Here is a 55,165-nt window from a genome sequence, read left to right as displayed (position 1 = left end):
ATCTGGGCGCGCAATGCCTCGGCCGCGTCGGTGTCGAGACCGGTGACCGCACCGGGCAGGCCGGCGCAGATCCGCACCAGCAGGCCGTCGGCGACATGGGCCAGCGCCTTGGTGTCGGTGCCGCGGACATCGCCGTAGCGCAGCGTTCGGGTCAGCCCGGGCAGGGCGCCGAGGAGGTGGGTGACGTCGTGGTCGAGGGCAGCGGCCGCTTCCAGCCGGGTGATCAACCCGTCGGTGGCACCACCCAGGTCGGCGAGCAGGGCCATCTCGAGCGCGTCGGCGAGTTCGGTGACGGACACGCCGTCACGGCTCGCGGTGTCGAGGATCTTGGCCTCGGCCGCGGTGCGCAGCGTCGTTCCCCACACCGCCGCCTCGACGATGCGGACCTCGAATTCCGGTTCCCAGCGCAGGGTCCAGGTCTCCCGGAAGGTGCCGGTGTTACGGACCTCGCCGACGGTCGGAGTGCCCCAGTCGATGCCGAGCAGCCGCAGCCGGTGCAGCAGATGCGAGCGTTCGACATCGCGCTCCTTGCGCAGGTCGAGGTCGACAGTGCGGGCGAGGGCTTCCTGTTTGAGCCGCAGGGTCTTGCTGCGCGCGCGCAGATCCGCCGCCAACGGCACCGTCGGGGTGTCATCGGGGACAGCACCGAGGGTCTCGCCGACGACGAGTTCGTCCACCACCAGCCGCAGCATGGTCTCGTCACCACCGCACATCACCGACCGCACAGCCTCGGTGACCTCGGACAATCCCGCCAGCGGCCGACCACGCAACGCGGCCAGCGTGTCCGACAACCGCACCGCCTCGATGATGTGCGCGCTCGACACCGGAAGATCGTGCGACCGCAGCACACCGGCGACCTTGGTCAGCCACCGCGCCACCGGCCGCTCGGTCTCGGTGAACAGATGGTGATACCAGCCCGGTGAGGTCACCCCGGCCCCATACCCCGATCCTGCCGCCAGCCGCGAATGCGTCCACGGCACCCAGGTCAACGCCGCCTTCGTCTTCGGCAACCCCCTGAGCAGTCGCGCATCCGGCGCGGCAGGCCCGAGCGCCCCGGCCAACGCAGGCGCATGCCACGCGCCGCACACCACCGCCAGCCGCTTCGCCCCGTCCTTGAGCGTCTGCCGCATCACCTGCCGCATGTACGCCTCGCGCCGCAGCGTGTGCTGATCGACGACGAGCGGTGCGACCGCCGGATCTTCGGGATCGACTGACAACGGAGCGCCTGATCCGGCTGGTGCCGAGGCATTTTCCGCTGGTTCCGACGCGCTGACCGACGAGGGTGTGCCTGCCTGGCTGGTATCGCCGCGCCGCGTCGATTGGTCGCGTTGGCTGTTGTCCTCCGGATGCGCCATGTCCGACCCCGGTGCCGCGGGGTCAGAGTCCCTTGCTTGCCCGTGCTGGATCGCGTCCTCGCGCAATGCTGCCATCGCCTCGGTGATCGCGTCGAAAGCCGCGCTGTCGGGCACTGATTCGACGACGGCGTCCCACCAGCGCTCGGCGTCGTCGTAGCCTGCCGCCGAGGCCAGAGCTGCCAGCGGGTCGGTGCGGTCACCGCGGGAGTCGTCTTCGGCAGCGAGGACGTTCGTGGCCGGGAGGTCGCAGAAGCGGACCGGCACCGCGTGGTCGACGCCGTAGCGCATCGCCTGCCACTCCGGCGAGAACACCGCGAACGGCCAGAATGCCGCGCGGGCAGGCGAATCTGGGACGTAGGCCAGCAGCGCCACCGGCGGGGTCATGGTGTCGGCGGCGACGAACCCGACGAGTGGGTCGGCATCGGCGGGACCTTCGATGAGGATGGCATCGGGCCGGAACTCCTCGAGTGCTTGCCGTAGCGATCGCGCCGAGCCCGGCCCATGGTGACGGATGCCGAAAACCCGCGTCACGGTATTCGCACCCGCATTGGCACCGACCACCGCGCCGGCATCGGTACTTGCACCGGCGTTGCTCGCGGGAGCGGGTACCGCACTCGCCGCGCTGGTCTCGCCGTCGATCTGTTCACTCATCGAAAACCCCATGTGTGCTGTCTGTTCCGTCCTCCCCGCCAGCCCGTGTCAGTTCGCGAGCTCGCGGCAGGCGCGGTAGAAGTCGGCCCAGTCAGGGCGCTCGCGCACCACGGCCTCGAGATATTCGGTCCAGATCACCGAGTCGGCGACGGGGTCCTTGATCACCGAACCGAGGACGGCGCCCGCGATGTCGGAGGCACGCAGGACGCCGTCGCCGAAGTGGGCCGACAGGGCGAGGCCGTTGGTGATCACCGAGATGGCCTCGGCGGTGGACAGGGTGCCCGAGGGGGACTTGAGTTTGGTGCGGCCGTCGGCGGTGATCCCGGAGCGCAGTTCGCGGAATACGCGCACGACCCGGCGCACCTCCTCGGCGGCGGCGGGCACCGTCGGCAGTTCCAGTGCGGCGCCGAGCTGTTCGACGCGCCTGCTGACGATGGCGACCTCGGAATCCTCGTCGGCGGGCAGCGGCAGCACCACGGTGTTGAAGCGGCGGCGCAGCGCCGAGGACAGGTCGTTCACGCCGCGATCGCGGTCGTTGGCGGTGGCGATCACGTTGAAACCCTTGGCGGCCTGTACTTCCGCACCGAGTTCGGGTACCGGCAGCGTCTTCTCGGACAGGATGGTGATCAGCGCGTCCTGCACGTCGGAGGGGATGCGGGTGAGTTCCTCGATGCGGGCGATCGCCCCGGTCCGCATGGCTGTCATCAGCGGCGAGGCGACCAGCGCGGCGTCGCTCGGCCCCTCGGCGAGCAGCCGGGCGTAGTTCCAGCCGTAGCGGATCGCTTCCTCCGCGGTGCCGGAGGTGCCCTGCACGAGCAGGGTCGATTCGCCACTGATCGCCGCCGAGAGATGTTCGGACACCCATGTTTTCGCCGTGCCGGGCACACCGAGCAGCAGCAGCGCGCGGTCGGTCGCGAGGGTCGCGACGGCAACCTCCATCAGCCGTCGCGGCCCGACGTATTTGGGCGTGATGAGGGTGCCGTCGTCGAGAGTCCCGCCGAGCACATAGGTGACCACGGCCCACGGCGACAACCGCCAGGACGGCGGACGCGGCCGGTCGTCGACGCGCGCCAGCGCGGCCAGCTCGTCGGCGAAGGCCTGTTCGGCATGGGGACGCAGCAGGGTGGTTGCCGGTTCGGTGGTGGTCATCGCAGCTCCTCGAGCATGGTCGCGCGGTCGGTGAGATCGTGGGCGAGTCGGTGGAAGGCCTGTTGCCAGGCGGGGTCCTCGGTGGTGCCGGCGAGCGCGGTGACGCGGGTCGCCAGGTCGACGGGCAGGTGCACGCCCGCGGCGGTGAGCAGGGCACGGTCGGTGTATACGCCTGCGGTGGCATGCGGCTGGCGGGCCGTGGTGCGGGCGCGCTCGCCGAGCAACCGCAGCACGTGGTCGGCGACCTGTGGCGGCCAGGGATGGTCGAGGCCGGGCAGGATCGCGTGCAGTTCGGTGAGCTGGTGGGCATCGAGGTCGAGCACGTGCTCGATCCGGTCGGCGGCATCGAGCAGGGTGAACAGTTCGCGGCGGCGCAGCACGGCTTGTTCGGTCGGCGTCGCGTGCGCGAACAGCGCTCGGGCCCAGGTGGTGTCGCGTTGGGCGATGGTGGCGTCGACCCAGCCGTCGACGATCGCCTTGGCATAGCGTGGCGGCAGCGTCAAGGTCAGCGCGGCGGTCGCGGTGTCGCGCTGGGCGGAGGTGGCATCGACCCTGTTACCGACAACCGGCTCGGCGGAACCGGACACGCCCCGCACGGCACCGGACGGTGGCGTCCTGGTCGGTGCGGCCGATGCGGTGGCTGGGACGAGTGGTGCCCACGCTGTCAGTGGTGTCGCCGCGATCGCCTGGTGCAGGGTCTTCACCGTCGAATCGGGGGTGTCCCAGCGCATCTTGGGTTGATCGGTGCTGTCGGTGACGCCGTCGCGCCTGGCTTCGGCGTCGACTTCGGCAGGCACCGTGACCGTCACCGTGCCGTCGGCGTCCACCCGGACCCACGACGACACCAGCGCCGCCATCCGCTGCCCGAACGCCGAACCCGGTAGCCGGGCCAACAGTCCCGCCGCGGTGCGCCGGACGTCGCCGCGCCGGTCGTCGAGAGCCCGCTCGAGCAGTGGTTCGTCGTCGAGGTTCAGTCCGCGGCCGAGCAGTGCCAGCAGTTCGGCCTTGATCGGGCCGGACTCCTTGGCCCAGGCAGTGCTCAGCACCTCGCGGGCGGCGGCAGGATCGGTTCGGCGCACCTGCGCCAGCCAGTCCTTGCGCTCACCGGGCGCGCCGAAAAGCCAGATGTCCGCAGTGCCAGAGGGTTCGGATCCTTCTGCGTCCGGCTCGACCGTCGTGGCTCGATCGACCGGGAACGAATCCAGCAGACCCGACCACGCGGGATTGCGTGCGGCGAGCCAGCGGCCGCGCCGACCTGCCAGCTTGAGCAGCGGCGCGCGCAGGTTGCTGTCGGATGCCGCCGTGAGCGCTTGGACGCACAGCACATCCGGCAGCCGGAAGTCGAAGGGCGCTGCGGCAGCGAACCATTCGGGCAGGAACACCGACTTGTCGGCCAGCAGGCGGCTGAGTCGATCGGCGGCCTGCCTCGGCAGCAGGCGCCGCGGATCATCGCAGGCGGGTTCGGGTTTCGGCGCCGAGCTGGGCAGGCGACCACCGCGCAGATACAGATCTTGCAGTGCGGCGGTGTCGAGCAGCCGGACGGCAGGCTCACCGGAACGCTGCGGCACGGCGGCCGCGACCGCGCCGGCCAGTTCCACACTGTCGGCAGTGCGGCGGGCGGTGCCGAGCAGGGCGACCGAAACCAGGTCGGCCAGTTCGGGAGTCGCCGCGGACTGCGTCGGGAACTCCGTCTCCAGATCGGTCACCTCGCCCGCGGCGAACACCGAGATCGGGTCGAAACCGTCGGCGCGCCATTCACCGGTGAGCGTCACCGGATGACCGCCCGACACGGCGATCAATCGCCACGGCCGCGCCCCCGCCGACAACGGCAAGGCCACGCCGTCGGGGTCGACGAGCTGCCAGCCGTGTTCACCGAGCACCGGCACGACCTCGGTCAGCAGCGCGGGCCAGGCGCGCAGCCAGGGATCGTTGCTCAGCGCGCCCGCGTAGGCGTCCAGCGCGTCATCGATCGTGGTGCCGCCGGTCGGGGGCACGGTGGTGAAGGGTTCGGGGGCGCCGTGGCGGGTGCCCCATTGGACTCGCAATGGCGCCGCGCCGGGGTAGTAGTGCAGGTCGGCGTTCACCTCGTGGCCGGGCACCGGCACCTCGCCGGTGAAATTCGGTGTGCCGAAGGAATGTTCGATCAGCACGGCCCAGCGTCCGCTGCCGCGCGCCCGCAGCCAGGTACGCCGGGTGTGCAGGCGATCCTCCTCGCTCACCCGCATGCCGAGCACCAGCCAGCGATCGCGCACGGCGGGCTCGGCCAGCACGGTCTCGGCCTGGATCGGGTAGCCGACGTGGGTGCGGATGCCTGCCTGCAGCGGCTCGGGCAGCGCGTCGAGGGTGCGATGGGCCAGCACCAGCAGATGCAACCGGGCGTACTCGCGCAGGAGCAGTTCGGGCCAGTGCTCGGTGGTCACCACCTGCGCGGGCAGCCTGCGCAGCGTCGCCGCGACACCGGGCGCCTGGGCATCGACCATGCGGGCCGCGATCGCCTCGTAGGCGGCGAACGAGCGATCGGTCTGGGCCAGCCCGGTACGGATCTGATCGGTGAGCCACACCTCGAGCTCGGTCAGCCCCGCCGATACCCGGGCTCGCCGTTGCTCGACGGTTGCCTGCGACGGCGTTGCGGTGGCCTTGGTCTTCGGCGGGGCCGCGGCCTTGGCCGCCCGGCCTGCCAGCCACTCCGCGGCGAAATCGGCGGGCGCGTCCTGGACGGGCACCGTGCCACCTGACCAGGTGAGCAGCAGCGACAGCGCGTGCTTGCAGGGAAACTTGCGGCTCGGGCACGAGCACTTGTACGCGGGCCCGGCCAGGTCGACGATCGTCTGATACGGCTTGGACCCGCTGCCCTGGCACAGGCCCCACACGGCGGTTCCGGCGGCACCGGTGCTCCGCCAGCGACCGGCCAGCTTGCGTGCGGCAGCCAGTGAGCTCGCGTCCGGTGCGAGAGCGCGGACCTGGTCCTCGGTCCACGGCGCCTGTCGGTCGGTCATCGGTTCCCCCGTTCTCTGTCGCCGAAATATCTACAGCAGCCCACCGACAACTGCCGTCCAGGCACACGAACCGCCTGGAAGACGCTGGTGCTGTGACGGATTCGCGTTTCTCTACTTGCTGCCTGCGGGAAAGTCTGGCATTCTGACCTGTTCGGCTCGCCCGGACCGCCCGCGCCGCTCAACGCAGCGTATCGCGGGTGTGAGCACCTCATCGAGCTGCCCGCCGGGGTGGGCGAGGGGTGGACATCGAGGGCCCGCCGCGGCACCACGATGGCCATTCCACTCCCGCGGGCAGATTCGCTGGGGCGCTGCGCATCCCCTGGGCGAACGCTCCGCGATCAGGTAGCGTTTGCCGAGGAGGATCTCGTCGGTCGGGCACATCGGCCGCCGCGTTGCGCGCGGGCGCGAAGGGGGATGTCGCACATGTGCTCGGATCGGATCGCCGAGGTGGTCGCGCGCGAGCTCGCGGCCGACCCCGCCGTGGAAGCACGGGTCGCCGAGTGCGTGCTGGCCGCCCTGTCCGAGGCCGACGACGACAGGGCCGCACCGGATTCCGGTGATACCGGCGTCTTCCTGCGCTCGATCACGGTGCACGGTTTCCGTGGAATAGGGCCGACGGCCACGCTGGGACTGAACCCGGGACCTGGGCTCACCCTGGTGGTCGGACGCAACGGCAGCGGCAAATCCAGCTTCGCCGAGGCCGCCGAATTCGCGTTGACCGGCGGAAACCGGCGCTGGGACGGCCGATCGACCGCGTGGCGCGAAGGGTGGCGCAACCTGCACGAACCCGATCTCGCCCGCATCGAGGTCGGGCTGCTCACCGCGGGTGCGAACACCGAGCTCACGGTCGCCACCCAGTGGGCGCCCGGCAGCGAACTGGGTGAGGCGCACTGGACGGAGCAGCGCGGATCGGCCCGGCCGGTCCCGATCGATCCACGCAGCAGGCGGCAACGCCTCGACCTGTACCGGCCGTTCCTGTCCTACAGCGAACTGGGCGCACTGGTCGACGGCAAACCGAGCGACCTGTTCGACGCACTGCACCGGCTGCTCGGCCTCGACGAACTCGCCGCCGCCGCCGAACACATCCGTCTGCGCAAACTGGAACTCGAACGCGCCGTGCGGGATTCGCGCCAATCCAGAACCGACCTGCTGGCCGAACTCGCCGATGTCGACGACGACCGCGCCCGCCGCGTCGCCGACCTGCTGCGTGCCCCCGAACCCGACCTCGACGCGGTGGCGGCCGCGGTGGCGGGCTCGGTGCTCGGCGTCGACGGCCCCGACGGACTGCGGGCGATCCTGCGCCTGACCCTGCCCGACACTGCCCAGGTCGCGGCGACGGTGGACCGCCTCGCCGATGCGGCCGCTGACCTGTCGCGACACGCAACCACCGACGCCGAGTCCGATCTCCGCGTCCTCGAATTACTCACCCGCGCACGAGATCACGTCACCGCCGTCGAAACCTGCCCGTGCCCCGTCTGCGGCCGCGGCGACCTCGACCCTGCCTGGCTCACCGCCGCCGACGCCGAAATCACCCAGCGCAGTGCCCACCTCGCCGCCTTGCGTTCCGCTCGTACCGAGTTCGACGCGGCCCTGGCGGCCACCCGCTCGCTCACCTCCCGCCTACCCGCCGAACTGGCGCGGCATGCGGCGGTTCGGCGTCTGTGGTCGGTGTGGGCCGAGCTCGGTGTGGCCGACTACGACGACGGGGTTCCCGGGCGTATCCGTGCCACGCATACCGACCTTTCCGCCGAACTCGCAGCTCTGCACCGTGCTACGCGTACCGAACTCGCGCGGCTCGACTCGGTGTGGTCGCCGCTGGTCCCGCGCATTCTCGCCTGGCTCGATCCCGCTCGCGCCGTGTCCGCCGACGCGGCCGAACTGCGCGTGGTGAAGAAGGCGGCCGACTGGCTCAAATCGGCGACAGCGACGATCCGGGGCGAGCGGATGCGGCCGTTGGAAAGCACTGCCAGGTGGGTGTGGAGCACGCTGCGGCAGCAGAGCAATGTGGAGCTCGGCGCGATCCGGCTGCAGGGCAGCGCGGGGACGGCGCGGCGGGTGCTGCTCGATGTCACCGTCGACGAGGTGGACGGCGCGGCGCTCGGGGTGATGAGCCAGGGTGAGCTGCACGCGCTCGGACTGTCGCTGTTCCTGCCACGAGCGACGATGGCGCACAGCCCGTTCCGCTTCGTCATGATCGACGATCCCGTTCAGGCGATGGACCCGGCGAAGGTCGACGGGCTGGCCAGGGTGCTCGCCGAGGTGGCGATCACCCGGCAGGTGGTGGTGTTCACCCACGACGAGCGGCTCGCCGAGGCGGTGCGCCGCATGCAGCTCGATGCCACGGTGCTCGAGGTCCAGCGCCGCGAACGCTCCATCGTCGAAGTCAGGGTGACCGGCGATCCGGTCCGCCGCTACCTCGACGACGCCCGCTCCCTGCTGCGCACGCCCCAGCTGCCGCCCGCCATCGCCGACGAACTGGTCGCCACGTGCTGCCGATCCGCGATCGAAGCGGCAGGCCTGGCGAAGGCCCGCCACGAACTGCTCGCCACCGGCCTCGACCACGCCGAAGTGGAACGTCGTGTGCGCAACGCCCACACCACCCGCGCCATGCTCACCCTCGCGATCATGGGCCCCGGCGCCCGCGTCGACGACCTCAACAAGCACTTGAGCGCGGTCGGCGGCCGCTGGCTGGTCGGCGTCCTGCGCGACGCCACCGCGGGCGCGCACGTGCCGATCGACCGTCCGATGCGCGAATTGATCAGCGACACCGAACGATTCATCGCCTGGTTGCGCGCCCACGAGCCCGCCGCGGTCCGCTCATGAGCCGGGGTGGAACAGCCGTGCGGTGTGGTAACCGCACTTCCACGGGGCGCGGTGGCAAGTCGGCTACGGCGGGGACCAGCTCCGCTGGTGCTTCGGAGGAGTCCCGGTGAACCACCGGAACAGGCAACGACGCGCGAAATACACGCCTCGCCCCTCGGTATCCGAACGGCTCGAGGCTGCCGAACATCTCCTGTCCGGCGCCGTCTCCGACGCCGGTGGCGTCTGGTCGCGGGCGGTCGCGTGGATTCTGCGGCTCGCGCTGGAGCAGGCCGTCGACGAACTGTGGGCGCAGATCGCCCCGGAACTCATGCGGTGTCCGATGCGGGCACAGCTGCTCGCCTTGCGCGTCTACGCGGGCCCGGAGACCGCGGGACAGGTCGGCGCGCTGTGGGCCGCGCTGTCCCGGGCGGCGCACCACCTCGACTACGAGATGGCGCCCAGCGTCACCGATCTGCGGCGCTGGCGCGATCAGACCGCCGACCTCGCCAGGTCGCTCGAGCTGGTGCCGCTGGCGCACCAGCCCTTCGGCTGAGCCCGCGTGGGCGGCGGACGCCGCGACCCGGCAGGATGACCGGCATGGGTGAAGCGAAACCGTGTCCGTGTCGCCGCGGCGAGCCGTTCGACCTGTGCTGCGGACCGATCCTGGCAGGCACGCGACCCGCGCCGACCGCCGAGACCCTGATGCGCTCGCGCTACACCGCCTACGTCGTCGGCGACACCGACTACCTGCTGCGGTCGTGGCACCCGAACACCCGTCCCGCCGACCTGGAGCTCGACCCCGGCCAGCGGTGGCTGTTCCTGGAGATCGTCGGTGCCCAGCGCGGCGGCCCGTTCGACGACAACGGCACCGTCGAGTTCATCGCCCACTACAAGCTGGACGGCGTGCGCGACGCGATGCACGAGCTGAGCACCTTCGTCCGCGTCGACGGCGCGTGGGTGTACCTCGACGGCACCTTCCAGGCCTGACACACTGACCTCGTGCCCAGGATCGCGATCGAATACTGCACCCAATGCCGCTGGCTGCTGCGCGCGAGCTGGATGGCACAGGAACTGCTGACTACCTTCGCCACCGAACTCGGCGAGGTGGCGCTGGTACCCGGTCAGGGCGGCATCTTCCGGATCACCCTCGACGGCGAGCAGCTGTGGGAACGCAAGGCGGACGGCGGTTTTCCCGATATCGCCGTCCTCAAGCAGCGCGTCCGCGACCGCATCGCCCCCGACCGCGATCTCGGCCACGTCGACCGGCGCGACTGAACCTCAGGCGAACAGGACGGCGCAGGCGACCGACAGTCCCAGAATGACCGCGGGCGGTCCGGCATGGCCGAGATCGCGGTGGATGGCATGCGCGATCAGCGCGAGGACGAAGTAGACCACCAGGCCGAGTGCAGCGGCCAGACCCAGCGGCGTCCACCACAATCCGGCCACCAGACCACCCGCCGCCGCGAACAGCACGGCCGCGAGCAGCGGAAGTCTTCGCCGTTCGACCCCGACCCTGGCGTAGGCCGCCACGACCTCGGGCTTCCCCGACAATTTCGCACGGGCCGAGTAGACGAGCAGGGCGGCCAGCAGCAAGGCGACCACGATACGCGCGACGGTCATGGCGCGTCTTCTTCCACGAGCGGATAGGTCTCCTCGATTCTATACGTTTGTATAGATTCGTTCTAGGGTCGAAGCATGAGCCCGCAACCGAGTAACCGCACCGCCTTGCTCGAGGGTGCGTTGCGCTGTCTGGCGCGGATGCCGGTCGATCAGGTCTCCGCCCGCGCGGTCGCCGCCGAATCGGGCGCGAACCTGGCGTCCATCGGCTATCACTTCGGCTCGAAGGACGCATTGGTGACCGCAGCCGTTGTCGCGGGCCTCGATCGCTGGCTGGACGAGATAGCCACGCGGGCGAGCGTCGTGCGCGCGGGCGCCGATCCGGCCGACCGCTTCCGGCGCGCTGTCGACGCGGCCGACGCCTCGCGTGGCGAACACGAGGGCCTGGCCCGTGCCTATGTCGTGGCGCTCGGCCGCGCGCAGCACGACCCGGTCGTCGCCGAGCGGCTCATCGATGGTTTCCGTCGCACCAGACCCGCGGTGGCCTCGGTGCTCGGCCTCGGCGCCGACGACATCGGTGTCGACGCGGGCGCACTGATGCACGCGATGTTCACCGGTCTGCTCGTCCAATCCCTGCTCGACGAGGATCTGGCACTGTCCGGCGACCGGATCGCCGACGCGCTACAGCGCATCGCCGATACCCTTGCGGGCCAAGGCAACTGACCTCAGCAGCAGCCGCCCCCACCGCAGCAGCCGCCACCGGCGGGCCGGGGTGCCGCGACCGGCGCTGGTGCGGCACCGCGCCCCACGGTCCCGAATGTGGTCAGCAATTTGACCGTGTCGTCGTGCCCGGCGGGGCAAGCGGCCGGATCCGAAGCCTGGGCCATCGGCCGGTTCACCTCGAACGTGTCGCCGCAGGAGCGACACCGGAAGCTGTAGTTCGGCATCGGCACAGTGTAGGCAGTCGGGCCGTCGTCGCGGGCTGCCTGTATCGGCATACTTCCAGCTATCTCGATGAGGTGTCGTGCGAGTGGGGTCTGGGTGCTGGAGGATGACCGCGCCCGATCGGTGCTCTGGGTCGTGCCTGTGGCTGAAATCACAGTGTGACCGGTGCGCCCGTGCGTCGGAGGGGGAGTTTCGCATGTGTCCACGAAGTAACTGTTACCAGCCGGAATGGTGCGTTGGGAGGCCGTCCGGGGCGAGCGGACGTACTCTCGAAAAGAGTCACCAGGTGCTGCGGCCTGCGGGAGCAAATACACAGGCACCCGTGGGGTCGCGCCGGCTAGGAGGTGTGCGATGAGCATTCAGTCCGATCTCGACCCCGACGTGCGGACGCACGAGGCCGAACCGCTGGCGCGAACCGAGTACGGAATCGTCAGCGGGACCTGGGACGGGCCGGTCGCCGTGTGGCGCAGCGTCCCCTACGCCGCGGCGCCTGCCGGACCGGCCCGGTTCAGCCTGCCGCAGCCCCCGCCGCGCTGGGACGGCGTGCGCGACTGCGTCGTCTTCGGTGATATCGCGCCGCAGGCCATGGGCTCGATGGTGCCGGTCGACTCCGATCTGGCCATGGGCGAGGACTGTCTGTGGGTGAATGTCTGGTCGCCGCGACCGGAGCCGAGCGACGACGAACCGCGGCCGGTGATGGTGTGGCTGCACGGCGGCGCGTACTGCCTCGGCACTGCCGCCCAGACCATCTACGACGGGCGCAGACTGGCCGAAGCGGGCGACGTGGTCGTGGTCTCGGTGAACTACCGGATCGGGGTGCTCGGCTTCCTCGACCTGTCCTCGTTCGGTGCGCCGTTCACCCCGAATCTGGGCCTGCACGATCAGCTGGCCGCGCTGGCCTGGGTGCGCGACAATATCGCCGCGTTCGGTGGTGATCCGGGCAATATCACGGTGTTCGGTGAGTCCTCGGGCGCCGGCTGCGTCACCGCCCTGCTCACCTCGCCCGCCGCGGCCGGGTTGTTCCACAAGGCGATCGCCCAGAGCCCGCCGGCCACCACCGTTTTCGGGCAGGAACGTGCCGCCGTCGTCGCCCAGCGCTATCTCGAACTGCTCGAACTCGGCCCTGGTGAAGCGGAACGGCTGCTCGAACTGCCGATCGAGCAGCTCGTCGAGGTCGGTGCGGTGCTGCTGGACGAGGTACCGATCAAGGAGCCGGGCAGGCTCGCGGCGGCGCCGGTCGTCGACGGTGACCTGCTGCCCGGCTATCCGATCGACCGCTTCCAGCAGGGACTCTCGCACCGGGTGCCGCTGCTGATCGGCACCAACCGCGACGAGGCCTCGCTGTTTCGCGTGCTGCGGTCACCGATCATGCCGGTGACTCCCGACGCGGTGAACGCGATGCTCAACGATGTCGCCGCCTCGCATCCGGAGATGTCGCCGGAACGGATCGCCGAGATCACCTCCGCCTACCCCGACCTCACGAAAACCCGTGGGGCGCTGGCCATGTCCACCGACGCCGCCTTCCGGATGCCCGCCGCCTGGGTCGCCGAGGGCCACGCCCAGCACTCACCGACCTGGATGTACCGCTTCGACTACGCCACCCCGATGTTGAAGGCGGCGCGCGTCGGTGCCGGGCACGCCACCGAATTGCCGTACGTCTTCGGTAATTTCGGCACCCTGAACCACGATCCGACGTTCTGGCTCGGCGGCCGCAAGGCCTCGGTCGCGGTGTCGGGCCGCATGCAGCGCCGCTGGCTCGCCTTCGCCGAACACGGCGTGCCCGCGGCACTGGACGGCTCCAAACACTGGCCGCACTACCTGCCCGCCGCCCGCACCACCCTGCTCATCGACACCATCGACCGCGTCGTCGACAATCCCGACGCCGACCTGCACACGGCCTGGGGCGACCAAGCCGTCGGCTTCAGCTGATCCCGCCTAGCCGAGCAGACCCAGGATCGGCGCACCGAGCGCGCCCAGCCACCGCGCGAGGGCGAGTCTAGGCACGCGGCCGATCACACGGATGGTGCTAAATTGGTGCTATGTCGAATCTGAATCTGCGGCTACCCGACGACCTGCATGCCGTCGCCGCGGCTGAAGCCGACGCGGCGCACATGTCGCTCAACAGTGTGATTTGCGATGCCCTCCGAGAATGGGTCGCCTTGCGTGCGCTCAGCCGCAAGGAGGATGCCATTCTGGATCGCGTCATGAACGAGGATGCGGATCTGCTCGCGCTGATCCGGGGAATCGAGTAGTGCGTCCAGAAGCGCTGATCAAATGCAACCAGCGAGTCACCGAGGGGAGCGGTGCGATTCGTGATCTGGGGCTGGTCGCCGCGGCCGCGACGCGTGCGGACCAGATCGTGCTGGGTCGCGAGGCGTACCCCACACCGGAGCTGAAGGCCGCGGCGGTCTTCCAATCGGTCATCCGTGATCAGCCATTCACCGAGGGCAACAAGATGACCGCGTGGGTCGCCGTTCGTCTGCTCCTCGGATGCTATGGGCTTGTCCCGGGCATCGAGCCCACCGCAGTGGTCGCGCTGATCGACGCCGTCGCGACGGAACGCACCGAGGTTGCCTGGATTGCGACCCGGTTCGCGGTCCGTCCGCACGTCGCGCCTGCGTCGTCGACTGCCTGATCGCCCTCCGGCCAGGCGGTTTTACTCCCAGTGGAGACACCGCGGAGCCGCTACCGGATGTCCGGTGGCGGCTCCGCGTCGAGCAGATCAGACGTCGGTGGAGAAGCGGATGCCGCCGTCGGGGATCTCCACGCCCGGCCAGACCCGAGCTCCGCGCAGCAGTTCGCAGCGCGCGCCGATATTGGCGCCGTCACCGATCACGCCGTCGCGCACCAGCGCGCGCGGACCGATCCGGGCGCCGAACCCGACGATCGAGCGTTCCACGGTCGCGCCCGCCTCGACGACCGCGCCGTCGAAGATGACCGCGCCGTCCAGTCGCGCGCCCGCACCGATCTCGGCGCCACGCCCGACCACGGTGCCGCCGATGAGCAGCGCGCCCGGCGCAACCCCGGCACCGGGATGGACCAGCGACTCGCCACGCTGACCAGGCAGTGCGGGCGAGGGGGCGATGCCGCGGACCAGGTCGGCCGAGCCGCGCACGAAGTCCTCCGGGGTACCCATGTCACGCCAGTAGGAGGCGTCGACATGGCCCTGCAACCGCGCGCCCTCGGCCAGCAGCGCGGGGAAGACCTCGCGCTCCACCGAGACCGGGCGACCGGTCGGGATCTTCTCGATGTACTCGCGGCGGAACACGTAGCAACCCGCGTTGATCTGGTCGGTCGGCGGATCCTGGGTCTTCTCCAGGAACGCGGTGACCCGGCCGTCGGCGTCGGTCGGCACGCAACCGAAGGCGCGCGGGTCGCTGACCCGGACCAGGTGCAGGGTGACGTCGGCGTTGGTCGACTCGTGGGTGTCGAGGATCGCGCCGAGGTCGGTGCCGCCGAGCACGTCGCCGTTGAACACCATCACGTTGTCCGCGCGCAGCTTGGGCAGCACGTTGCGGATACCGCCACCGGTGCCGAGCGGCTCGGTCTCGGTGACGTACTCGAGCTCGAGCCCCAGCTCGGAGCCGTCACCGAAGTGTTCTTCGAACACCTCGGCCTTGAACGAGGTGCCAAGCACCACGTGGGTGATCCCGGCCTCGGCGATGCGGGCCAGCAGGTGGGTCAGGAACGGCAGCCCGGCCGTCGGCAGCATCGGCTTGGGCGCCGAGAGGGTGAGCGGACGCAGCCGCGTGCCCTGTCCGCCGACGAGGATGACCGCGTCGGTGCCTGAGTTGCCTGCCATCGAGTTTCCCCTGTTCACAGTGGACCGGTACCTGCTCAGGCGCCGGTTCGCGCTTTCTCGCGCAGGGCCGATCGAACCGCAATCCGGGAGCGAACCGCAAGTCCGGCGCGCAGCGCGCCCCGCAACGGCGCCTGCCACCAGTGCGGATGCCGGTCGGCCTGGAAGCGGTAGGCGCTGGCGTGGTGGGCGGGCAGCATCAGTTCGGGGTGTTTGCCCGCGGCGTGGCCCTTGGCGTGGGTGACCTCGGCGTCGGGGACGAACACGTTGTGCCAGCCCGCCTTGCCCATGCGGTCGCCGAAGTCCACGTCCTCCATGTACATGAAGTAGCGCGAGTCGAAGCCGTCGATGGTGTCGAACGCGGCCCGGCGCACCAGCAGACACGAGCCGGACAGCCAGCCGACCACCCGCTCGGCGATCTCCTCGTTCTCCTGGCGGTAGCGCACCGACCACGGATTCTTCGGCCAGATCGCGCCCAGGATCGCGTGGCCCGCGCCGTCGGCGAGGCCGGGGACGCGGCGCGCGGACGGGTAGACGCTGCCGTCGGGCTCACGGACCATCGGCCCGAACGCGCCGGCGCGCGGCCAGCGCTCGGCGGCCTCGAGCATCTTGTCGATGGAGTCGACGCCCCAGCGGATGTCCGGGTTGGCCAGGATCACGAACTCGATCGACGGGTCGATCTCGGCGACGGCCCGGTTGATGGCGCCGCCGTAGCCGATGTTGCCGCCGGTCCGCAGCAGCCGCACGTGTGAGTTGGCCTCGGCGACGAGCTCGGGCACGCCGTCGGTCGAGCCGTTGTCGGCCAGGATCACCTGCGGCTTCTCGCTGGTGGCATCGGCCAGGGTGGTGATGAAGTGCTCGAGGTGCTCGCCCGGTGAATAAGTCACCGTGACGACGGCAAGGCCCGCAGGGGCCGCGGAATCGGCTGCGTTCACGACTGCGCAGCCTAGCCGGACACGCGCTGTAGCGCGTCGGCTAGTGCGGAACGCCAAGCCCGCAGCGGGGTGAGCCCGGCCGCGTTCCACGTCGCGGGGGACAGCACCGAATAGGGCGGGCGCGGTGCGGGTCTGGGGAAGGCGCTCGAAGCACACGGCAGCACCCTGGCCGGATCGGCGCCGAGCTCGGTGAAAACGGCTACAGCCAGGTCGAACCAGGTGGCGGTGCCGGAATTGGTGGCGTGCAACACCTGCGGTGCGTCGGGGCGGGTGCTCAGTTCGAGCAGCGCGGCGGCCAGGTCGGCGGCGCTGGTGGGGGAGCCGACCTGGTCGTCGACGACGGTGACGGTGTCGCGTTCGGCTTCCAGCCTGCGCATGGTCGCGACGAAATCCCCCTCGACACCGGAGTACACCCAGGCGGTGCGCACGACCTGGCCGCCGAGCGCGAGCACGGCTTGCTCGCCCGCCAGCTTCGACTGCCCGTAGACCGTCGCGGGACCGGTGGGATCGCCGGGTTCATAGGGGGTGTCGGCGGTGCCGGGGAAGACGTAGTCGGTCGACACGTGGATCAGCCGGGCGCCCGCGGCGGCGCAGGCGGCGGCGAGGACGGCGGGACCGGTGGCATTGGCGGCGAAGGCGGCGTCGCGGTCGGACTCGGCGGCGTCGACCGCGGTGTAGGCCGCGCAGTTGATCAGCACCGCGCCCGGGGTGAGGACCGCGTCGACGGCGGCGCGGTCGGTGATGTCGAGCTCGGCCCTGCCGTAGCCCGCGGCATCGGGGGCGAGCCGCAGGATCTCTCGCCCCAGCAGCCCGCGCGCTCCGGTTACGATCAGGCGAGCGGGGGCGGGGAAATCGGTGTACACGCGGCCAGTCTGGCACGCCGTGGCACCTGCGGTTCGGCTCGACTGTGGTAACTGTTGGTTAGCCTGTGATGGCCGGTTGCGGCGGACGAGCCCAGGTGTACGAGATGGCGGGATGGCCGGGGGAGATTCGGAGCCGGGCGCGGAGTTCGTCGAGAGGATGCACGAGTGCGAGAGTCGACACGACCACCCACGGTCGCCACGCAGACCGGTGCGGTCGGCCCGGCGCAGATGATGGTGGCGATCGCGGCGGTCCTGGTGCTTGCCCTCACCGGCTTCGCGTGGCGCAGTGTCGACAATCTGATCGCCAATATCGACCGCATCGGCGGGCTCGGTCTCGGCGGCGGCCGCGACGGCGCGGTCGACATCCTGCTGGTCGGCGTCGACAGCCGCACCGACGCCCACGGCAATCCGCTGACCTCCGCCGAACGCAAGCTGCTGCACGCGGGCGACGAGGTCGGTACCAACACCGACACCATCGTGCTGGTCCGTGTCCCCAACGACGGCCGCTCGGCCACCGCGATCTCGATCCCGCGCGACTCCTACGTCGACATTCCCGGCCAGGGCAAAGGCAAGATCAACTCCGCCTACGGCGCCACCAAGGAGACCGAACGCGCGAAGCTGCTGGCCAAGGGCGGTTCCGAGGCCGACGCCGAACGGGATTCGACGAAGGCGGGCAGGCAGGCGCTGATCAAGTCGGTGGCCTCGCTCACCGGCATCACCGTCGATCACTACGCCGAGGTGAGCCTGCTCGGCTTCGTGCTGCTCACCGATACCGTCGGCGGCGTCGAGGTGTGCCTGAACAACGCGGTCGACGAATGGATGTCGGGCGCCGACTTCCCGGCCGGGAAGCAGCGCCTCGACGGTGGGCAGGCGTTGAGCTTCGTGCGCCAGCGCCACGGGCTGCAGCGCGGCGACATCGACCGGATCGTGCGTCAGCAGGTGTTCATGGCCCAGCTGGTCGGCCAGTTGCTCGATGCGAAGGTGCTGGCGAATCCGGGCAAGCTCGGCGAGATCAGCGAGGCGGTCGGCCGGACCGTCGTGCTCGACGAGGACTGGGATGTGCTGGCCTTCCTGCAGCAGCTCAAGGACTTGTCCGGCGGCAAGGTGGAATTCGAGACCATCCCGGTCGCCGATCTCAACAGCATGACCTCGGCGGGCGAATCGGTCGTGCGGGTCGAGCCGAAGGCGGTGCAGGACTATGTCGCCGGGCTCGTCGGAGAGAAGAAGGAGTCGGACGACAATCCGGAGGTCGACCCGTCGACGGTCTCGGTGAGCGTGTTCAACGCGGGCGGAACCGCCGGGCTGGCCGCCAAGGTGTCGACGGCGTTGACGGGCAAGGGTTTCCGCGAGGGTCTGGTGGGCAATTACACAGGTGGCAGCGTCAGTTCGAGCCGGGTGCTCGCTCTCGACGCCGAGAATCCGAAGGCTGTCGCGGTGGCCGAGGCACTCGGCGGTCTCACCGTGGTCGCGGATCCGTCACTGTCGGCGGATACCGTGAGCGTGGTGCTGGCGAGCGACTATTCTGGTCCGGGCTCGGCCGCGGCAGGCATGTTCGATTTCGACGGAACATCCTCGGCGACCGCGACGCCAGTACCGCCAGCCCCGCCGATCGATGCAGGCCAGAACGGACCGAAATGCGTGAACTGACCCATGGTTGAGCCGAACTCGACCCTCACCGACGCCCTCCTCGACCCGATTCTCGAACGCGACCCCGCCGGTCCGCGCGTCACCTGGTACGACGACGCCACCGGCGCCCGCATCGAACTGTCCGGCTTGACGCTGGCCAACTGGGCCGCCAAGACGGCCAACCTGATCCGTGACGAGTTCGCGCTCAGCCCCGGCGCGAGGGTCGCGGTGCTGCTGCCCGCGCACTGGCAGACCGCCGCGGTGCTGCTCGGCTGCTGGTGGGCAGGCACGGAAGTGGTGCTCACGCCCGATCCCGACGCCGACCTCGCGCTGGTCACCCCCGACCGGCTCGACGACGCCGACGGTGTCGGCGAGGTGGCGGTGCTGTCGCTGGACGCCATGGGCTCGCCCGTGCGCGACCTGCCGGTCGGCGTCACCGATTTCGCGAGCGCGGTGCGCGTGCACGGCGACCAGTTCCTGCCCGGCGGATTCCGGGCGGCGCTCGACGGGCTCTCGGTCGGCGAGGTGCTCGCCCAGGCGCGCAGATCTGCCGCGCTGCAGGATATCTCCGCAGGTGATCGGGTGTTGTCGAGCTCGCCGTGGGAGACCGTGCAGGAGCTGATCGACGGGTATATCGCGGTGTTGTTCGCCGGTGCCTCGCTGGTACAGGTCGTCAATCCCGATCCCGCCGCGGTCGAGCATCGGGCCGCCACCGAACGGGTGACGGTCCGGCGCTGACCCCGCCGGGTCTCCTACCCAGGTATAGGTCGATCTCCGACTGGAACACGTTCCGCGCCGCTCGAAAAGTCCGTACCGTGGAGGACACCTTTCGGCAGAGCGGCAGGGGTGGCGATGATTGCGCAGTACTGGTTGCGATGGTCAGCCGAGCACGGAGCGCCGCGGGCGATCCTGCGCTGGCAGGTCCGGCGGGGTGACCCGTTCGCCGTCCTGCTCAGCGGGCAGCGCGGTCTGCACGACCCCTACCCGCTGATCGACGAACTGCGCGAGCCCGGTGGTTTGCTCCGGACTCCGCTGTCCTATGCCGCCTTCGATCACCCGCAGGTGCGGGGCATCCTGCGCGACACCCGATTCGGTGTGCGGCAGGCGCTCGGCGGCGAGCTGCCAGGGCCGTGGCGCAAGCTCGCCGAGCGGGTGACGGTGCCGCCCAATCCGGTCGAGCCGCCGTCGATGCTGGTCCTCGATCCGCCCGAGCACACCAGGATGCGCAAGCCCGTGTCCTCGGCGTTCACCCCGCGCGCCATCGCCCGGCTGCGTGATCGGGTGGAGGTGGTCACCGCCGAACTGCTCGACGCGATGCCCGCGCACGGATCGGTCGACCTGATCACCGATTTCGCGGCCAGGGTGCCGATCGCGATCATCGCCGAGATGCTCGGCTTCCCCGCGTCCGACCGGGAACTGTTCCTGCGCTGGGGTGACCGGGTGACGCCGCTGCTCGACATCGGTACCTCGTGGCGGTCCTACCGTGGCGCGATGGCCGCGATCGAGTCGATGGACGAGTACCTGGCCGCCCACATCGCGAAGCTGCGCCGGGAACCCGGCGAGGACATCCTGTCGACCCTGGTGAGCTCGGGTGATCTCGATCTGCGCGAATTGCAGGCCGGTGCGAGCCTGCTGATGGGCGCCGGTTTCGAGACGACGGTCAACCTGATCGGCAATGCGATCGCGGCGCTGTCGGCGAACCCGGATCAGCTCGCGATCGCCCAGGCCGATCCCGACCGCTGGTCCGATGTGGTGGAGGAGACCCTGCGCTTCGATCCGCCGGTGCAGACCACGGCGCGCCAGGCGCTCGAGGATATCGAGATCGACGGTGTCACGATTCGCGAGGGCGCCACCGTCATCCTGTCGCTGGCTGGCGCCAACCGCGATCCCGCGGTCTTCCCCGACCCACACCGCTTCGACATCGACCGCCCGAACCTGCGCGAACACGTGGCCTTCAGCAGCGGCATCCACGCCTGCCTCGGCGCGAGCCTGGCCCGCATGGAAGCCGTCCACGCCCTGCGCGCCCTCTACACCCGCTACCCCGACCTGCGCCTGCGCGGAGAGCCGACCCGCCGAAACCTGTTCACCCTGCACGGTTTCGAGCACATGCCGGTCGACCTGGGCCCGGTCGCCCGGACGAAAGCACCCGACGGTCTGGCCGATGCCGCGCGCCTGTCCTGACTTGCCCGCCACGTCCCGACCTACTCCGTGCAGCGCCAGCCCGACCGATCCCGCTTCATCGAAGTCACCACGGCACCGCAACGAGTCTGGGTGTGCCCGGCCCGCCAAGTTCGTGCGCAACCAGGGTTCCGTCAAAGTCGTCATTCAGCAGGTCGAGATCAGTTCGAAGCGTCGGTTGAGGTCGTTTGTGTAGTGCCGTAAGGCCGCGGCGACGTTGGTATGACCCGCCAGCCGGGACAGGCTGATCGCGGTGTTGCGCAAGGCCGCCAGCACCTGCGGTGCCGACCCGATCCGGGCTCGGCATCGGTCTTCGTCGAAGGAGGCATCGCGGACGTCGTTCGGCTAGCCTCAGGGCGCTAGGAATCGCTCGCCGAGATATGGCGGTGTACGCGGTGGCCACTGTCCGGATCCTGGATTCGCATCCGCGTGCGGTCACCATTCGATGGAGCAGGAAGAGGAATCGCGAATGTCGTGGCGCGACAGTACACCCCAGCCGGTACAGGACGACGTGGACAACCTCCTCGATTCCGCCTTGACATTGGCGGAGGGGCATCTGCGGGAGCGGGGGGAGTTCTTCCCGTTCGGCCTGGTTGTCGATCTCGAGGGCGGCGTAAGAGTGGTGGATGTCGACGCGCCGGATGCCCGGCAGGCGAAGACGATGATCTTCGGCGCGCTGGCACAGATGCGGGGCGAGCTACGTGCGGCCGCCGTGGTTACCGACGTAGCGCTGCCGGAGACCGCGTCCAGTGGTATCGAGGTCCATCTCGAGCATGCCCACGGGATCGCGATCGGCGTGCTCGAACCCTACCGACTCGCCAGGGGGGAACTCGAGGCCGAAGCGTTGGAAGGCCACACCGCGGTCCGCGCGGTGTGGTGAGATTGCTGCCGCGTCAGCTCTGGTCGTGATCGAGGATTCGTTTCGCGAGCTGGCGAATGCGGGGCTTTCCTGAACTCAGGAATGGCTCGATCTGGTTGCGCGCGCCTTGCACTCGCATCTTCGCCAAAGCTTCCAGCGCATTGCCTTCGACGGATTCGTCGTCGATCAGGCTGAGGGCGACGGCGGTTGCATCGGGGTGACGTGATTTTCCGAGCCAGGTCACGATCATGCCGCGACTGCGGCCGAAGCCGCGGTCGGCGGCGATGGCTGCCAGGGCGTCAAAGTGTTCCTTTCCGGCCGGAATGTCGTACAGTGCGTTGCCTGCCGCCCATCGAGTCCGCTCGCTGAGTTGTTTGGCATGGTCGAATTGGGAAATCAGCGCCGGTACCGCCACCGACTTACGGCATTCCTTGGTGCCGAGTGCCCTGGTGATCATGAGCCGCGCCATTTCACGTCCACTGGTTTCTTCACCGGGCCAGCGGGTTTCGAGGTCGACAAGCCAAGCGGAGAGCACATCGATGATCTTTGTGTCGACCGGTTTGTCGGGAAGCTCGAATATGGTTCGGGCGTAGCCGCCCGCGCGTCGGTACTCGTCGAGCAGCGCGGTTCCTGCGCGGTCATCGGTAGGCGTCAACTTTGGAAATCCATCTTCACGTGTTTGATCTTGCCTTGGTTGACCAGGCTCTGCATCTCAGCGGTCAGCTTGGTGTTGTTGTCAGTGATGAGAACGAACTCGTATCCGTACTGATCGCAGTATGCTAGTTCATCCCTGATCTGGTCGGTCATGCCTTGGGTTTGCACATTCTTGACCTCGGTGAGCCGCCGCTGACCATGATCGAGATCATCTGGCGTTCGCCGTTTGCCCGAATCGCCGACGATCGACTCCTTCTTTTTCATCGGGTCGATTCCGGCGCGCACCTCGGCTTTCTCGCCTTCGAGCCTGTTCCGGCGGGTAGTTCCCGAACTGGCCGGCGGCGGTGGGGTTTTCAACTGCTTGTTCAACAACGGCTGAAACTGGGAGGTCATCACAAACCGGACCGTTCCCGACGCGGCGGTGAACGTACCCGTGCTCAGCGCTTCAGCTTGGGTAAGAGCCTTCATCGCAGTCTGGATGCGATCGCGGGTAACGTCGATTTCCGTCTCGGCGAGTTTTTTGGCGAGAGGTGTTACCGGCCGTCCGCCGATGAGCGCGCCGAGTACATCGGCGCCGAGGGCGCTGGCGAGCAGGGTGAGCTGCAACTCGGAGTATTCCTGCACATCCTTCAGTGTTGTCGCGTATCCGTCGACCGCGCCGGAAATATTGCGCATGGCGTCACTGAGTGTGTCGACCGCGCCTACCACCGAGTTGTGCGCGTCTTTGATGTCGGGAAGCTCATCGGTCTTCGAGCCGTCGAGAGTCTGCATCTTCTTTCGGATCTCGGTGTCGAGCGTGCCGTAGACCGATGCTGCGTTGAGCCAGCTTGTGGCGACCTGTGCCATCAGCGCGGCATTGCCGTCGAACCAGATCTCGGGTGACATGACGAGATCCCAGGCAGCTGGTTTGGCGCGGCTTCCACCCTTGGGTGACTTCAACGGGCGACAGATGAAGGTCTTGGATCCTGGGTCCGACGGGGGCAACTGTTTGCCGCTGTTGTAGTCTTCCGCGTTTTCGGACTGGTCATGGTTGATGCCGCTCTGCCGGACCAACAGCGCCATCTTCTCGAGTACCTCGGTCGCTCTGCCCGCCGTGACCGTAGCCTCGATACCGCTCGTGAAGTATCCGCGTCCCCAACTGACCCCGCATGGGTCGTTGCCCGCCATGTTCTCCGCACTCCGTAGCTCACGGTCCATGGTGCTGAGCGCCGTGCTCGCCGCACGACTGGCCACGCTGTACTGACCGGAGAGGTCGTAGAACAACTCCGGGTCGACATCGAGCTCGCTCACGCGCCGTCAGCTTCGCCACATCGCGACGTTGGCGGCAATGGCCTGGGTGTAGTTGGAGTGTGCGGCTTGTGCGGCGCGCCGCATCATTTCCACTCCTTCGCGAATCTCCTTCGCCGCCGCCATCAACCGGGTGTGCGCGGCTTCCTGGGAAGTTGCCGCCTCACCTTCCCAACCGGTCTGTAGCTTGCTGATCGCGGTGTCGAATGCCTCGATCTGGTCGTCGAAGAACCCCTCGAAGCCTTGCATCCGGGCGATGACGGAGTCGAGTTGCGCCAGGTTCACGCTATGAGACATCGGATAGATTCAGTTGCCAGGCAACGGCTTCGATGGCCGCCGCGTTCGCGCCCTCCTGACCGAGGTAGGCCTCGGCCGTGTCGTCCAGAGCAACCGTTGTGTCGCGGATGGCGTCCAGCAGTTCGGAGAGCCCCTCACGAACCTCGGCGAACCCCGCGGCGAACTGTTCGCCCTGTCTGCCCGTCCACGTATCGGTCAGTGACGTGACATCTGAATCGAGGGCTTTGAACCCCGACACCATCCCATCGAGCAAGGTCCGTACTGCGGTTGCGGCTGCGGTGAGTTCCGCCGGTGTTGCCTGCAATGGTGGTGTTTCATCGGCCATCTTGCCCCCTACGATCTTGGAACATGATAGCGGCTGAGGTTGAACAGTACTGCGGCCCAAGGGAGTTCACTGCGGGCTGTTACCCCTTGCTGCAGCTCGGGGACCAAAGCCAGGCACGACCGATGGGACCCGCCCTCCCCCCGACGAAAGTCGATCAGTCGCTTCGGCGCAGGCGGTCAGGCTGACGGTGTCTCGTCGACCAACCAGTTCGCCCTGGTGTCGACAGCGGTCACTCCAGCCTGGTCGAAGTCCAGTTTTGCCATGTCGACCACGGACCAGACCGGAGTGTCATAGAACCGGACGAAGTAGCGGCGATCGCCGAGACCGGCGATGTCGACCACTTGGTGTACTCGATCGCCGCGAGTCGGGTAGCTGAGATCGGCTACGCCCCCGCGCGCCAGCGGTAGCGGGTTTTGGGCCGACCCGCGCGGCCGTAATCGGCTCGGCGCTCGGCCAAGCCGTCGTCGGCGAGTTTCTCCAGGTAGCGCCAGGCGGTGATGCGGGAGACGCCGACGGCGGCCGCCGCGTCGGTCGCGGTGATGCCCGCTTCGGCCGAGCGCACCGCGCGGGACACCTCCTCGAGAGTGTGCTGCACAACGCCTTTCGGTGCGCCGGCCCGCTGATCGGCGGTACGTAGCGCGCCGAGGGCGCGGTCGATGTCGTACTGCGACAGGGCCGCCTCGCCCGCGGGCAGCGCGGTGTCGAAATCGCGGTAGCGCTCCAGCTTTTCGCGGAACGCGGCGAAGGTGAAGGGCTTGAGCAGGTAGAGCACCACGCCGTGGGCGACGGCGCTGCGCACCATGTTCAGCTCGCGGGCCGAGGTGATCGCGATGACGTCGGGACGCGGTTCGAGACTGTTGAGCGCGGCGGCCACCTCGAGTCCGCTGATGTCGGGCAGGCCGATATCCATCAGCACCAGGTGGAACGGCCTGCCGTCGGCGATCGCCTCGGCGGCCAGGCCGAGCGCGTCGCGACCGGTGTGCGCGACACCGCCGGTGACGAATCCGTCGAGCCGCTCGAGATAGGCCCGATGTGCCTGGGCGATCAGCGGTTCGTCCTCGACGATCAGGACGCGGATCATTGTTTCTCCCTCAGCGGAATGCGAACGATGACCGCGCTGTGTGGTGCGGCCGTGGTGGTGATGGCGCCGCCGTGCCGATCGACGAGGCGGTGCACGAGTGCCAAGCCGAGTCCGGCGTGGTCGGATTTGGTGGTGTAGCCGCGTTCGGCGGCGCGCACGAACATTTGTGCCGACATGCCGGGTCCGCTGTCGGCGACCCGCACCAGCAGTTCGCCGTCACGGTGGCAGACCGACACCTCCACCCGCTTGTCGACGGTGCCGGCGGCGGCGTCGATCGCGTTGTCGACGAGATTGCCGACCAGGGTGACGGCCTCGTGCGCCGAGAGGGGATCGGTGGAGTCCAGCGCGGTGTCCTCGCTGATGGCCAGGCTCACCCCGCGCTCGGCCGCCTGATCGACCTTGCCAAGCAGCAGCGCGGCCAGCGCCGCGTCACCGACCGCGGCCAGCAGCCGGTCGATGAGGACCTGCGAGAGCTGCAACTCCGCGGTGGCGAAGGCGACGGCCTCCTCCGGACGGCCCAGCTCGACCATCGTGACAACGGTGTGCAGCCGGTTCGCCGCCTCGTGCGCCTGCGCCCGCAGCGACTCGGCGAAACCGCGGACCGAGTCGAGTTCGCCGAGGACCGCGCGCAGTTCGGTCTGGTCGCGGATGGTGAGCACGGTGCCGATCGGGCGGCCCTCCCAGCTGACCACGTCCTGGTTGACCAGCAGCACCCGATCGGTGGTCACGTGCGTCTCGTCGCGCACGACGCCCCAGCGCATCTGCCGCAGCGAGGTCGGCAGGTCGCTGCGATGCACCGGCCCGTCGGGCAGGTCGAGCAGTGTGCGCGCCTGATCGTTGACCACCTCGGCAGGCCCGGGACCCGACCCGAACACCACCAGGCCCTCGTGCACGGAGTGCAGCACCGCGTCGTGGTGTTCGTAGAGCGCGCGCAGTTCGTCGGGCGCAAGGCCGTGGGTCTGGCGGCGCAGCCTGCGGCTGATCAGGAACGACGACAGCGCGGCCAGCGCCAGACCCGCCGCGGAGACACTCAGGATCACCGGCACCTGCGACGCGACCTGGGTGCCGATCCTGGCGCGGGTGACCCCCGCCGAGACCAGCGCGACCACGCGGCCGCTGTCATAGACCGGGGTGACCGCGCGGATCGAGGGTCCGAGCGTGCCGGTGAAGGTCTCGGTGAACGTCTGCCCGGCCAGCGCGGCGTCGATGCTGCCGGAGAACGGCTTGCCGATCATCGCGGGATTGGTGTGGGTGTAGCGCGTGCGGTCCGGGGCCATCACGACGATGAAGTCCATGCCGGTGTCGGCGCGGATCCGCTCGGTGGTCGGTTGCAGCAGCCCGCTGGGGTAGGGGGAGTTCACCGCGGCCAGCGTCGACGGCGCCCGTGCCACGGAGACAGCCACGTCGCGGACCTGCAGTTCGGTGGCCACATCGTGGTCGTGACGGGCGTCGAAGACGGCCAGGATGGCCCCGGTGCCGATCATCAGCGCCAGCACAACCAGCTGCCAGACGAAGGCCTGCCCGGCGAGCGACAGCCGCACTCGTCGCATCCCTGACCCTCCGACCTCATCTTGAACGTTATGCACCAAATGTGATGGGTATCACAGCGGTTGCGCATGCTTGGACGCCATGAGCACAACCACCGCATCATCGCGGAAACGCGACCATACCCACTGGCTGTACATCGCGGTGATCTTCGCGGTCTTTGCGGGCATCCTGGTCGGCCGGCTCGCGCCGGAATTCGGTCAGTCGCTGGCGCCGCTCGGCACCCTGTTCGTGAACCTGATCAAGATGATGATCGCACCCGTCATCTTCTGCACGATCGTGCTCGGCATCGGATCGGTGCGCGCGGCAGCCACCGTCGGCAAGGTCGGCGGCCTGGCCATCGCCTACTTCCTGGCGATGTCGACCGTCGCGCTCGGTATCGGTCTCGTCGTCGGCAACCTGATCGAACCGGGGACCGGACTCGGCGCGGGCAGTGTGGGGGCGGGCACCAAGTACGCCGAGCAGGCGCACGGCGCCGGCGGCACCTGGGACTTCATCCAGAACATCGTGCCGACCACCCTGGTGTCCTCGCTGACCGCGGGCAGTGTGCTGCAGGCGCTGTTCGTCGCGCTGCTGGTCGGGTTCGCGGTGCAGGCGATGGGCGAGGCGGGCACGCCGATCCTGCGGGCCGTCGCGCTCGGCCAGAAACTGGTGTTCCGAATCCTGTCGATGATCCTGTGGCTGGCCCCGATCGGCGCGTTCGGCGCGATCGCCAATGTGGTCGGCCGGACCGGCTGGTCGGCGGTGGTTCAGCTGGCGACGCTGATGATCGCGTTCTACCTGACCTGCCTGGTCTTCGTCTTCGGCGTGCTCGGCGTCGTGCTGCGGGTGGTCTCGGGGGTGTCGATCCTGAAACTGTGCCGGTACCTGGCGCGTGAATACCTGCTGATCGTGGCGACCTCGTCCTCGGAATCGGCACTGCCGCGCCTGGTCGCGAAGATGGAGCACGCCGGTGTCGAGCGCACGACCGTGGGTGTCGTTGTGCCGACCGGGTATTCGTTCAACCTCGACGGGACCGCGATCTATCTGACGATGGCGTCGATCTTCATCGCCGACGCGATGGGTAAGCCGCTGAGCCTGGGCGAGCAGATCGGGCTGCTGCTGTTCATGATCATCGCGTCCAAGGGCGCGGCGGGCGTCACCGGCGCCGGCCTGGCCACGCTCGCCGGCGGCCTGCAGAGCCACCGTCCCGAACTGCTCGACGGTGTCGGCCTGATCGTCGGCATCGACCGTTTCATGTCCGAAGCCCGTGCGCTGACCAACTTCTCGGGCAATGCGGTGGCGACCCTGCTCATCGGCACCTGGACCAAGACTGTCGATGCCGACCGCACCCGCCGCGTCCTCGATCGGGAACTGCCCTTCGACGAGGAGACGATGGTCGACGACCACCCGGTCGACGCCCCGGCGCTCGAGCCGAAACCCGTTCCGGTGCAGTGACTACGCGAAAGGCCCCGCAGCGTCTGCGGGGCCTTTCGGGGTGTGTGGGATCAGGCGCGCGCCCACTTCTCCGGGTTCAGGTGGTACTGCACCAGGGCGGTGGCGTGGCCGTGGCCCATGCCGTGCTCGGTCTTGAGCCAGGTGACCAGGGCGGCGTGCTTGGTCTGTTCGGTCGCGCCGAGGAGGGCGAGCCACTCGTCCACGGTGCGGCCGTACTTGGCCTCGATGGTGGGGAAATAGGACGCGGGGCCGTGCGGTGCGTTCGCCATGGTGGTTTCTCCTCGGTGGATGCTCGTTATGGGTGATGACGATGGGGCCGCGCGGAATTCATCGCCGGGGTGAGCGGAGTCACACCGCGACCGCGACGCGCTGTTCGGAGGCGGTGGTGGTGCGGCGTTCGCGGATCAGCAGGGCGCCGGTGAGGGCGACGAGTGCCGCGGTGAAGCCGTGGACGCCGAACGCGGTGGCGGTGGAGCCGTTCCAGCTCAGCACCGTGATCATGTCGCCGACCGGAATCAGCGCGAACGCCAGCATCGTGATGCCGAGCGCGAAGCGTTGCCGGGTGGCCAGCAGCGCGAGAATCACGATGCCGGTGGCCACATCGCGCACACCTTTCACGTTCAGGAAGCCCACCGCGTCGCCCGCGGGCCAGGCAGGCAGGCCGAAGCCCGCTGCCGTGGCTTCGGGGACGATCAGGTAGCTGAGGCCGACGTAGATGATGAACGCCCCGCCGGCCAGGGAGAGGGCGGTGGCGATGCGCGAGATGGTCATGGTGTTCTCCTGGATCTGTTTTGTGTTGCTCTGAAATCTAGCGGCGCTAGATGTTGTGGAGAACGATAGCGTGGCATCGCTATCTTGTCTAGCGTTGCTAGAATTGCGAGCATGAGCACCCAACCGCGCAAGGAACGTGAACGCGCCCAACGACATCAGCAGATCATCGATACCGCCAGGGAGCTGGCCGAAGCGGAGGGCTGGGACGCCGTCACCATCCGCAAGCTGGCCGAACGCATCGAGTACAGCCAGCCGGTGCTCTACAGCCACTTCGCGAACAAGGCGGCCATCCTCGGCGCCGTCGCCCTGCAAGGCTGCGTCGAGTTGGCCGAGGACGTGCGTCGCGCGCGCGAGGCCGCAACGACCCGGACCGAGATGTTCGACAAGGTCGCCCGCGCCTACCTCGACTTCGCCACCGCCAACCCGGCCCGCTACGACGCGATCTTCGTGCTCACCACCGACCTCACCTTCGGCCTCGACGCTCCCCAGCCGCTGCGCGATGCCTTCGCCGGCCTCGAGGCGATGTTCAGGTCGGGCGCCGAGGGTGACGAACTCGGCGCGCGCACCGAGGTGGCCTGGGCCTCCCTGCACGGCATCGCGACGCTGGAACGCAGTGACAGGTTGCGCCCGGAACTGCGGGAACGGCGGATCGCCCTGCTTGTCGAGAGCTGGGCGGCATTCGCCTGACCGCATCCGCCCGTGGTCGCGGGCCGCGGGCCTCGGCCTGCCCATCGCGGTGACCGAAGACTCGTCGGCGGAGGTCACCGCTCCGCGTAGGTTGGAGACAACGACGCAGGTCGCCCGCGGCGGCCGAGGGCGAAGGGACGGCAGATGGTGGAAGTCGTAGTAGTCGGGTCGGGACCGAACGGCCTGGCCGCGGCGGTGATCGCGGCGCGGGCCGGATTGTCGGTGCGGGTGCTCGAGGCCCAGGAACAGCCGGGCGGTGGGTCACGGACCGCGGAACTGACCCTGCCGGGATTCCACCACGACGTGTGCGCCGGCGCGCATCCGATGGCGCTGGCGTCGCCGTTCTTTCGCGCGTTCGACCTCCCGGCGCACGGCGTCGACCTGCTCACCCCGACCATCTCGTACGCGCATCCCCTCGACGGCGGCATCGCCGGATTGGCCTGGCGCAATCTCGAATCCACCGTCGCCGACCTCGGTCGTGACGGCCCGGCCTGGCGCGAGCTGTTCGGTCCGCTGGTCCAGCGCTGGCCCGATGTCGTCGACCTCGCCATGTCGGATCTCCGGCACCCACCGACCCGGATACCCACCGCCGTCCGCTTCGGCCTGCGCCTGCTCGAACAGGGATCACCCCTGTGGAACAACCGCTTTCACGACGAGGTCGCACCCGCACTGCTCACCGGTGTCGCCACCCATGCCATTACTCAGCCGCGCGCGCTGCCCGCGGTCGGCGCCGCCCTGCTGCTCGGCACTCTGGCCCACGCGGGCGGCTGGGTGATTCCGCGCGGTGGCAGCCAGGCGATCCCGAACGCCATGATCGCCGAGCTGGAACGGCTCGGCGGCGAGATCGTCACCGGACATCGCGTCGACGACTTCGCCGAGCTGGCGACCGCGCGTGCGGTCCTGTTCGACACCTCGCCCGCCGAACTCCTGCGCGTCGCCGGTGACCGCCTGCCCACGCGATACCGCAACAGCCTCGGCCGATTCCGCTACGGCGGCGCGGCCTGCAAGGTCGACTTCGCACTGTCGGGCCCGGTGCCGTGGACCGCCGAGGGCTGCGACCTGGCGGGCACCCTGCACCTGATCGGCACCCGCGCGGAGGCGATGCGCGCCGAACGTCGCGTCGCCGCAGGCGAATTCGCCGAGCGACCGTATGTCCTCGCGATCCAGCCCGGGGTCGTCGACACCACCAGGGCGCCGGCGGGCAAGCACACCTTCTACACCTACGCCCACGTGCCCAACGGCTCCGACCGCGACATCAGCGAGGCGGTGATCGCCCAGGTCGAGCGCTTCGCCCCCGGCTTCCGCGACCTGATTCTCGCCCAACACGTGACACCGGCGGCCTTCATGCCCGCCCACAACGCCAACTACGTCGGCGGCGATATCTCCGCGGGCGCGATGACCCTGCGCCAGACCGCCTTCCGCCCACTGGCCCGCTGGAACCCGTATTCGACCCCGATCCCCGGCACCTACCTGTGCTCGTCCTCGACCCCACCCGGCCCCGGCGTCCACGGCATGCCCGGCCTGCACGCCACCCGGCACATGCTGCGCACCCGCTTCGGCATCGTCACCGAGCCGCTGGATCTCCTGCGCGGCGCCGCACCCGCCTACCACTGACTCTCCGGTGTCGCGCGCGCCGCTTCGGGCTTGACGACGTCCGGTTCCAGGTAGACGGTGCAGACGTTCGGGGCGGCGGCGCGGACGCGGGTGTCGGCGGCGTCGATGGCCTCGCCGACCTGGCTGATATCGAGCTCGGGCCGCATCGCGATCTTCGCGTTGACCAGCAGATCCTCCGGACCGAGGTACTGGGTCTGGATCCGGATGACTCCCACGATGCGCGGGTCGGCCAGCAGGGCGGCGCGAATCGCGATGTCCTCCTTGGCCGTCGCGCCCTCGCCGATGAGCAGGCTCTTGGTCTCGACGATCAGCACGATCGCGTTCACCCCGAGCAGCAGACCGATGAGCAACGTGCCGACGCCGTCCCACACGCCGTTGCCGGTGAGCACCGACAGGCTCACGCCACCGAGGGCGAACAGCAGGCCGACCAGCGCGCCCATGTCCTCGAGCAGCACCACCGGCAGCTCGGGATTACGGGTGTTGCGGATGAAATGCCACCAGGAGTGCTTGCCCTTCATCGGCGCCGACTGCTTGCGGGCGGTGCGGAAGCTACCGCCCTCGAGCGCCATCGACACCAGCAGGATCACGATCGCGACAGCGGGGGACTCGATCTCGTGGGGGAACCGGATCTTGTGGATCGCCTCGTTCACCGCGAACAGGCAGCCCATGGTGAACAGCACCAGCGCCACGACGAACGAATAGAAGTACCGGTTGCGCGAGTACCCGAACGGATGCAGCGTGTCGGGGTCCTGCTCGGCCCGGTTGCGCCCGACCAGCAGCAGCGCCTCGTTGCCGGTGTCGGCCACCGAGTGCACGGCCTCGGCCAGCATCGACGACGAGCCGGTGATGAAGGCGCCGATGAACTTCGCGATCATGATGCCCGCGTTCGCGGCGAGCGCAGCGAGGATCGCGACCTTGCTGTCTCCACCTTCGGCGGCCATGGGACCGAACGGTACCCGCCGCCGCGGCCCCGGCCGTCCCGATCGCCGACCGTGTCGGCCCAGCGACGCCGATCGCCGCCGCCCCGGAGGGACGACGGCGATCAATCAGAGCCTATGGATCAGACGGACTGGGTCCGGTACAGATCGGGCTCGAGGTAGATCAGCCGGGCGGTGGGCACCGCGGCACGCACCCGCACCTCGGCCGCGTCGATCGCCTCGGCGATCTCGGCGATGTCGAGGTTCGGCGCGATCGCCACCTTGGCGGCGACCAGCATCTCCTCCGGGCCGAGGTACTCGGTCTTGAGGTGGATCACCGAGGTGATCTTGGCGCCGTCGACCAGGTTCTCGCGGACCGCGCGATCCTGTTCCGGTGTGGCGCCCTCACCGATCAGCAGGCTCTTCATCTCCACGATCAGCACGATCGCGATGACGCCGAGCAGGATACCGATGGCCAGGGTGCCGATGCCGTCGAAGATCGGGTCGCCGGTGATCATGGTCAGCCCGACCGCGCCGAACGCGAGCACAAGACCGATGAGCGCGCCGGTGTCCTCGAGCAGCACCACCGGCAGCTCGGGGCTGCGCGAGTTGCGGATGAACCGCCACCAGCTGGCATTGCCCTTGAGCGGCCTGGATTCACGCACCGCGGTGATGAAGCTGAAGGTCTCCAGGCCGATCGCGATGCCGAGGATGACGATCGCGACGATCGGCTGACTCAGCTCCTCGGGATGCTGGATCTTGTGGATACCCTCGTAGATCGCGTACACCGAGCCGAGGGTGAACAACACCAGGGCGACGACGAACGAGTAGAAGTAGCGATTGCGGCCGTATCCGAACTGGTGCAGCTCGTCGGCGTCCTTGGCCGCGGCGCGCTGTCCGTACAGCAGCAGGCCCTGATTCGAGGTGTCGGCGACCGAGTGCACTGCCTCGGCCAGCATCGATGCCGATCCCGTGATCGCCGCGCCGATGAACTTCGCCACCGCGATACCCGCATTGGCCGTCAACGCGGCGAGGATCGCCTTCTTGCCACCACCAGCCGACATCTGCCCGCCCTTCTGCTTCGCTGTACACGCTCGTGCCCGCAACAGCCTAAGCGGACACGCGCGAAAATTGCGCTTCGGCGTCAGTTCCCGGTGCCGACGCAGGCGCTGAACAGCTGCGCGGGCCCGCCGATCGCGCGTGCCTTGATGTCGGTGTCGACCGCGGAGATCCACGCCGCGCTGCCGCAGGCGACGGTGAGCGCGCGCCCGTTCTGGGACAGCTCGACGGTGCCCTCGGTGCACAGCACGATGCCGGGCCCGGCATCGGCGAGCGCGACCGGCTCGGCGTCGGCGGACAGGTCGAACCGGCACAGCGCGAACTCCGGTGCGGGCGTGCGGTATCGCACGCTGCCGTCCGCGTCGACCGCGGGCTCGATCACCGGGAGCTCGATCGGCTCGAAGTCGAGCACCCGCAACAGTTCCGGCACGTCGACGTGCTTCGGGGTCAGACCGCCACGCAACACGTTGTCGGAGTTGGCCATGATCTCCACGCCGACCCCACGCAGGTAGGCGTGCAGGTTGCCCGCGTCGAGGTACAGGGCCTGGCCGGGTTCCAGCGTCAGCCGGTTCAGCAGCAGCGCGGCGAGCACCCCCGCGTCACCGGGGTAGACCTCGGCCAATTCCAGCGCGGTGCGCACCTCGGCGGTGAACTCGCGCGCGCCCTTGCCGGACAGGTACCGCACACAGCCTTCGAGCACCGAGGGCAGCAGGGTCGACAGCGCGGCGGGCGGCAGCGTGATCCAGGTGGTGAACAGCGTCCGCAGCCCGGCCGAATCGGGCTGGGCGGCAAGCAGTTCGGCGTAGATATTGAGGCCGGGCACGTCGAGCGCGCGCAGCAGATCGACGGTGCGGTGTGGGTCGCGGAAACCGGCCAGTGCCTCGAATCGGTCCAGCGCCACAACGAGTTCCGGCTTGTGGCTGTCGTCGCGGTAGTTGCGCATGGGCGAGTCCAGCGGCACCCCGGTGCGGTTCTCCCGCTCGAAGCCCGCCCGCGCCTGCGCCGAGCTGGGGTGCGCCTGCAGCGACAGCGGTTCCTCGGCGGCGAGGATCTTGAGCAGGAAGGGCAGCCGGGCACCGAAGGTGTCGGCCACCGCGCCCAGCTCGCGCGCCGGGTCGGCGGCGACCACCTCGAGCAGGGAGCGGGTGCCATCGGCGAGCTTCACCCGCGCGGGGTCGGCGGGATGCGCGCCGAACCAGAGCTCGGCCTCGGGATGGGCCGACGGCACCGGCCGACCGCACAGCTGAGCGAGCGCGGTGCGCGAGCCCCATGCGTAGGAACGCAGCGCACCAACGAGTTCGTGCACTAGTAGTGTCCCCCGTCGTGGTAGCGATCCGAGGGCGCGGTCGTACCGCGCGCACCCGTCAGTCGTAGATAAGCGGCGGCCATGTCCAAGCGCAGCGCGAGCACCGCCAGTTGCTCGATCTCGCTGCCGTGCCCGCCCCCTGCGGCGGACGTGGCAGCGGCGCTGTCGATGGTCGGCGCTGCGCCCGGCTCGGCGAGCTGGTCCTGCAGCACGTCGACGTCGGCGTGCACCAGATCGGCGTCGACGAGTCCGCTGCCGACGCCGTGGAACACCGCCAGCTTGCGCCGGACGGCGGCCTGATCGGGATGCACGCTCAGCGCGAGCACCCGCACCCGGTCGACCGGGGCCGGTCCGTCGAGTTCCTCGTCGTGGAACAGCGGATCGAATCCCGGTGCGGAACCGCCCGCGACCTCGGTCAGCTGTCCGACGGCGGCGATGGTGTCGGCCAGGTCGGCGGCCGCGGCCAGCCTGCCCGCCGACTGCAACAGCACCTCGGCGCCGTGCCCGGCCAGTTCGACTGCGGCCGGTGAGTCACCCGCGAGGACCACACCGACGCCGAGCATGCGCGCGGCGAGCGTCTTGGCCGGATTGTGGAAGACCTCGTTGTGCGGGCCGTCGCGCAGCGCCTCGGCGTCGAGCATGTCGGCCAGCGCCGTCAGATCGGGCGTGACGGGCACGCTGCGCTGGGCGTCGATGCCGCGCAGCACCGCGATGCCGACGGCCAGGAATCGCAGCAGCCGGTTGTGGTCGAGGACGGGCACCCGCGGTTCGAGGACGATCGCGCGGCCTGCCGCGACCGCGCGCAGCGGACCCTCGTTCGGCGCCGCGATCACCACTTCGGCGCTGCGGCGCAGCGCCCGGTCGACGGCGTCGATCAGCCGCGGATCGCCCGCGTCGTCGCCGGCGACCAGCACCACGTCCAGCGGACCGACCCACGGCGGCAGCGAGGTGACGGGCACGATCGGCAGCCCGGCCCGGTCACCGAGGGTGGCGACGAGCAGCCCGGCGGCGCGGGCCGCCCGGCCCGAACCGGAGACGAGGACCAGACTGCGCGGACGCAACTCGGACAGGCGTTCGATGAGCGAGGTTTCGGCGACCGCCGCGGCCGTCGCCCGCACCTGAGCGCCGCCCGAAGCCGCCGAACGTAGGGCGCCGCCGGTGTCGGCCGCCTCCAGCGACGCGGCATCGTCGAGGTCGAATACCGGTGTTCCAGCGATCATCGCCGATCCCACCTCCCCTCATCGCGCTGTGTCGTCTGCCGGCGAGCCGTCGGCGAATACAAGGTCTGTGATTCCACTATTCCAGTCAGGCGCGGACGATGCCCAGGATCTCGGTCACGAGTTCGTCGACTTCAGCCTGCGATCCGGCTTCGACGTTGAGACGAAGCAGCGGTTCGGTATTCGAGGCGCGCAGATTGAACCAGGCGTTGGCGCCGAGATCGACGGTCACGCCGTCGAGACGGTCCACCGAGACGGTCCGGTCGGCGAACGCGGCGAGCACCGCCGCGGTGCGCTCGGCGGCGTCGGCGACGGTCGAGTTGATCTCGCCGGAGGCAGCGTAGACGTCGTAGGCGGCCATCAGCTCCGAGACCGGACGCGGGCCCTCCCCGAGCGCGGCCAGCACGTGCAGCGCGGCCAGCATGCCCGAATCGGCGCCCCAGAAATCGCGGAAGTAGTAGTGCGCCGAGTGCTCGCCGCCGAAGACAGCGCCCGACGACGCCATCTCCTGCTTGATGAACGAGTGCCCCACCCGGGTACGCACGGGCTTGCCGCCGAGCTCCTCGACCAGCTCGGGCACCGCGCGCGAGGTGATCAGGTTGTGGATGACGGTCGCGCCCGGCTCCTTGGCGAGCTCGCGCTGGGCGACCAGCGCCGTGATCGCCGACGGGGAGACCGGCTCGCCGCGCTCGTCGACGACGAAGCAGCGATCGGCGTCGCCGTCGAAGGCGAGGCCGATGTCGGCGCCGCTGCGGCGCACCAGCGCCTGCAGGTCGACCAGGTTCTTCGGGTCGAGCGGGTTGGCCTCGTGATTGGGGAACGAGCCGTCGAGTTCGAAGTAGAGCGGCACGATCGTGATCTGGCCGAGCGTGCCGAGCACGGCGGGGACGGTGTGGCCGCCCATGCCGTTGCCCGCGTCGACCGCGATGGTCAGCGGGCGGATGTCGTCGAGGTTCACCAGATCGCGCAGGAAGCTCGCGTAGTCGGCGAGCAGATCGGTGGTCGTCGCGGTGCCCGCGGCGCCGTCGTAGGCGGGCACGCCGTCGACGACCTCGGCCGCGATGGTGGCCAGCCCGGTGTCCTGGCCGACCGGCAGCGCGTTCGCGCGGCACAGCTTGATGCCGTTGTAGCGGGCCGGATTGTGGCTGGCGGTGAACATGGCGCCGGGACAGCCGAGCTTGCCGGAGGCGAAGTAGAGCTGATCGGTGGAGGCGAGCCCGATGTGCACCACATCGAGGCCCTGGGCCCGCACGCCGTCGGCGAAGGCGGCGGCCAGTTCGGGGGAGGACTCACGCATGTCGTGGCCGATCACGACCCGGGTGGCGCCCTCGTCGCGCATCAGCCGGGCGAACGAGGCGCCCACATCCATGACGAACCCCGCATCGATCTGTTCGCCCACCACCCCGCGGACGTCATAAGCCTTGATCACGGCGTTCACGAGTTCGCCGGAGCGCGCGACAGTCGTCATGGTTAGTACCCTAGCGGCCGCACGCGGGAATCCGGGTCCGCGGGTCTGGCCTGAGGATTTATGGATCCGGGAGGACTCGGAGGTGGCCGCGGCGGCCGGTGCGGGTGGTGCGCGGCGCGGTGGGCGAGTTGTCGCGGTAGCCGGGCTGGTCGGCGTCGGCGGGGCGGCGGCGCAGGCCCGCTTCGCGCACGGCTTCGGCCAGTGCGGTCAGGTCGTCGTCGTCGGGGGTGCTCGAGGAGAATCCGCCTTCGTGGCGCACCAGTTCCCAGCCCTTGGGGGCGGTGATGCGGCAGGCGTGGGTTTCGCACAGATCCCAGGAATGCGGTTCGGCGACGGTGGCCAGCGGTCCGACGACGGCGGTCGAGTCGGAGTACACATACGTCAGCGTCGCTACAGCCGGGTTCTTGCAGCCGGGTCGGCAGCAACGACGCATGGGGATCACGACGTCGAGATTAGCCCTCCGGCCCGTAAAAGTGGATACGGACACGCGGTGATACGCGCCCGTTATCGGCCGCCGCGCTACTCGGGTTCGGGATCGATCAGGTCCGGATCGACGCCGAGATAGGTCGCGATCTGCTGGACGAGGACCTCGCGCAGCAGCTCGACGAGATCGTCGGGATCGGCGGCGCGCAGTTCCAGCGGCTTGCGGAACAGCACCACCCTGGCGCGGGTCGCCGCGCCGTGCCGGTCGACGCCCGCGGGGATCAACCGCGACAGCGGCACCGGCCCGTCGGCGACCACCTCGTCCGGCCAGGTGACCGAATCAGGGTGCAGCGGACGGATTTTCGGTACATCGTCGACGGCGATGTCGAGCTTGGTGAGCCGATCGTGCCAGCGGGTGTCCAACGGGGCGAACGCCTCGAGCACGAGCCGGTCGAACTTCTGTCCTCTGGTGCGCCACGCGGGAACGGTGGGCGGGAGCATGGGTCCGCGAACGCCACGACCGCGGCGGGTCACCGACCGTGCGGTGGGGGCCGGGGAATGACGCCGGGAACGTGCCATGGGAACTCGTCCACCTTTCTCGCGTGCACCTGTCGTGCCCGTCGAGCCGGAGGACGGCGCGACTACTGGGCGTTCGCCCGAAGCACCGACGTACTGCGCCTGCGTGCTCCGGGCTGGAGCCTCAGAGTCTACTTTCGAACATTCTCTTAACCGATTCCGCGCTTCAGCCTGCGACGCTCTCGTTCCGAGAGTCCGCCCCAGATGCCGAAACGCTCGTCGTGCGCCAGCGCGTACTCCAGGCACTGATCGCGCACCTCGCAGCCCAAGCAGATGCGCTTGGCCTCACGGGTCGAGCCGCCCTTCTCGGGGAAGAACGCCTCGGGGTCTGTCTGCGCGCAGAGAGCGCGTTCCTGCCACTGCTCTTCGATGGACTCGAACATCTCGTCGAAGCCCGTCACGACCAGACTCAGCCGGGGAGCCGCGACTTCGCTTGCCACGTCCGGTTCCGGCCAGCTCTCCTCGGCGCAGACAGCGTGAGCTGCGCCTGCTGTGGAATCGGTCGGCGAGACCATGTTTTCGGTCATCGTTCCGCCTCCTCACTATGTGTTAGCGCAGAATGATTCTTTCCGTCGGACCAACACACACCCCGACGGCCCAACACCGCGACGTAGTCCCGCGGGCTTCCCCGAACCTGTCTTCCGGCGAGCCAACACCCTCTCGCAAACGCCCCCGCGCTATGTCTTCTCGCGGTGACCGGAATGACATGTCTGTGATTAGACACGCCGCACTCGCCGGTGGTCAACCCGCCGTCACCCTTCCGTTACACTCCGCACCCGCCTTTCGTGTTGATCTTGTTATGTGCTGTGGCAAATGACCAGCAACTTTGCTGGAATTCGTCACGAAATAACCCGGCAACCGGCACCGCCTAGGCTGTGACCCTGTGACTGCACAACACGCGGTGCGCGAGCCCAAGATCGCCGTTCTGGTCGGCGGCGTCGGCGGTGCACGGTTCCTCCAGGGCGTCAGGCAACTCCTGCCCGACGCCGACATCTCGGCCATCGTCAATGTCGGTGACGACGTCTGGATGCATGGGCTTCGTATCTGCCCCGACCTCGACACCTGCATGTACACCCTCGGTGGCGGCATCGACCCCGAGCGCGGCTGGGGCCACGCGAACGAGACCTGGCACGCGAAAGAGGAGCTGGCGAAATACAACGCCCAGCCCGATTGGTTCGGCCTCGGCGACCGCGATATCGCCACCCACCTCATCCGCACCGAGATGCTGCGCGCCGGATATCCGCTCTCCGCGGTCACCGAAGCGTTGTGCAATCGGTGGCAGCCGGGCGTGCGTTTGCTCCCGGCAACCGACGATCGCTGTGAAACCCACGTCGTCGTCAGCGATCCCGACAACGCCGGCGAACGTCGCGCGATCCACTTCCAGGAATGGTGGGTGCGGTACCGCGCGGCGCTCCCGACCCACGGATTTGCCTCGATCGGCGCCGAACAAGCCTCCCCGGCCCCAGATGTGACCGAAATCATAGCCGCCGCCGACGCCGTGTTGCTGGCCCCGTCGAACCCCGTCGTGAGCATCGGCGCGATCCTCGCCGTCCCCGGAATCAGGGGCGCGTTACGCACCACCGAGGCCAAGGTGATCGGCCTCTCGCCGGTGATCGACGGAAAGCCGTTGCGCGGCATGGCCGATGAGTGCCTGTCCGTGATCGGCGTCGAGTCGACGGCCGAGGCGATCGGTCGGCACTACGGCGCCCGCTCGGCCACCGGCATCCTCGACGGCTGGCTGGTGCACTCCACCGACACCGCCGAGGTGCCCGGTGTGGAGGTGCGCAGCGTGCCGCTGCTCATGACCGACCCCGAAGCCACGGCCGAAATGGCCCGTGCCGCACTCGAATTGGCAGGGGTGAAGGCGTGAGCGTGTTGCCCGACCACGCGGCCGACGAGCTGCGGATCCTCCCGGTCACCGGGCTGCCGGAGTTCCGGCCCGGCGACGACGTCGCCGAACACCTTGCCGCGCAGGCGCCGTGGCTCGCCGACGGTGACGTCGTCGTGGTGACCAGCAAGATCATTTCCAAGGTCGAGGGCCGCATCGTCACCGCGCCGACCGATCCGGAGGAGCGCGACACCGCCCGTCGCAAGCTGGTCGACGACGAGGCCGTGCGGGTGCTCGCCCGCAAGGGCCGCACCCTCATCACCGAGAACCGCCTCGGCATCGTGCAGGCGGCCTCCGGGGTCGACGGCTCGAATGTGGCCGAGGGCGAACTGGTGCTGCTGCCCACCGACCCCGACGCCAGCGCCAAGTCGCTGCGCGCCGCGCTGGCCCAGCGACTCGGCGTCGACGTGGCCGTGGTCATCACCGACACCATGGGCAGGGCCTGGCGCAACGGCCAGATCGACGCCGCCATCGGCGCGGCCGGGCTGCGCGTGCTGCACGACTACGCGGGCGCGGTCGACGGGCAGGGCAACGAACTGCACGTCACCCAGGTGGCCGTGGCCGACGAGCTCGCCGCCGCCGCCGATCTGGTCAAGGGCAAGCTCGGCGGCGTTCCGGTCGCGGTGGTGCGCGGGCTGGCCACCGACGACGACGGGTCGAGCGCGGCGGCGCTGCTGCGCGGCGGCGTCGACGACCTGTTCTGGCTCGGCACCGCCGAGGCGATCGAGCGGGGCCGCAAAGAGGCTGTGCCGCTGCGTCGTTCCGTGCGCGCCTTCGCCGACGAGCCGGTCGACCCGGAACGGATCAGAGCGGCCGTCGCGGCCGGGCTCACCGCGCCGGCGCCGCATCACACCCGCCCGGTGCGCTTCATCTGGCTGCGCAAGCCGAAGCTGCGCGCCCAGCTGCTCGAGGCCATGGCCGAGCAGTGGCGGGCCGATCTCACCGCCGACGGCCTCGCGCCCGAACGGGTGGAACGCCGTGTCGCGCGCGGGCGCATCCTGTTCGACGCTCCCGAGGTGATCATCCCGTTCTGCGTGCCCGACGGCGCGCACGCCTATCCCGACGCCCGCCGCCAGGCCGCCGAGCAGACGATGTTCACCGTCGCGGTCGGCGCCGCGGTGCAGGGCCTGCTGGTGGCGCTGGCCGCCGACGGGCTCGGCAGCTGCTGGATCGGGTCGACGATCTTCGCGCCGGAGGTCACCCGCGATGTCCTCGGCCTGGACGAGGACTGGATGCCGTTGGGCGCCATCGCGATCGGCCATCCACTCGACGAGCCCGCCCCGCGCACCGTCGGTTCGCCCGGCGCCGGCCTGGTGGAGCTGTGAGCGCGGAGTCGCTGCACGCGTCGGCGACCGAGCTGCTCACCGCCTGGCAGCCCGAGGCCGGACCGGACCGCTCGCTGCGGGAGGCGATGCTCGCCTTCCTCGGCTCGGCGCCGAACGGGTGCCTGCGTGAACACGCGCCGGGCCACATCACCGCCTCGGCGATCGTGTTGTCGCACGATCGCCGCGAGGTGCTGCTCACCCTGCATCCGCGGGTTGGCCGCTGGATCCAGCTCGGTGGGCATTGCGAGCCGGGTGACGAGACGGTCGCCGACGCCGCGCTGCGCGAGGCGGTGGAGGAGTCGGGCATCCCGGATCTGCGGCTGACGCCCGGTCTCTACGGCGCGCAGGCGCACCCGATCACCTGCTCGCTCGGCGTGCCGACGCGACATCTCGACCTGCTGTTCGAGATCGTCGCGCCGCCCGGTGCGGTGCCGGTGCGCAGCGCCGAATCGGCGGATCTGCGGTGGTGGCCGGTGGACGGGCTACCGGCTGGCGCCGACGTGCTGCTCGTTCCGTAAAGGCGGCTGAATCGTTCGCTGACCTGTGCTGACAGCGGCCGTGCCCAGGTGGCGCGGCCGCTGTTTCGTTATCCGACTGTTGCATCTTTACAAATCCGCGAATTTGTCTAGACGTCGGACAAATCGGGACATATCGTCTGTGACAGAGAGTTACGCACATCACAGGTGTGAAGTGTGTCGCAGGATGGAGACGACGATGTCGACTGATGCCAACGCGTCCGTACAGCGGGTGGCGCCCCCGCAGTGGCGCGATTCCAAGCGCTACCTCTGGTTGTGGGGCCTGTTCGCCCCGACCGGCTTGTTCACCATCGGAATCCCGCTGATCTGGGGACTCAACCAGCTCGGCTGGCACCGGCTCGCGGAAGTGCCGTTCTGGCTCGGGCCGATCCTGGTGTACCTCATCATTCCGCTGGCCGACCTGTTCTTCGGTCCCGACGGCGACAACCCGCCCGACGAGGTGATGGCGTACCTGGAGAACGACAAGTACTACCGCTACCTGACCTACCTGTACCTGCCGTTCCAGTACGCCTCGCTGATCTTCGCCTGCTACGTCATCTCCGCCGACAACCTGCACTGGCTCGGCTTCCCCGGCGGCGCGAACGTGGTCGACAAGATCGGCATCTCGATCAGCGTCGGCATGATCGGCGGCATCGGCATCAACACCGCGCACGAACTCGGCCACAAGAAGGTCCACCTGGAGCGCTGGCTCGCCCGCGTCGCGCTGGCGCAGTCGTTCTACGGCCACTTCTACATCGAGCACAACCGTGGACATCACGTGCGCGTTGCCACGCCGGAGGATCCGGCCAGCGCCCGCATCGGCGAGACGTTCTGGGCGTTCTGGCCGCGCACGGTGGCGGGCAGCTTCCGCTCCGCCTGGCATCTGGAGAAGGAACGCCTGCACCGGCTGGACAAGAGCCCGTGGACGCTGCGCAACGACGTGCTCAACGCCTGGGCGATGTCGGTGGTGCTGTGGCTCGGCCTGATCGCGGTCTTCGGCATCGAGGTGCTGCCGTATCTGATCCTGCAGGCCGTCATCGGGTTCAGCCTGCTCGAGTCGGTGAACTACCTCGAGCACTACGGCCTGGTCCGGCAGAAGACCGCACGCGGGCGCTACGAGCGGCCGGCGCCCGAGCACAGCTGGAACAGCGACCACATCGTCACCAACATCTTCCTCTACCACCTGCAACGGCACAGCGATCACCACGCGTACCCGACCCGGCGCTATCAGACGCTGCGCAGCTGGGACGGCGCGCCGAACCTGCCCAGCGGCTACGCGAGCATGATCCTGCTCGCCTATTTCCCGCCGATCTGGCGCAAGGTCATGGACAAGCGCGTGCTCGCGCACTACGGCGGCGACGTCACCCTGGCCAATATCGAACCGAAGCGCCGGGCGAAGGTACTCGCGCAATACGGACAGGAGAAGCAGGCATGAGTGCGTACAAGTGCCCGGTCTGTGATTATGTCTACGACGAAACGAAAGGCGCGCCGCGCGAAGGATTTCCGGCGGGCACGGCTTGGTCGTCGGTGCCCGACGACTGGTGCTGTCCGGACTGCGGGGTGCGGGAGAAGATCGACTTCGAGGCGGTAGGAGTATCGCGGTGACCGAGTACAAGCTCTACCAGTGTGTGCAGTGCGGTTTCGAATACGACGAGGCGCAGGGCTGGCCGGATGACAACATCGCCCCGGGCACCAAGTGGGAGGACATTCCCGACAACTGGACCTGCCCGGACTGCGGCGCGGCCAAGTCCGACTTCTTCATGGTCGAGATCGAACGTTCGTGAGCGTCGCGGGCACTCCGCGCACCGGGTCGCGCATCCCGTACCAGGAGGCGGCGCGAGAACTGCTGCGCACCTCGGTCCTGGACGGGATGCGCGACCTGCTCACCGAGCGTGATTGGTCCAAGATCACGCTCGGTGACGTCGCGGCCAGGGCCGGCGTCAGCAGGCAGACGCTCTACAACGAGTTCGGTTCGCGCGCCGGCCTGTCCCAGGCCTACGCGCTGCGCCTGGCCGACGAACTCGTCGATCACGTCGGCGAGGCGCTCCTCGACAATGTCGGCGATGCCCGCGCCGCCATCCGGGTCGGCATGACCGGGTTCTTCTTCGCCGCCGCGGCCGACCCGCTGGTGCGCTCGCTGCTGGCCGGGGAGATGAAGCCGGACCTGCTGCGGCTGATCACCCTGGACGCGGGCCCGCTGCTCGAACACGCCACCGCGCGGCTGGCCCATGTGTTCCAGCACAGCTGGGTGAACGCGACCGACGAGGAGGCCGATGTCATCGCGCACGCGCTGGTGCGCATCGCGCTGAGCTACATCCCCAATCCGCCGGTCCCCGCGCGCGACGCACCGGCGGAGATGAGCGCTCTGCTCAGTCCGTACGTGGAGGCGATCGTGCAGGTACGAGGTCTCCGAATCCAGGACGGTGACGGAGGTCACTCCGGTGCTTGAGCGGCTCTGATTCGCCACCGTGTAACCATCACCACGTTTGCCGATCTGCCTCTGTGTAACGCGCCTACTGTCTGTCAGTATTCACATCGGTCGGCGATTGGTCTTTTTACAGCGGAGCGGGTGTGCAAACGGTTGGCAAACCGGGGGGTCTTCGTGATCCCAAACGGTATCTCTGGGCTCTAGGGTTGATCGCTCCGGCGTCCGCGCTGTTGCCTTCCCAGCTCGTGTACCGCACCGGTGCCGAAGTGTTCTGGTGGATCGGGCCCGTGATCGTGCTCGTCGCCATCCCCGTCCTGGACTGGATCGTCGGCGAGGACGGCAACAATCCGCGCGACGAGGACTACGAAGCGCTCTCCGCCGACCGGTACTACCGCTGGTGCACCTACCTGTTCCTGCCCGTCCAGCTGATCGGCCTCGTCATCGCCTGCGCGATGTGGGCGGGCAACGATCTCGACCTCGTCGACAAGCTCGGATTGGCCGCCACCGTCGGCTTCGTCAGCGGCATCGGCATCAACGCCGCCCACGAATTGGGCCATCGGGTGGAGAGCGCTGAAAGATTGCTGTCGAAGATCGCGCTCGCCCAGTCGGGGTACGGGCACTTCTTCGTCGAGCACAACCGCGGCCATCACGCCCGGGTCGCGACACCGGAGGATCCGGCCAGTGCCCGGCTGGGTGAATCGCTGTGGGAGTTCTTGCCGCGCAGCGTCATCGGCGGCTTCCGCTCGGCCGTGCGACTCGAACGCGCGCGCCTGGCCAGGAAGGGCCGCGGCTGGTGGAGCACCGGCAACAACATCCTCCAGGCGTGGGCGATGAGCGCGGTGCTCTTCGGTTCGCTGGTGCTGGCGTTCGGCCCGGCGATCCTGCCGTGGCTGGCGCTGCAGGCAGTGATCGGGTTCGGTCTGCTCGAGGCCGTCAACTACGTCGAGCACTACGGCCTGCTGCGGGCACGCAAGCCCAACGGCCGCTGGGAACGCTGCTCCCCGCGCGACAGCTGGAACAGCGATCGCCTGGTCACCAACATCTTCCTGTTCCATCTGCAGCGCCACAGCGACCATCACGCCAACCCCGGCCGCCGCTATCAGACCCTGCGCAGCAGCAGCGAATCGCCGCAGCTGCCCGCCGGCTACGCCACGATGCTGCTGCTGGCCGCCGTCCCGCCGCTGTGGCGAGCGGTGATGGACCCCAAGGTGGCCGCCCACTACGGCGGCGACCTGACCCTGGCCAATGTCGCGCCGCCCAAGCCGCGGCGTTTGCTGGCCCGATACCGCGCCGCGGCCTGACCGCGGCCTCGTAGGACCGGGGAACGGCGGCGCCCGCACGCGGTAGCCTTGCCTCGGTACTGACTACCAGGAGAGGCTGATGACGACCTCAGAACTTCCCGCGCGCACCGAGCTCACCGCTGACGTCCGCAACGGCATCGATTACAAGGTGGCAGATCTCTCGCTGGCCGAATTCGGCCGCAAGGAGATCCGCCTCGCCGAGCACGAAATGCCCGGCCTGATGGCTCTGCGCCGCGAATACCACGATGTGCAGCCGCTCAAGGGCGCGCGCATCTCCGGATCGCTGCACATGACGGTGCAGACCGCCGTCCTGATCGAAACGCTCGTCGCCCTCGGCGCCGAGGTGCGCTGGGCTTCGTGCAACATCTTCTCCACCCAGGATCACGCCGCGGCCGCCATCGTCGTCGGGCCGAACGGCACCGTCGACGAGCCCAAGGGCACCCCCGTGTTCGCCTGGAAGGGCGAGACGCTGGAGGAGTACTGGTGGGCGGCCGAGCAGATGCTCACCTGGCCGAACGAGCCCGCCAACATGATCCTCGACGATGGTGGCGACGCGACCATGCTCGTGCTGCGCGGCGCGCAGTTCGAGAAGGCCGGTGTCGTTCCGCCCGAGGACACCGACCACTCGGCCGAGTACAAGGTGTTCCTCAACCTGCTGCGTGAGCGCCTCGAGACCGACAAGACCAAGTGGAGTGTCATCGCCGACTCGGTCAAGGGCGTCACCGAGGAGACCACCACCGGCGTGCTGCGGCTGTACCAGTTCGCCGCCGCGGGTGAGCTGGTGTTCCCGGCGATCAACGTCAACGACTCGGTCACCAAGTCGAAGTTCGACAACAAGTACGGCACCCGCCACTCGCTGATCGACGGCATCAACCGCGGCACCGATGTGCTCATCGGTGGCAAGAAGGTGCTGATCTGCGGTTACGGCGACGTCGGCAAGGGTTGCGCGGAGTCGCTGGCGGGCCAGGGCGCGCGCGTGCAGGTCACCGAGATCGACCCGATCAACGCGCTGCAGGCGCTGATGGACGGCTACGACGTGGTCACCGTCGAGCAGGCGATCTCGCAGGCCGACATCGTCATCACCTCGACCGGCAACAAGGACATCATCACCCTCGAGCACATGAAGGCGATGAAGGACCAGGCCATCCTCGGCAACATCGGTCACTTCGACAACGAGATCGACATGGCCGCGCTGGAGAGCTCGGGCGCCGCGCGCCTGAACATCAAGCCCCAGGTCGACCTGTGGACCTTCGACTCCGGCAAGGCGATCATCGTCCTGTCCGAGGGCCGCCTGCTGAACCTGGGCAACGCCACCGGCCACCCCTCGTTCGTCATGTCGAACAGCTTCTCCAACCAGGTCATCGCGCAGATCGAACTGTGGACCAAGCCGGAGGAGTACGACAACGAGGTCTACCGCCTGCCCAAGCACCTCGACGAGAAGGTCGCCAAGATCCACGTCGAGGCCCTCGGTGGCACCCTGACCAAGCTCACCAAGGACCAGGCCGAATACATCGGCGTTGACGTGGAAGGCCCGTACAAGCCGGACCACTACCGCTACTGAGGCAGCGCGGGTAGTTCGTGCACGCCGGTCCGCCGATCGCAGAGATCGGCGGGCCGGTGTTCGTTTCGGCGCGTGCGGTACGAGACGGCATGACAACGGCCTGCCGATCGGTGATCGGCAGGCCGCATTCGCGGAGCAGGGACAGCCTGCCCGGATCAGAAGGCGCAGTTGGACGGGAACTTGGTGTAGTCGCACGGCTCGGCGCTTCCGACTGCGACGGCGAGCGAGCGAAGCAGCGAGGTGATCGTCACGGGGCTGATGCTGCTCCCGGAATCAGCCACCTGGGCGGGCGAGTGGGGCTCGAGCGGTCGCGGCTCGGCGGTCGCTGTGGCGGCGGCGCCTGCGAGGGCGAGACCGACGGTGAGGGCGGCGACGGTGGTGTGAACGATCTTTCTCATAGCGAAATCCTCATCGGTGGTGGGGGTGCGGACCAGACCGCAGTTCTGGGGGTGAGCGCACCGCTCGATCGGGAGCGGATCTGCCGGTGTCAGCCGATGGGGCCGGTGTCGCAGATCGTGGGGTGGTTGCCGTTGCGCTGGAGAACGGCGACGGCCCGCCGATCGGGGGATCGACGGGCCGCGGGGAATCCGGTGATCAGACCAGCAGCAGGCACACCGGCAGGGGGATGACGGCTTCCAGGAGTGCGCAGGCGGCGAGTTCGGCCGCGGAGCCCGCGGCGGCGGAGCCGGCCTCGGCGGAGCCGCTGAGCAGGGCGGCCGAGCCGGAGTGGTGGCCGCGGCCGACGGGATCGATCGCGGGCGCGGCGGTCGCGACACCGGAGCCTGCAAGGGTGATGCCGAGCGCGGTGGCGGCCACGGCGGCGCGGAGGATGGTTCGGTGGGGCATGGTGACTCCTGGATCGAGCGGCCCGGCGGGGGTCCGGGGTGGTGAGTGCCCTCGATGGACCGGACGGAATCGGTCAGCCGAGGACTTTGGAATGAGACCACTTCACACTGGGTCGAGTGGGTGAAACGGGGAATCCGGTCGCCGCATGCCCGGCGCGCCGGACGACACAGCGCCCGCATGCTCGGCTCGCTGGGCGCCCGCCGAATCCCGCCGGGTAATCTCACCGCTCATGGGCGTACTGATTGCGGTGGAAGGCCTCGACGGCGCCGGTAAACGGACGTTGATCGACGGATTGATCGCCGAATTGTCCGCCAAGGGATTGCGGGCGGGTAGTTTGGCCTTTCCGCAGTACGGCCGATCGATCCACGCCGATCTGGCCGCCGAGGCGCTGCGCGGCGGGCACGGCGACCTGGCCGGCTCGATCAACGCGATGGCGATCATGTTTGCCCTCGACCGGGCCGCGGCGAGCGCGGAACTGTCGAACCTGTTGGACACCAACGACATCGTCGTCCTCGACCGCTGGGTGGCCTCCAACGCCGCGTACTCGGCGGCCCGCGCCGAACAGGACGCCGACGGCGAAATCGTCGCCTGGGTGGGCGATCTGGAGTTCGGCAGGCTGGGGCTGCCCGCCCCCGAGCTGACCGTACTGATCGACATTCCCACCGAGGTCGCGGCCGAACGTGCCCGCCGCCGTGGCGAACTCGACGAGACCAGGGCGCTGGACGCCTACGAGCGGGACGGCGGTCTGCAGCGGCGCACCGGCGAGGTCTATCGTGAGCTGGCCGACCGCGACTGGTTCGGTCGATGGTGGACATACCGATCCGATGACGATGGGCCTGCCCTACTCACCCTCTGCTCGGAAATCTTTGCCGGATAAGGTTGGATACGCGACGGGTTCACACCATTAATGGCGTGGCGGCCCGATCCTGGCCTGGGAGATGACAACATAGGACTATGAAGCCCAAGATTCTGGTCGTCGACGACGATATGGCACTCGCTGAGATGCTGACCATCGTCTTGCGCGGGGAAGGGTTCGACCCGCACGTGGTCGGCGACGGCACGCAGGCCCTGTCGGCGGTGCGGGAGATCCGCCCCGACCTGGTGTTGCTGGACCTGATGCTGCCCGGCATGAACGGCATCGACGTATGCCGTGTGCTGCGGGCCGATTCCGGCGTTCCGATCGTGATGCTCACCGCCAAGACCGACACGGTCGATGTGGTGCTCGGTCTGGAGTCCGGCGCGGACGATTACATCGTCAAGCCGTTCAAGCCGAAGGAACTCGTCGCCCGCGTGCGCGCGCGTCTGCGCCGTACCGAGGACGAGCCCGCCGAGCTGCTCTCCATCGCCGACATCGTCATCGACGTGCCCGCGCACAAGGTGACGCGCGGCGGTGCGCAGATCTCGCTCACCCCGCTCGAGTTCGACCTGCTGGTCGCGCTCGCGCGCAAGCCGCGGCAGGTGTTCACCCGCGAGGTGCTGCTCGAGCAGGTCTGGGGATACCGGCACGCCGCCGATACCTGCCTGGTCAACGTGCACGTGCAGCGACTACGCGCCAAGGTCGAGAAGGATCCGGAGAACCCGGAGATCGTGCTGACCGTCCGCGGTGTCGGCTACAAGGCCGGACCGCCGTGATCGGTACCTGTGAGGCGCCGCTGTGACCGACGGTCGACCTGCCGGTACAGCGTCAGCGCCTCCAGCGCACGGACGTGCGCAAACCTTCGTCACGCAGGTGCGGCGATGGGCGGCCCCGGTCATGGCCTGGTTCCAGGCTGTCGGGACCGCGCTGGGCCATCTGTGGCGCCGGTCGCTGCAGCTGCGTGTCATCGTGTCCACGCTGACCCTCTCGCTCATCGTGATCACGATCCTCGGTGTCGTGCTGACCGGTCAGATCACCGACCGGCTGCTCGAGGCCAAGATCAACGCGGCGGTCGAGGAGATGGATCGTGCCCGCAGCACGATCGAGGACATTCTCTCCGGCGTCCACGACGCGAACAGTCAGCAGCAACAGCTCGCCGACGCGCGCGCCGCGCTGTCCAGCCGTGGCGGCACCGGCCAGTCCACGGGTGCCGCCGGTAGCTTCGACTCGGCGCTGGCGATGGTCGGCGGCACCCCGCCGCAGGAGATCACCGCGGGCCCCATCTCCGAAGTGCCACAGGAGCTGCGCCGGTTCGTCCAGCGCAACCAGGTCTCCTACCAGTTCACCACTGTCGCCGACCCGGACGGCTACCGTGGGCGCGCGCTGATCATCGGCAGCCCGAGCGCCGAGATCGCGACACTGGAGATCTACCTGATATTCCCGCTGGCCAGCGAGGAATCGAGCCTGTCGCTGATGCGCGGCACGATGCTCATCGGTGGCGTCGTGCTGCTGGTGCTGCTCGCCGCGATCACCGCACTGGTGACCAGGCAGGTGGTGCTGCCGATCCGGTCGGCCGCGCGGATCGCCGGCCGATTCGCCGACGGCAGGCTCAAGGAACGCATGCTCGTGCGCGGCGAGGACGATATGGCCCGGCTCGCGCAGGCGTTCAACGAGATGGCCGAGAGCCTGTCGAACCAGATCACCCAGCTCGAGGAGTTCGGCAACCTGCAACGCCGGTTCACCTCCGACGTCAGCCACGAGCTGCGCACCCCGCTCACCACCGTGCGCATGGCGGCCGACCTCATCCACGGCTCCAGCGACGATCTCGATCCCGCGCTGGCCCGCAGCTCCGAACTGCTGGTCAACGAACTGGACCGGTTCGAGGGCCTGCTCAACGACCTGCTCGAGATCTCCCGCCACGACGCCGGTGTCGCCGAGCTGCAGGTGGAATCGCTGGACGTGCGGATGTGCGCGCGGGCCGCGATCTCCACGGTGCGCCACCTGGCCAAGGAAGCCGGAGTCGAGGTGGTCATCGACCTGCCGGAGGAACCGGTCGTCGCCGAGGTCGACCCGCGGCGCGTCGAGCGGGTGCTGCGCAACCTGCTCGCCAACGCGATCGACCACAGCGAGGGCAAGCCGGTGCTGATCCGGATGCGCGGCGACGCCGAGGCCAACGCGGTCGCGACCGTCGTGCGTGACCAGGGCGTCGGGCTGCGGCCGGGCGAGGAGAAACTGGTGTTCAACCGGTTCTGGCGCTCGGACCCCTCGCGGGTGCGCCGCTCGGGCGGCACCGGCCTCGGCCTGTCGATCAGCGTCGAGGACGCCAACCTGCACGAGGGCAGGCTGGAGGCCTGGGGTGATCCCGGCGTCGGCGCCAGCTTCCGGCTGCTGCTGCCGATGGTGCGCGGTCGTAAGCTGGGTGCGAGCCCGCTCGCGCTGGAGCCGATGCTGCGCAAGGTGCCGCCGCTGCCCGAGACCGACCCGGCCGACGAACCGGAGGTGGTGGTCGACCCGGAATCGGGCGAGCCGTCCGCCGAGGCACCGGAATCCGGCGCCGAGCCGACCGAGCAGGCACGCCCCGAGACCAACGGGCGCGCGGCGACCGAAGCCGAGCACGAGGAGCCGATGTCCACCGAGACCGGAGACCGACAGTCATGACGAACGCGGGTGGTGATCGCTCGCCGCGGCGTTGCGCCGTGCTGCCTGCGGCTGTCCTGGCCTGCTTGCTGGTCCTCACCGGCTGCGCCAGCCTGCCGGAGTCCTCGGCGCCCCAGGCGCTGGGCACCATCAACCGCGCCCCGACCTCGGAAGGCCCGACACCGCCGATCTCCGGCCGCGACCCCGACCTGCTGGTGAGCGATTTCCTCACCGCCAGCGCCGATCCAGCCAACCGGCACGCGGCGGCCAGGCAGTACATCGCCGCCGACACCGCGGGCAGCTGGAACGACGAGGCCAGCACCACCATCGTCGACCGGCCCGACACCCTGCGCGAGTCGCGCTCGGGCGACAAGGCCAGCTACGTCATCCGCGCCCGCAAGGTCGGCGAGCTCGCGAGCGACGGCGGCTACCGGGCCGTCGAGGGCACACTCGAGAACAAGATCGAGATGAGCAAGATCGAGGGCGAGTGGCGGATCACCGAGCTGCCCGACGGCGTCGTCATCGACTCCAGCGCGTTCGACAAGTCCTACCGCCGCTACGTCCTGCAGTACATCGACTCGAGCAGTTCCGTGCTCGTGCCGGACCCGCGCTGGGTCTCGGTCCCGCGCGCCCAGCTGACCGAGCGGCTGATCGGCATGCTCGGCGCGGGCCCGCAGTCGACGATCGCCCCGGTGGTGCGCAACCAGCTCGCCCCGCCGATCACCGTGCGCAGCCCGATCACCAAGGCCAACAACGAACCCGGCGAGGTCGGCATCGGCATCGGCGGCGTCCGCATCGACTTCGGCGGCGTCGGCGCCCTCGGCCAGCGCGAACGCGAACTGCTCGCGGCGCAGGTGGTGATGACGCTGGCCGGCGCCGACATTCTCGGCCCGTACGTGCTGCTCGCCGACGGCAAACCGCTCGACGAGCGCTACGCCAACGGCTGGTCGGTCGCCGACCTCGACCAGTACAGCGCGTCCGCGCCCGGCCAGAACCGGATCGGCCTGCACGCCCTGCGCGACGGCACGCTGGTCCAGGTGACCCCGGACGGCATCGTCACACCGAACGGATCCTTCGGCGACGCGACCAACCTGCAGTCGGTCGGGATCTCCGCCGACGGCCAGTTCGTCGCCGCGGTCGCCGACACCGGAAGGCCCGCACCGGAACCCGGCCGGACCCTGCTGATCGGCAACTACGGGGCCAAGGCGTTCGCGGTCGCCGAGGGCGCCAGCATCGCCCGTCCGTCGTGGACCGCCGACGGCGGCGCGGCGTGGACCGTCGTCGACGGCGACCGTGTCATCCGTGCGGTCACCGATCGCGCGACCGGCAACGTCTCGGTGCAGGACGTCGACACCACCGCGCTGTTCGAGGGATCGGGTTCGCCGCGTCCACCGATCAGCGAGATCATGGTGTCGCGCACCGGCGCGCGTGCGGCGCTGATCGCCGACGGGAAGGTCTACGTCGCGGTGATCGAGCGCAGGCCCGACGGCAAGTACGCGCTCACCTCCCCGCTGCCGATCGCGCTGGGCCTGAGCAGCCGCGCGGTCTCGCTGAGCTGGGTCACCGGCGACACCATCATGGTGGCGCGCGAGGGCAACGTCGACCCGGTCTTCACCGTGTCCATCGACGGTTCCCAGTTCACCCCGGTGACCTCGCAGAACCTGACCCCGCCGGTGCGCGTGGTGACCGCGGCGCCCGCCACCCAGTACGTCGCCGACTCCCGCGCCGTGCTGCAGTTGCAGACCGCCGACCCGGCCCGCAACGACCGCTTCTGGCGCGAGGTGCCGGGGCTGACCGGCGAACAGGTCGTCCCGGTGCTGCCCAGCTGATCTGTCGGTGCGCGGTGTGATACTCACGCGCTATGAGAGCCCTGCTCGATCTGGTGGTGCCCGTGCACTGCGCCGGCTGCGCGGCGGCGGGCGCGGCCTGGTGCGCCGGCTGCGCGGCCGAGCTGAGCCTGGATCCGGTGCGGGTCAGGCCGCGCACCGATCCCGGTGTCCCGTGCTGGGCGCTCGGCCCCTATCGCGGTCCCGCCCGACGCGCTGTGCTGGCCGCCAAGGAACGCGGCAGACGCGATCTGGCCGCACCGCTCGGCCTGGCGCTGGCCGTCGCTCTCGCCCGTTTGCGGGCCCCCGATCGGCCGCTGGTTCTCGTCCCCGCCCCCACCCGCGCCGCGGCCGCCCGGCGCCGTGGCGGCGACCCGGTGGCGCGGTCGGCGGTGGCCGCGGCGCAATGGCTGATCGATTGCCGGGCCGTGCCGCTGCTGCGGATGCGGCCCGGCGTGCGCGATTCGGTGGGCTTGACGACCTATGAGCGCGCGCACAATCTGCGCGACAAGATCACGACGGTCGCCGGTGCGCTCGGACCCGCTGGTCTCGCGCCGAACGCCGAGGTCGTTGTGGTCGACGATGTGCTCACCACCGGGGCGACCGTCACCGAATCGGTGCGCGTTCTTAGTCGAATCGGCGTACGTCCGCGTGCCGTTTTGGTGACCTGCGCGGCTTGACGACGCGAAATTTGCGTGAACAGTGGCGCGCTTGCCCGTGGCGGACTAGCGTCGCGGACACACACACCGAACGACAAGTTTGGGAGGTGGCGCCGCGGACATCTGGTGCCGAGCGATTCCCGATCGGCACAGCTCAATCCCGCCGCATTCGCTCTATCGTGTGCGGCCATATCCGGGAGGTACGCGTGACGACTTCTTCACGGGCATCAGTGCGAGATGCTGACCCTACGGCACTGGCTGACAGTGCCCCCGACACGACCGAGAGCCCGAACGCCGAAGTGGTGGTCTCCGGTCGGAATGTCGAAGTCCCCGACCACTATCGAATCCATGTCGCGGAGAAGCTGGCTCGCCTCGAGCGCTTCGATCCGTCGATTTTCCTCTTCGATGTGGAACTTTTCCACGAACGCAACCGTCGTCAACGCAAGGCCTGTCAGCGTGTGGAGATCACCGCGCGCGGCCGTGGACCGATCGTGCGCGCGGAAGCCTGTGCAGACAGCTTCTACGCCGCGCTGGACTCGGCCACCCAGAAGATCGAGACCAGACTGCGCCGGTCCAAGGACAAGCGGCGCGTCGTGCACTACGGCGACAAGACGCCCGTCTCGGTCGCACGGGCCACCGCCACACTGGTCGACGAATCCCTGTTCACCCAGGCGAACGGCGCTGCCGCGCACGCCCATGCCGAGGCAGCCGAAGACGAAGGCGGTCCCGGCCACATCGTGCGCACCAAGGTGCACACCGCGACACCGATGTCGGTGGACGACGCGCTGTACCAGATGGAACTGGTCGGACACGACTTCTTCCTGTTCCACGACCGCGAGAGCGACCGGCCCTCGGTGGTCTACCGCAGACACGCATTCGACTACGGCCTGATCAGACTGGCCTGACACCGTCACACCTCCGGGCACCCGCCACCGGCGGGTGCC

At 69.1% G+C, this 55,165-nt stretch carries 57 protein-coding genes (1 of these 57 cut by a window edge); 30 read left to right on the top strand and 27 right to left on the bottom strand.

The features are described 5' to 3' along the window. The 3 genes in view from ACFWF2_RS02330 to ACFWF2_RS02320 are tightly spaced (at most 48 nt apart) and all read right to left on the bottom strand, a layout consistent with a single transcriptional unit that may run on beyond the window. Positions 1–2,006, bottom strand: partial view of a DUF5682 family protein gene (locus ACFWF2_RS02330; protein ID WP_379303740.1) — the 5' portion only. It extends 517 nt beyond the left edge of the window; only the first 2,006 of its 2,523 coding nucleotides appear in the window; its start codon is at positions 2,004–2,006; the stop codon falls past the left edge of the window. A gap of 48 nt (positions 2,007–2,054) precedes the next feature. Beyond that, the gene (locus ACFWF2_RS02325) at positions 2,055–3,155 is read right to left on the bottom strand and encodes an AAA family ATPase (protein ID WP_379303738.1); all 1,101 of its coding nucleotides are present in this window, start codon (positions 3,153–3,155) and stop codon (positions 2,055–2,057) included. Further along, the gene (locus tag ACFWF2_RS02320) at positions 3,152–6,151 is read right to left on the bottom strand and encodes a DUF5691 domain-containing protein (RefSeq protein ID WP_379303736.1); all 3,000 of its coding nucleotides are present in this window, start codon (positions 6,149–6,151) and stop codon (positions 3,152–3,154) included. The genes ACFWF2_RS02325 and ACFWF2_RS02320 overlap by 4 nt, the downstream gene beginning before the upstream one ends. Positions 6,152–6,574: 423 nt before the next feature. Between ACFWF2_RS02320 and ACFWF2_RS02315 the strand changes: the two genes are divergently transcribed. The 4 genes from ACFWF2_RS02315 (at position 6,575) to ACFWF2_RS02300 (ending at position 10,228) form a co-directional block, all read left to right on the top strand. Next, complete coding sequence (locus ACFWF2_RS02315; protein ID WP_379303734.1) at positions 6,575–8,974, top strand: AAA family ATPase; 2,400 nt, start codon at positions 6,575–6,577, stop codon at positions 8,972–8,974. Between the two features lie 106 nt (positions 8,975–9,080). Beyond that, complete coding sequence (locus ACFWF2_RS02310; RefSeq protein ID WP_379303732.1) at positions 9,081–9,506, top strand: hypothetical protein; 426 nt, start codon at positions 9,081–9,083, stop codon at positions 9,504–9,506. A 35-nt stretch (positions 9,507–9,541) separates the two neighbouring features. Further along, positions 9,542–9,940, top strand: a complete 399-nt coding sequence (locus tag ACFWF2_RS02305; protein ID WP_379303730.1) for a YchJ family protein — start codon at positions 9,542–9,544, stop codon at positions 9,938–9,940. Between the two features lie 12 nt (positions 9,941–9,952). Further along, a complete protein-coding gene (locus ACFWF2_RS02300) occupies positions 9,953–10,228 on the top strand; it encodes a SelT/SelW/SelH family protein (RefSeq protein ID WP_132369677.1) in 276 nt (91 codons plus the stop codon). Between the two features lie 3 nt (positions 10,229–10,231). Here ACFWF2_RS02300 and ACFWF2_RS02295 read toward each other — a convergent pair whose 3' ends face one another. Next, entirely contained in the window at positions 10,232–10,573 is a 342-nt protein-coding gene (locus ACFWF2_RS02295) for a DoxX family protein (RefSeq protein WP_379303728.1), read from the bottom strand. Positions 10,574–10,648: 75 nt separating this feature from the next. Here ACFWF2_RS02295 and ACFWF2_RS02290 point away from each other — a divergent pair, with 75 nt between their 5' ends. Then, positions 10,649–11,233, top strand: a complete 585-nt coding sequence (locus tag ACFWF2_RS02290; protein ID WP_379303726.1) for a TetR/AcrR family transcriptional regulator — start codon at positions 10,649–10,651, stop codon at positions 11,231–11,233. 2 nt (positions 11,234–11,235) lie between these two features. Here the strand turns inward: ACFWF2_RS02290 and ACFWF2_RS02285 are convergent, their stop codons facing one another. After that, entirely contained in the window at positions 11,236–11,457 is a 222-nt protein-coding gene (locus tag ACFWF2_RS02285) for a zinc ribbon domain-containing protein (protein ID WP_189026561.1), read from the bottom strand. Between the two features lie 349 nt (positions 11,458–11,806). On the opposite strand from ACFWF2_RS02285, the gene ACFWF2_RS02280 reads away from it, so the two are divergent. The 3 genes from ACFWF2_RS02280 (at position 11,807) to ACFWF2_RS02270 (ending at position 14,090) form a co-directional block, all read left to right on the top strand. Next, complete coding sequence (locus tag ACFWF2_RS02280; RefSeq protein WP_379303723.1) at positions 11,807–13,384, top strand: carboxylesterase/lipase family protein; 1,578 nt, start codon at positions 11,807–11,809, stop codon at positions 13,382–13,384. Positions 13,385–13,494: 110 nt separating this feature from the next. Then, on the top strand, positions 13,495–13,707 hold the full coding sequence (locus tag ACFWF2_RS02275) for a toxin-antitoxin system HicB family antitoxin (protein ID WP_379303721.1): 213 nt from the start codon (positions 13,495–13,497) through the stop codon (positions 13,705–13,707). Then, a complete protein-coding gene (locus ACFWF2_RS02270) occupies positions 13,707–14,090 on the top strand; it encodes a type II toxin-antitoxin system death-on-curing family toxin (protein WP_379303719.1) in 384 nt (127 codons plus the stop codon). The genes ACFWF2_RS02275 and ACFWF2_RS02270 overlap by 1 nt, the downstream gene beginning before the upstream one ends. An 87-nt stretch (positions 14,091–14,177) precedes the next feature. Here ACFWF2_RS02270 and ACFWF2_RS02265 read toward each other — a convergent pair whose 3' ends face one another. From ACFWF2_RS02265 to rfbD, 3 genes are read right to left on the bottom strand one after another with little or no spacing between them, the layout of a single operon-like run. Beyond that, a complete protein-coding gene (locus ACFWF2_RS02265; protein WP_379303717.1) occupies positions 14,178–15,257 on the bottom strand; it encodes a sugar phosphate nucleotidyltransferase in 1,080 nt (359 codons plus the stop codon). Positions 15,258–15,292: 35 nt separating this feature from the next. Beyond that, positions 15,293–16,189: a glycosyltransferase family 2 protein gene (locus tag ACFWF2_RS02260; protein WP_378852908.1), complete on the bottom strand. Its 897-nt coding sequence runs from the start codon at positions 16,187–16,189 to the stop codon at positions 15,293–15,295. 11 nt (positions 16,190–16,200) lie between these two features. Then, positions 16,201–17,052, bottom strand: a complete 852-nt coding sequence (gene rfbD, locus ACFWF2_RS02255; RefSeq protein WP_379303714.1) for a dTDP-4-dehydrorhamnose reductase — start codon at positions 17,050–17,052, stop codon at positions 16,201–16,203. A gap of 228 nt (positions 17,053–17,280) precedes the next feature. On the opposite strand from rfbD, the gene ACFWF2_RS02250 reads away from it, so the two are divergent. The 4 genes from ACFWF2_RS02250 to ACFWF2_RS02235 all read left to right on the top strand — a co-directional run bounded on the left by ACFWF2_RS02250 (position 17,281) and on the right by ACFWF2_RS02235 (position 21,736). After that, complete coding sequence (locus ACFWF2_RS02250) at positions 17,281–18,699, top strand: LCP family protein (RefSeq protein WP_379303952.1); 1,419 nt, start codon at positions 17,281–17,283, stop codon at positions 18,697–18,699. Positions 18,700–18,702: 3 nt separating this feature from the next. Continuing rightward, positions 18,703–19,416 (top strand): TIGR03089 family protein, encoded by a 714-nt coding sequence (locus tag ACFWF2_RS02245; RefSeq protein ID WP_379303712.1) that lies wholly within the window; start codon positions 18,703–18,705, stop codon positions 19,414–19,416. Between the two features lie 114 nt (positions 19,417–19,530). Beyond that, positions 19,531–20,859 (top strand): cytochrome P450, encoded by a 1,329-nt coding sequence (locus tag ACFWF2_RS02240; protein ID WP_379303710.1) that lies wholly within the window; start codon positions 19,531–19,533, stop codon positions 20,857–20,859. A 442-nt stretch (positions 20,860–21,301) separates the two neighbouring features. Continuing rightward, positions 21,302–21,736: a hypothetical protein gene (locus ACFWF2_RS02235; protein WP_379303708.1), complete on the top strand. Its 435-nt coding sequence runs from the start codon at positions 21,302–21,304 to the stop codon at positions 21,734–21,736. A gap of 13 nt (positions 21,737–21,749) precedes the next feature. Here the strand turns inward: ACFWF2_RS02235 and ACFWF2_RS02230 are convergent, their stop codons facing one another. The 7 genes from ACFWF2_RS02230 to ACFWF2_RS02200 all read right to left on the bottom strand — a co-directional run bounded on the left by ACFWF2_RS02230 (position 21,750) and on the right by ACFWF2_RS02200 (position 26,909). Beyond that, positions 21,750–22,370 (bottom strand): HEAT repeat domain-containing protein, encoded by a 621-nt coding sequence (locus ACFWF2_RS02230; RefSeq protein WP_379303706.1) that lies wholly within the window; start codon positions 22,368–22,370, stop codon positions 21,750–21,752. Further along, the gene (locus ACFWF2_RS02225) at positions 22,367–23,659 is read right to left on the bottom strand and encodes a putative toxin (protein WP_379303704.1); all 1,293 of its coding nucleotides are present in this window, start codon (positions 23,657–23,659) and stop codon (positions 22,367–22,369) included. Before ACFWF2_RS02225 ends, ACFWF2_RS02230 begins: the two co-directional genes overlap by 4 nt. A 6-nt stretch (positions 23,660–23,665) precedes the next feature. Further along, positions 23,666–23,941 (bottom strand): WXG100 family type VII secretion target, encoded by a 276-nt coding sequence (locus tag ACFWF2_RS02220; RefSeq protein ID WP_379303702.1) that lies wholly within the window; start codon positions 23,939–23,941, stop codon positions 23,666–23,668. Between the two features lies 1 nt (position 23,942). Continuing rightward, positions 23,943–24,278 carry a WXG100 family type VII secretion target gene (locus ACFWF2_RS02215; RefSeq protein WP_379303700.1) on the bottom strand — a complete coding sequence of 112 codons (336 nt, stop codon included), beginning with the start codon at positions 24,276–24,278 and terminating at the stop codon, positions 23,943–23,945. Between the two features lie 176 nt (positions 24,279–24,454). Further along, positions 24,455–24,619 carry a hypothetical protein gene (locus tag ACFWF2_RS02210; protein ID WP_379303698.1) on the bottom strand — a complete coding sequence of 55 codons (165 nt, stop codon included), beginning with the start codon at positions 24,617–24,619 and terminating at the stop codon, positions 24,455–24,457. Positions 24,620–24,660: 41 nt separating this feature from the next. Beyond that, on the bottom strand, positions 24,661–25,359 hold the full coding sequence (locus ACFWF2_RS02205) for a response regulator (protein WP_189026580.1): 699 nt from the start codon (positions 25,357–25,359) through the stop codon (positions 24,661–24,663). Continuing rightward, the gene (locus tag ACFWF2_RS02200) at positions 25,356–26,909 is read right to left on the bottom strand and encodes an ATP-binding protein (RefSeq protein ID WP_379303696.1); all 1,554 of its coding nucleotides are present in this window, start codon (positions 26,907–26,909) and stop codon (positions 25,356–25,358) included. Before ACFWF2_RS02200 ends, ACFWF2_RS02205 begins: the two co-directional genes overlap by 4 nt. 79 nt (positions 26,910–26,988) lie before the next feature. On the opposite strand from ACFWF2_RS02200, the gene ACFWF2_RS02195 reads away from it, so the two are divergent. Continuing rightward, positions 26,989–28,341 (top strand): cation:dicarboxylate symporter family transporter, encoded by a 1,353-nt coding sequence (locus ACFWF2_RS02195; protein ID WP_379303694.1) that lies wholly within the window; start codon positions 26,989–26,991, stop codon positions 28,339–28,341. Between the two features lie 50 nt (positions 28,342–28,391). On the opposite strand, the gene ACFWF2_RS02190 is transcribed toward ACFWF2_RS02195, so the two are convergent. Together ACFWF2_RS02190 and ACFWF2_RS02185 are read right to left on the bottom strand one after the other, a co-directional pair. Continuing rightward, positions 28,392–28,610, bottom strand: a complete 219-nt coding sequence (locus ACFWF2_RS02190) for a DUF4287 domain-containing protein (RefSeq protein ID WP_379303692.1) — start codon at positions 28,608–28,610, stop codon at positions 28,392–28,394. A 79-nt stretch (positions 28,611–28,689) separates the two neighbouring features. Further along, a complete protein-coding gene (locus ACFWF2_RS02185) occupies positions 28,690–29,112 on the bottom strand; it encodes a DUF4267 domain-containing protein (protein WP_379303690.1) in 423 nt (140 codons plus the stop codon). Positions 29,113–29,223: 111 nt separating this feature from the next. Here ACFWF2_RS02185 and ACFWF2_RS02180 point away from each other — a divergent pair, with 111 nt between their 5' ends. After that, entirely contained in the window at positions 29,224–29,799 is a 576-nt protein-coding gene (locus ACFWF2_RS02180) for a TetR/AcrR family transcriptional regulator (protein WP_379303688.1), read from the top strand. A gap of 144 nt (positions 29,800–29,943) precedes the next feature. Continuing rightward, a complete protein-coding gene (locus ACFWF2_RS02175) occupies positions 29,944–31,413 on the top strand; it encodes a phytoene desaturase family protein (protein ID WP_379303686.1) in 1,470 nt (489 codons plus the stop codon). Here the strand turns inward: ACFWF2_RS02175 and ACFWF2_RS02170 are convergent. The 8 genes from ACFWF2_RS02170 to ACFWF2_RS02135 form a co-directional block, all read right to left on the bottom strand. Beyond that, positions 31,404–32,354, bottom strand: a complete 951-nt coding sequence (locus ACFWF2_RS02170) for a cation diffusion facilitator family transporter (protein ID WP_379303684.1) — start codon at positions 32,352–32,354, stop codon at positions 31,404–31,406. The two genes, ACFWF2_RS02175 and ACFWF2_RS02170, sit on opposite strands and share 10 nt — an antisense overlap. 119 nt (positions 32,355–32,473) lie before the next feature. Beyond that, a complete protein-coding gene (locus ACFWF2_RS02165; RefSeq protein ID WP_379303682.1) occupies positions 32,474–33,394 on the bottom strand; it encodes a cation diffusion facilitator family transporter in 921 nt (306 codons plus the stop codon). Between the two features lie 80 nt (positions 33,395–33,474). Continuing rightward, the gene (manA, locus tag ACFWF2_RS02160) at positions 33,475–34,695 is read right to left on the bottom strand and encodes a mannose-6-phosphate isomerase, class I (RefSeq protein WP_379303680.1); all 1,221 of its coding nucleotides are present in this window, start codon (positions 34,693–34,695) and stop codon (positions 33,475–33,477) included. Continuing rightward, positions 34,695–35,915, bottom strand: a complete 1,221-nt coding sequence (locus ACFWF2_RS02155) for a tobH protein (RefSeq protein WP_379303678.1) — start codon at positions 35,913–35,915, stop codon at positions 34,695–34,697. Before ACFWF2_RS02155 ends, manA begins: the two co-directional genes overlap by 1 nt. Positions 35,916–36,000: 85 nt before the next feature. Further along, positions 36,001–37,380, bottom strand: coding sequence for a phosphomannomutase/phosphoglucomutase (locus ACFWF2_RS02150; RefSeq protein WP_379303676.1), 1,380 nt, complete (start codon positions 37,378–37,380; stop codon positions 36,001–36,003). Between the two features lie 58 nt (positions 37,381–37,438). Then, positions 37,439–37,813 carry a DUF3499 domain-containing protein gene (locus tag ACFWF2_RS02145; protein WP_379303950.1) on the bottom strand — a complete coding sequence of 125 codons (375 nt, stop codon included), beginning with the start codon at positions 37,811–37,813 and terminating at the stop codon, positions 37,439–37,441. Between the two features lie 86 nt (positions 37,814–37,899). Next, positions 37,900–38,382, bottom strand: a complete 483-nt coding sequence (locus ACFWF2_RS02140; RefSeq protein ID WP_194826429.1) for a metallopeptidase family protein — start codon at positions 38,380–38,382, stop codon at positions 37,900–37,902. 146 nt (positions 38,383–38,528) lie between these two features. Continuing rightward, positions 38,529–38,762, bottom strand: coding sequence for a WhiB family transcriptional regulator (locus tag ACFWF2_RS02135; protein WP_133733920.1), 234 nt, complete (start codon positions 38,760–38,762; stop codon positions 38,529–38,531). 500 nt (positions 38,763–39,262) lie between these two features. On the opposite strand from ACFWF2_RS02135, the gene cofD reads away from it, so the two are divergent. The 9 genes from cofD to ahcY all read left to right on the top strand — a co-directional run bounded on the left by cofD (position 39,263) and on the right by ahcY (position 47,397). Continuing rightward, positions 39,263–40,249, top strand: coding sequence for a 2-phospho-L-lactate transferase (gene cofD, locus ACFWF2_RS02130; protein ID WP_379303674.1), 987 nt, complete (start codon positions 39,263–39,265; stop codon positions 40,247–40,249). Further along, a complete protein-coding gene (locus ACFWF2_RS02125; protein ID WP_379303672.1) occupies positions 40,246–41,592 on the top strand; it encodes a coenzyme F420-0:L-glutamate ligase in 1,347 nt (448 codons plus the stop codon). The genes cofD and ACFWF2_RS02125 overlap by 4 nt, the downstream gene beginning before the upstream one ends. Next, on the top strand, positions 41,589–42,110 hold the full coding sequence (locus ACFWF2_RS02120; protein WP_379303670.1) for an NUDIX hydrolase: 522 nt from the start codon (positions 41,589–41,591) through the stop codon (positions 42,108–42,110). The genes ACFWF2_RS02125 and ACFWF2_RS02120 overlap by 4 nt, the downstream gene beginning before the upstream one ends. A 196-nt stretch (positions 42,111–42,306) precedes the next feature. Then, positions 42,307–43,542, top strand: a complete 1,236-nt coding sequence (locus ACFWF2_RS02115) for an alkane 1-monooxygenase (RefSeq protein ID WP_379303668.1) — start codon at positions 42,307–42,309, stop codon at positions 43,540–43,542. Next, positions 43,539–43,712, top strand: a complete 174-nt coding sequence (locus ACFWF2_RS02110; RefSeq protein ID WP_379303666.1) for a rubredoxin — start codon at positions 43,539–43,541, stop codon at positions 43,710–43,712. Before ACFWF2_RS02115 ends, ACFWF2_RS02110 begins: the two co-directional genes overlap by 4 nt. Next, entirely contained in the window at positions 43,709–43,891 is a 183-nt protein-coding gene (locus tag ACFWF2_RS02105; protein ID WP_189026616.1) for a rubredoxin, read from the top strand. Before ACFWF2_RS02110 ends, ACFWF2_RS02105 begins: the two co-directional genes overlap by 4 nt. After that, positions 43,888–44,556, top strand: a complete 669-nt coding sequence (locus tag ACFWF2_RS02100; protein ID WP_379303664.1) for a TetR family transcriptional regulator — start codon at positions 43,888–43,890, stop codon at positions 44,554–44,556. Before ACFWF2_RS02105 ends, ACFWF2_RS02100 begins: the two co-directional genes overlap by 4 nt. A 185-nt stretch (positions 44,557–44,741) precedes the next feature. After that, complete coding sequence (locus ACFWF2_RS02095) at positions 44,742–45,836, top strand: alkane 1-monooxygenase (RefSeq protein ID WP_379303663.1); 1,095 nt, start codon at positions 44,742–44,744, stop codon at positions 45,834–45,836. A 79-nt stretch (positions 45,837–45,915) separates the two neighbouring features. Continuing rightward, the gene (gene ahcY, locus ACFWF2_RS02090) at positions 45,916–47,397 is read left to right on the top strand and encodes an adenosylhomocysteinase (RefSeq protein ID WP_379303661.1); all 1,482 of its coding nucleotides are present in this window, start codon (positions 45,916–45,918) and stop codon (positions 47,395–47,397) included. 155 nt (positions 47,398–47,552) lie between these two features. On the opposite strand, the gene ACFWF2_RS02085 is transcribed toward ahcY, so the two are convergent. Together ACFWF2_RS02085 and ACFWF2_RS02080 are read right to left on the bottom strand one after the other, a co-directional pair. Next, entirely contained in the window at positions 47,553–47,795 is a 243-nt protein-coding gene (locus ACFWF2_RS02085; protein ID WP_379303660.1) for a hypothetical protein, read from the bottom strand. A gap of 196 nt (positions 47,796–47,991) precedes the next feature. Continuing rightward, on the bottom strand, positions 47,992–48,243 hold the full coding sequence (locus ACFWF2_RS02080; protein ID WP_379303658.1) for a hypothetical protein: 252 nt from the start codon (positions 48,241–48,243) through the stop codon (positions 47,992–47,994). Between the two features lie 229 nt (positions 48,244–48,472). Here ACFWF2_RS02080 and ACFWF2_RS02075 point away from each other — a divergent pair, with 229 nt between their 5' ends. From ACFWF2_RS02075 to hpf, 6 genes are all read left to right on the top strand, one after another. Next, the gene (locus tag ACFWF2_RS02075; RefSeq protein ID WP_379303656.1) at positions 48,473–49,120 is read left to right on the top strand and encodes a dTMP kinase; all 648 of its coding nucleotides are present in this window, start codon (positions 48,473–48,475) and stop codon (positions 49,118–49,120) included. A gap of 77 nt (positions 49,121–49,197) precedes the next feature. Further along, positions 49,198–49,875 carry an MtrAB system response regulator MtrA gene (mtrA, locus tag ACFWF2_RS02070; RefSeq protein ID WP_379303654.1) on the top strand — a complete coding sequence of 226 codons (678 nt, stop codon included), beginning with the start codon at positions 49,198–49,200 and terminating at the stop codon, positions 49,873–49,875. Between the two features lie 121 nt (positions 49,876–49,996). Beyond that, positions 49,997–51,757, top strand: coding sequence for an MtrAB system histidine kinase MtrB (gene mtrB / locus ACFWF2_RS02065; RefSeq protein ID WP_379303948.1), 1,761 nt, complete (start codon positions 49,997–49,999; stop codon positions 51,755–51,757). Next, the gene (gene lpqB / locus ACFWF2_RS02060) at positions 51,754–53,565 is read left to right on the top strand and encodes an MtrAB system accessory lipoprotein LpqB (RefSeq protein WP_379303652.1); all 1,812 of its coding nucleotides are present in this window, start codon (positions 51,754–51,756) and stop codon (positions 53,563–53,565) included. The genes mtrB and lpqB overlap by 4 nt, the downstream gene beginning before the upstream one ends. A 32-nt stretch (positions 53,566–53,597) precedes the next feature. Continuing rightward, the gene (locus ACFWF2_RS02055) at positions 53,598–54,242 is read left to right on the top strand and encodes a ComF family protein (protein ID WP_379303650.1); all 645 of its coding nucleotides are present in this window, start codon (positions 53,598–53,600) and stop codon (positions 54,240–54,242) included. A gap of 185 nt (positions 54,243–54,427) precedes the next feature. Next, on the top strand, positions 54,428–55,126 hold the full coding sequence (gene hpf / locus ACFWF2_RS02050) for a ribosome hibernation-promoting factor, HPF/YfiA family (RefSeq protein WP_379303648.1): 699 nt from the start codon (positions 54,428–54,430) through the stop codon (positions 55,124–55,126). Positions 55,127–55,165 lie beyond the last annotated feature (39 nt).

The sequence above is a fragment of the Nocardia sp. NPDC060259 genome (assembly GCF_042728775.1).
Classification (GTDB): domain Bacteria; phylum Actinomycetota; class Actinomycetes; order Mycobacteriales; family Mycobacteriaceae; genus Nocardia.
Note: the sequence above shows the minus strand (reverse complement) of the source record. Positions and strands in the feature narration are given on the sequence as shown.

What these genes read in the sequence shown, in the direction of transcription:
- ACFWF2_RS02175 (WP_379303686.1), top strand. Translation starts at nt 29,944, where the DNA reads ATGGTGGAAGTCGTAGTAGTCGGGTCGGGACCGAACGGCCTGGCCGCG.
- ACFWF2_RS02245 (WP_379303712.1), top strand. Translation starts at nt 18,703, where the DNA reads ATGGTTGAGCCGAACTCGACCCTCACCGACGCCCTCCTCGACCCGATT.
- mtrB (WP_379303948.1), top strand. Translation starts at nt 49,997, where the DNA reads ATGGCCTGGTTCCAGGCTGTCGGGACCGCGCTGGGCCATCTGTGGCGC.
- ACFWF2_RS02190 (WP_379303692.1), bottom strand. Translation starts at nt 28,610, where the DNA reads ATGGCGAACGCACCGCACGGCCCCGCGTCCTATTTCCCCACCATCGAG.
- ACFWF2_RS02180 (WP_379303688.1), top strand. Translation starts at nt 29,224, where the DNA reads ATGAGCACCCAACCGCGCAAGGAACGTGAACGCGCCCAACGACATCAG.
- ACFWF2_RS02240 (WP_379303710.1), top strand. Translation starts at nt 19,531, where the DNA reads ATGATTGCGCAGTACTGGTTGCGATGGTCAGCCGAGCACGGAGCGCCG.
- mtrA (WP_379303654.1), top strand. Translation starts at nt 49,198, where the DNA reads ATGAAGCCCAAGATTCTGGTCGTCGACGACGATATGGCACTCGCTGAG.
- ACFWF2_RS02115 (WP_379303668.1), top strand. Translation starts at nt 42,307, where the DNA reads ATGTCGACTGATGCCAACGCGTCCGTACAGCGGGTGGCGCCCCCGCAG.
- ACFWF2_RS02150 (WP_379303676.1), bottom strand. Translation starts at nt 37,380, where the DNA reads ATGACGACTGTCGCGCGCTCCGGCGAACTCGTGAACGCCGTGATCAAG.
- ACFWF2_RS02185 (WP_379303690.1), bottom strand. Translation starts at nt 29,112, where the DNA reads ATGACCATCTCGCGCATCGCCACCGCCCTCTCCCTGGCCGGCGGGGCG.
- ACFWF2_RS02215 (WP_379303700.1), bottom strand. Translation starts at nt 24,278, where the DNA reads ATGGCCGATGAAACACCACCATTGCAGGCAACACCGGCGGAACTCACC.
- ACFWF2_RS02155 (WP_379303678.1), bottom strand. Translation starts at nt 35,915, where the DNA reads ATGATCGCTGGAACACCGGTATTCGACCTCGACGATGCCGCGTCGCTG.
- ACFWF2_RS02135 (WP_133733920.1), bottom strand. Translation starts at nt 38,762, where the DNA reads ATGTTCGAGTCCATCGAAGAGCAGTGGCAGGAACGCGCTCTCTGCGCG.
- ACFWF2_RS02235 (WP_379303708.1), top strand. Translation starts at nt 21,302, where the DNA reads ATGGAGCAGGAAGAGGAATCGCGAATGTCGTGGCGCGACAGTACACCC.
- ACFWF2_RS02295 (WP_379303728.1), bottom strand. Translation starts at nt 10,573, where the DNA reads ATGACCGTCGCGCGTATCGTGGTCGCCTTGCTGCTGGCCGCCCTGCTC.
- lpqB (WP_379303652.1), top strand. Translation starts at nt 51,754, where the DNA reads ATGACGAACGCGGGTGGTGATCGCTCGCCGCGGCGTTGCGCCGTGCTG.
- ACFWF2_RS02145 (WP_379303950.1), bottom strand. Translation starts at nt 37,813, where the DNA reads ATGCGTCGTTGCTGCCGACCCGGCTGCAAGAACCCGGCTGTAGCGACG.
- ACFWF2_RS02110 (WP_379303666.1), top strand. Translation starts at nt 43,539, where the DNA reads ATGAGTGCGTACAAGTGCCCGGTCTGTGATTATGTCTACGACGAAACG.
- ACFWF2_RS02290 (WP_379303726.1), top strand. Translation starts at nt 10,649, where the DNA reads ATGAGCCCGCAACCGAGTAACCGCACCGCCTTGCTCGAGGGTGCGTTG.
- ACFWF2_RS02280 (WP_379303723.1), top strand. Translation starts at nt 11,807, where the DNA reads ATGAGCATTCAGTCCGATCTCGACCCCGACGTGCGGACGCACGAGGCC.
- ACFWF2_RS02140 (WP_194826429.1), bottom strand. Translation starts at nt 38,382, where the DNA reads ATGGCACGTTCCCGGCGTCATTCCCCGGCCCCCACCGCACGGTCGGTG.
- ACFWF2_RS02165 (WP_379303682.1), bottom strand. Translation starts at nt 33,394, where the DNA reads ATGTCGGCTGGTGGTGGCAAGAAGGCGATCCTCGCCGCGTTGACGGCC.
- ACFWF2_RS02275 (WP_379303721.1), top strand. Translation starts at nt 13,495, where the DNA reads ATGTCGAATCTGAATCTGCGGCTACCCGACGACCTGCATGCCGTCGCC.
- ACFWF2_RS02085 (WP_379303660.1), bottom strand. Translation starts at nt 47,795, where the DNA reads ATGAGAAAGATCGTTCACACCACCGTCGCCGCCCTCACCGTCGGTCTC.
- ACFWF2_RS02055 (WP_379303650.1), top strand. Translation starts at nt 53,598, where the DNA reads ATGAGAGCCCTGCTCGATCTGGTGGTGCCCGTGCACTGCGCCGGCTGC.
- ACFWF2_RS02285 (WP_189026561.1), bottom strand. Translation starts at nt 11,457, where the DNA reads ATGCCGAACTACAGCTTCCGGTGTCGCTCCTGCGGCGACACGTTCGAG.
- ACFWF2_RS02305 (WP_379303730.1), top strand. Translation starts at nt 9,542, where the DNA reads ATGACCGGCATGGGTGAAGCGAAACCGTGTCCGTGTCGCCGCGGCGAG.
- ACFWF2_RS02265 (WP_379303717.1), bottom strand. Translation starts at nt 15,257, where the DNA reads ATGGCAGGCAACTCAGGCACCGACGCGGTCATCCTCGTCGGCGGACAG.
- ACFWF2_RS02075 (WP_379303656.1), top strand. Translation starts at nt 48,473, where the DNA reads ATGGGCGTACTGATTGCGGTGGAAGGCCTCGACGGCGCCGGTAAACGG.
- ACFWF2_RS02315 (WP_379303734.1), top strand. Translation starts at nt 6,575, where the DNA reads ATGTGCTCGGATCGGATCGCCGAGGTGGTCGCGCGCGAGCTCGCGGCC.
- ACFWF2_RS02205 (WP_189026580.1), bottom strand. Translation starts at nt 25,359, where the DNA reads ATGATCCGCGTCCTGATCGTCGAGGACGAACCGCTGATCGCCCAGGCA.
- ahcY (WP_379303661.1), top strand. Translation starts at nt 45,916, where the DNA reads ATGACGACCTCAGAACTTCCCGCGCGCACCGAGCTCACCGCTGACGTC.
- ACFWF2_RS02195 (WP_379303694.1), top strand. Translation starts at nt 26,989, where the DNA reads ATGAGCACAACCACCGCATCATCGCGGAAACGCGACCATACCCACTGG.
- ACFWF2_RS02320 (WP_379303736.1), bottom strand. Translation starts at nt 6,151, where the DNA reads ATGACCGACCGACAGGCGCCGTGGACCGAGGACCAGGTCCGCGCTCTC.
- ACFWF2_RS02200 (WP_379303696.1), bottom strand. Translation starts at nt 26,909, where the DNA reads ATGCGACGAGTGCGGCTGTCGCTCGCCGGGCAGGCCTTCGTCTGGCAG.
- ACFWF2_RS02250 (WP_379303952.1), top strand. Translation starts at nt 17,281, where the DNA reads ATGATGGTGGCGATCGCGGCGGTCCTGGTGCTTGCCCTCACCGGCTTC.
- ACFWF2_RS02325 (WP_379303738.1), bottom strand. Translation starts at nt 3,155, where the DNA reads ATGACCACCACCGAACCGGCAACCACCCTGCTGCGTCCCCATGCCGAA.
- ACFWF2_RS02170 (WP_379303684.1), bottom strand. Translation starts at nt 32,354, where the DNA reads ATGGCCGCCGAAGGTGGAGACAGCAAGGTCGCGATCCTCGCTGCGCTC.
- ACFWF2_RS02080 (WP_379303658.1), bottom strand. Translation starts at nt 48,243, where the DNA reads ATGCCCCACCGAACCATCCTCCGCGCCGCCGTGGCCGCCACCGCGCTC.